The sequence below is a fragment of the Sphingobacterium sp. NGMCC 1.201703 genome (assembly GCF_047784615.1).
GTDB lineage: Bacteria > Bacteroidota > Bacteroidia > Sphingobacteriales > Sphingobacteriaceae > Sphingobacterium.
Genome location: NZ_JBLOHD010000012.1, coordinates 230,403 through 288,073 on the forward strand (window position 1 = coordinate 230,403; position 57,671 = coordinate 288,073).

At 40.3% G+C, this 57,671-nt stretch carries 48 protein-coding genes and 1 tRNA gene (2 of these 49 cut by a window edge); 23 read left to right on the top strand and 26 right to left on the bottom strand.

All coding sequences use genetic code 11. The features are described 5' to 3' along the window. A protein-coding gene (locus ACK8HY_RS22510) for a hypothetical protein (protein WP_416134895.1) crosses the window boundary here: on the top strand, positions 1 to 165 show its 3' end. It extends 375 nt beyond the left edge of the window; only the last 165 of its 540 coding nucleotides appear in the window; the start codon falls outside the window, past its left edge; the stop codon is at positions 163 to 165. A 31-nt stretch (positions 166 to 196) separates the two neighbouring features. Here the strand turns inward: ACK8HY_RS22510 and ruvB are convergent, their stop codons facing one another. From ruvB to pdxH, 5 genes are all read right to left on the bottom strand, one after another. After that, complete coding sequence (gene ruvB, locus ACK8HY_RS22515) at positions 197 to 1,219, bottom strand: Holliday junction branch migration DNA helicase RuvB (protein WP_416134896.1); 1,023 nt, start codon at positions 1,217 to 1,219, stop codon at positions 197 to 199. A 12-nt stretch (positions 1,220 to 1,231) separates the two neighbouring features. After that, complete coding sequence (locus tag ACK8HY_RS22520) at positions 1,232 to 1,969, bottom strand: polyprenol monophosphomannose synthase (protein WP_416134958.1); 738 nt, start codon at positions 1,967 to 1,969, stop codon at positions 1,232 to 1,234. Positions 1,970 to 2,319: 350 nt separating this feature from the next. Then, positions 2,320 to 3,516, bottom strand: coding sequence for an NADH-quinone oxidoreductase subunit D (locus tag ACK8HY_RS22525; RefSeq protein ID WP_416134897.1), 1,197 nt, complete (start codon positions 3,514 to 3,516; stop codon positions 2,320 to 2,322). A 5-nt stretch (positions 3,517 to 3,521) separates the two neighbouring features. Then, positions 3,522 to 4,010, bottom strand: coding sequence for an NADH-quinone oxidoreductase subunit C (locus ACK8HY_RS22530; RefSeq protein ID WP_416134898.1), 489 nt, complete (start codon positions 4,008 to 4,010; stop codon positions 3,522 to 3,524). A gap of 1 nt (position 4,011) precedes the next feature. Next, the gene (gene pdxH, locus ACK8HY_RS22535) at positions 4,012 to 4,665 is read right to left on the bottom strand and encodes a pyridoxamine 5'-phosphate oxidase (protein WP_416134899.1); all 654 of its coding nucleotides are present in this window, start codon (positions 4,663 to 4,665) and stop codon (positions 4,012 to 4,014) included. A gap of 156 nt (positions 4,666 to 4,821) precedes the next feature. On the opposite strand from pdxH, the gene ACK8HY_RS22540 reads away from it, so the two are divergent. The 4 genes from ACK8HY_RS22540 to ACK8HY_RS22555 all read left to right on the top strand — a co-directional run bounded on the left by ACK8HY_RS22540 (position 4,822) and on the right by ACK8HY_RS22555 (position 9,275). Then, positions 4,822 to 5,385: a YqgE/AlgH family protein gene (locus tag ACK8HY_RS22540; protein ID WP_416134900.1), complete on the top strand. Its 564-nt coding sequence runs from the start codon at positions 4,822 to 4,824 to the stop codon at positions 5,383 to 5,385. Between the two features lie 251 nt (positions 5,386 to 5,636). Further along, positions 5,637 to 7,526: a molecular chaperone HtpG gene (gene htpG, locus ACK8HY_RS22545; protein ID WP_416134901.1), complete on the top strand. Its 1,890-nt coding sequence runs from the start codon at positions 5,637 to 5,639 to the stop codon at positions 7,524 to 7,526. A 261-nt stretch (positions 7,527 to 7,787) separates the two neighbouring features. Further along, positions 7,788 to 7,861 (top strand) — tRNA-His (locus ACK8HY_RS22550). Positions 7,862 to 8,243: 382 nt separating this feature from the next. Further along, positions 8,244 to 9,275 (top strand): Gfo/Idh/MocA family oxidoreductase, encoded by a 1,032-nt coding sequence (locus ACK8HY_RS22555; protein WP_416134902.1) that lies wholly within the window; start codon positions 8,244 to 8,246, stop codon positions 9,273 to 9,275. A 133-nt stretch (positions 9,276 to 9,408) separates the two neighbouring features. On the opposite strand, the gene ACK8HY_RS22560 is transcribed toward ACK8HY_RS22555, so the two are convergent. Next, entirely contained in the window at positions 9,409 to 10,293 is an 885-nt protein-coding gene (locus tag ACK8HY_RS22560) for a cation diffusion facilitator family transporter (RefSeq protein ID WP_416134903.1), read from the bottom strand. A gap of 145 nt (positions 10,294 to 10,438) precedes the next feature. On the opposite strand from ACK8HY_RS22560, the gene ACK8HY_RS22565 reads away from it, so the two are divergent. Both ACK8HY_RS22565 and ACK8HY_RS22570 read left to right on the top strand, forming a co-directional pair. Next, on the top strand, positions 10,439 to 11,023 hold the full coding sequence (locus tag ACK8HY_RS22565; protein ID WP_416134904.1) for a Crp/Fnr family transcriptional regulator: 585 nt from the start codon (positions 10,439 to 10,441) through the stop codon (positions 11,021 to 11,023). A 61-nt stretch (positions 11,024 to 11,084) separates the two neighbouring features. Continuing rightward, on the top strand, positions 11,085 to 11,780 hold the full coding sequence (locus tag ACK8HY_RS22570) for an alpha/beta fold hydrolase (RefSeq protein ID WP_416134905.1): 696 nt from the start codon (positions 11,085 to 11,087) through the stop codon (positions 11,778 to 11,780). Positions 11,781 to 11,865: 85 nt separating this feature from the next. Here ACK8HY_RS22570 and ACK8HY_RS22575 read toward each other — a convergent pair whose 3' ends face one another. Beyond that, positions 11,866 to 12,426 (bottom strand): TlpA family protein disulfide reductase, encoded by a 561-nt coding sequence (locus ACK8HY_RS22575; RefSeq protein ID WP_416134906.1) that lies wholly within the window; start codon positions 12,424 to 12,426, stop codon positions 11,866 to 11,868. Between the two features lie 356 nt (positions 12,427 to 12,782). Here ACK8HY_RS22575 and ACK8HY_RS22580 point away from each other — a divergent pair, with 356 nt between their 5' ends. Then, positions 12,783 to 14,066 carry a retropepsin-like aspartic protease gene (locus tag ACK8HY_RS22580; RefSeq protein ID WP_416134907.1) on the top strand — a complete coding sequence of 428 codons (1,284 nt, stop codon included), beginning with the start codon at positions 12,783 to 12,785 and terminating at the stop codon, positions 14,064 to 14,066. 90 nt (positions 14,067 to 14,156) lie between these two features. Here ACK8HY_RS22580 and ACK8HY_RS22585 read toward each other — a convergent pair whose 3' ends face one another. From ACK8HY_RS22585 to ACK8HY_RS22595, 3 genes are all read right to left on the bottom strand, one after another. Further along, the gene (locus tag ACK8HY_RS22585) at positions 14,157 to 14,378 is read right to left on the bottom strand and encodes a hypothetical protein (RefSeq protein WP_416134908.1); all 222 of its coding nucleotides are present in this window, start codon (positions 14,376 to 14,378) and stop codon (positions 14,157 to 14,159) included. Positions 14,379 to 14,416: 38 nt separating this feature from the next. Next, the gene (locus tag ACK8HY_RS22590) at positions 14,417 to 16,834 is read right to left on the bottom strand and encodes a heavy metal translocating P-type ATPase (RefSeq protein ID WP_416134909.1); all 2,418 of its coding nucleotides are present in this window, start codon (positions 16,832 to 16,834) and stop codon (positions 14,417 to 14,419) included. Positions 16,835 to 17,003: 169 nt separating this feature from the next. Next, positions 17,004 to 19,259: an ATP-binding cassette domain-containing protein gene (locus ACK8HY_RS22595; protein ID WP_416134910.1), complete on the bottom strand. Its 2,256-nt coding sequence runs from the start codon at positions 19,257 to 19,259 to the stop codon at positions 17,004 to 17,006. 71 nt (positions 19,260 to 19,330) lie between these two features. On the opposite strand from ACK8HY_RS22595, the gene ACK8HY_RS22600 reads away from it, so the two are divergent. The 6 genes from ACK8HY_RS22600 to ACK8HY_RS22625 all read left to right on the top strand — a co-directional run bounded on the left by ACK8HY_RS22600 (position 19,331) and on the right by ACK8HY_RS22625 (position 25,359). Then, positions 19,331 to 19,750, top strand: a complete 420-nt coding sequence (locus ACK8HY_RS22600; RefSeq protein WP_416134911.1) for a MarR family winged helix-turn-helix transcriptional regulator — start codon at positions 19,331 to 19,333, stop codon at positions 19,748 to 19,750. 175 nt (positions 19,751 to 19,925) lie between these two features. Next, a complete protein-coding gene (locus ACK8HY_RS22605; RefSeq protein ID WP_416134912.1) occupies positions 19,926 to 21,023 on the top strand; it encodes a DNA alkylation repair protein in 1,098 nt (365 codons plus the stop codon). Positions 21,024 to 21,160: 137 nt separating this feature from the next. Continuing rightward, on the top strand, positions 21,161 to 22,711 hold the full coding sequence (locus tag ACK8HY_RS22610) for a M20/M25/M40 family metallo-hydrolase (RefSeq protein WP_077435739.1): 1,551 nt from the start codon (positions 21,161 to 21,163) through the stop codon (positions 22,709 to 22,711). A gap of 253 nt (positions 22,712 to 22,964) precedes the next feature. After that, positions 22,965 to 23,858: a metallophosphoesterase gene (locus ACK8HY_RS22615; RefSeq protein WP_416134913.1), complete on the top strand. Its 894-nt coding sequence runs from the start codon at positions 22,965 to 22,967 to the stop codon at positions 23,856 to 23,858. Between the two features lie 232 nt (positions 23,859 to 24,090). Beyond that, positions 24,091 to 24,675 carry a hypothetical protein gene (locus ACK8HY_RS22620; protein ID WP_077433217.1) on the top strand — a complete coding sequence of 195 codons (585 nt, stop codon included), beginning with the start codon at positions 24,091 to 24,093 and terminating at the stop codon, positions 24,673 to 24,675. Between the two features lie 132 nt (positions 24,676 to 24,807). Then, positions 24,808 to 25,359: a dihydrofolate reductase family protein gene (locus ACK8HY_RS22625; RefSeq protein WP_077433215.1), complete on the top strand. Its 552-nt coding sequence runs from the start codon at positions 24,808 to 24,810 to the stop codon at positions 25,357 to 25,359. 198 nt (positions 25,360 to 25,557) lie between these two features. On the opposite strand, the gene ACK8HY_RS22630 is transcribed toward ACK8HY_RS22625, so the two are convergent. From ACK8HY_RS22630 to ACK8HY_RS22665, 8 genes are all read right to left on the bottom strand, one after another. After that, on the bottom strand, positions 25,558 to 26,142 hold the full coding sequence (locus ACK8HY_RS22630; RefSeq protein WP_416134914.1) for a hypothetical protein: 585 nt from the start codon (positions 26,140 to 26,142) through the stop codon (positions 25,558 to 25,560). A 647-nt stretch (positions 26,143 to 26,789) separates the two neighbouring features. Continuing rightward, positions 26,790 to 28,061 carry a glucose-1-phosphate adenylyltransferase gene (locus ACK8HY_RS22635; RefSeq protein WP_416134915.1) on the bottom strand — a complete coding sequence of 424 codons (1,272 nt, stop codon included), beginning with the start codon at positions 28,059 to 28,061 and terminating at the stop codon, positions 26,790 to 26,792. A 280-nt stretch (positions 28,062 to 28,341) separates the two neighbouring features. Next, positions 28,342 to 29,526 carry a metallophosphoesterase gene (locus ACK8HY_RS22640; protein WP_416134916.1) on the bottom strand — a complete coding sequence of 395 codons (1,185 nt, stop codon included), beginning with the start codon at positions 29,524 to 29,526 and terminating at the stop codon, positions 28,342 to 28,344. Between the two features lie 171 nt (positions 29,527 to 29,697). Continuing rightward, on the bottom strand, positions 29,698 to 30,342 hold the full coding sequence (locus ACK8HY_RS22645) for a TetR/AcrR family transcriptional regulator (protein WP_416134917.1): 645 nt from the start codon (positions 30,340 to 30,342) through the stop codon (positions 29,698 to 29,700). An 84-nt stretch (positions 30,343 to 30,426) separates the two neighbouring features. Next, a complete protein-coding gene (locus tag ACK8HY_RS22650; RefSeq protein WP_416134918.1) occupies positions 30,427 to 31,701 on the bottom strand; it encodes an aminotransferase class I/II-fold pyridoxal phosphate-dependent enzyme in 1,275 nt (424 codons plus the stop codon). 1,017 nt (positions 31,702 to 32,718) lie between these two features. Further along, positions 32,719 to 33,369 (bottom strand): DedA family protein, encoded by a 651-nt coding sequence (locus ACK8HY_RS22655; RefSeq protein WP_343559363.1) that lies wholly within the window; start codon positions 33,367 to 33,369, stop codon positions 32,719 to 32,721. A gap of 303 nt (positions 33,370 to 33,672) precedes the next feature. Then, positions 33,673 to 34,827: a redoxin domain-containing protein gene (locus ACK8HY_RS22660; RefSeq protein WP_416134919.1), complete on the bottom strand. Its 1,155-nt coding sequence runs from the start codon at positions 34,825 to 34,827 to the stop codon at positions 33,673 to 33,675. 70 nt (positions 34,828 to 34,897) lie between these two features. Then, entirely contained in the window at positions 34,898 to 35,560 is a 663-nt protein-coding gene (locus ACK8HY_RS22665; protein WP_416134920.1) for a hypothetical protein, read from the bottom strand. Between the two features lie 184 nt (positions 35,561 to 35,744). Between ACK8HY_RS22665 and ACK8HY_RS22670 the strand changes: the two genes are divergently transcribed. From ACK8HY_RS22670 to ACK8HY_RS22685, 4 genes are all read left to right on the top strand, one after another. Continuing rightward, positions 35,745 to 36,197, top strand: a complete 453-nt coding sequence (locus ACK8HY_RS22670; RefSeq protein WP_416134921.1) for a DinB family protein — start codon at positions 35,745 to 35,747, stop codon at positions 36,195 to 36,197. A 48-nt stretch (positions 36,198 to 36,245) separates the two neighbouring features. After that, positions 36,246 to 36,713, top strand: coding sequence for an OsmC family protein (locus ACK8HY_RS22675; protein WP_416134922.1), 468 nt, complete (start codon positions 36,246 to 36,248; stop codon positions 36,711 to 36,713). A gap of 166 nt (positions 36,714 to 36,879) precedes the next feature. After that, positions 36,880 to 38,115 (top strand): TCR/Tet family MFS transporter, encoded by a 1,236-nt coding sequence (locus tag ACK8HY_RS22680; protein WP_416134923.1) that lies wholly within the window; start codon positions 36,880 to 36,882, stop codon positions 38,113 to 38,115. 141 nt (positions 38,116 to 38,256) lie between these two features. Next, positions 38,257 to 39,552: a DUF389 domain-containing protein gene (locus ACK8HY_RS22685; protein WP_416134924.1), complete on the top strand. Its 1,296-nt coding sequence runs from the start codon at positions 38,257 to 38,259 to the stop codon at positions 39,550 to 39,552. A 311-nt stretch (positions 39,553 to 39,863) separates the two neighbouring features. On the opposite strand, the gene ACK8HY_RS22690 is transcribed toward ACK8HY_RS22685, so the two are convergent. After that, complete coding sequence (locus ACK8HY_RS22690; RefSeq protein ID WP_416134925.1) at positions 39,864 to 40,787, bottom strand: SRPBCC family protein; 924 nt, start codon at positions 40,785 to 40,787, stop codon at positions 39,864 to 39,866. Positions 40,788 to 40,984: 197 nt separating this feature from the next. Between ACK8HY_RS22690 and ACK8HY_RS22695 the strand changes: the two genes are divergently transcribed. Together ACK8HY_RS22695 and ACK8HY_RS22700 are read left to right on the top strand one after the other, a co-directional pair. Beyond that, the gene (locus ACK8HY_RS22695; RefSeq protein WP_416134926.1) at positions 40,985 to 41,974 is read left to right on the top strand and encodes a GlxA family transcriptional regulator; all 990 of its coding nucleotides are present in this window, start codon (positions 40,985 to 40,987) and stop codon (positions 41,972 to 41,974) included. 109 nt (positions 41,975 to 42,083) lie between these two features. After that, on the top strand, positions 42,084 to 42,371 hold the full coding sequence (locus tag ACK8HY_RS22700) for a hypothetical protein (protein ID WP_416134927.1): 288 nt from the start codon (positions 42,084 to 42,086) through the stop codon (positions 42,369 to 42,371). Positions 42,372 to 42,861: 490 nt separating this feature from the next. On the opposite strand, the gene ACK8HY_RS22705 is transcribed toward ACK8HY_RS22700, so the two are convergent. The 4 genes from ACK8HY_RS22705 to ACK8HY_RS22720 all read right to left on the bottom strand — a co-directional run bounded on the left by ACK8HY_RS22705 (position 42,862) and on the right by ACK8HY_RS22720 (position 51,061). Next, positions 42,862 to 44,892, bottom strand: a complete 2,031-nt coding sequence (locus ACK8HY_RS22705) for a heavy metal translocating P-type ATPase (protein ID WP_416134928.1) — start codon at positions 44,890 to 44,892, stop codon at positions 42,862 to 42,864. Positions 44,893 to 44,929: 37 nt separating this feature from the next. Beyond that, complete coding sequence (locus tag ACK8HY_RS22710; protein ID WP_077433179.1) at positions 44,930 to 46,240, bottom strand: efflux RND transporter periplasmic adaptor subunit; 1,311 nt, start codon at positions 46,238 to 46,240, stop codon at positions 44,930 to 44,932. A gap of 7 nt (positions 46,241 to 46,247) precedes the next feature. After that, on the bottom strand, positions 46,248 to 50,579 hold the full coding sequence (locus ACK8HY_RS22715) for a CusA/CzcA family heavy metal efflux RND transporter (protein WP_416134929.1): 4,332 nt from the start codon (positions 50,577 to 50,579) through the stop codon (positions 46,248 to 46,250). Between the two features lie 152 nt (positions 50,580 to 50,731). Then, entirely contained in the window at positions 50,732 to 51,061 is a 330-nt protein-coding gene (locus ACK8HY_RS22720; protein WP_077433175.1) for a DUF6660 family protein, read from the bottom strand. Between the two features lie 498 nt (positions 51,062 to 51,559). On the opposite strand from ACK8HY_RS22720, the gene ACK8HY_RS22725 reads away from it, so the two are divergent. Continuing rightward, complete coding sequence (locus tag ACK8HY_RS22725) at positions 51,560 to 53,173, top strand: hypothetical protein (RefSeq protein WP_416134930.1); 1,614 nt, start codon at positions 51,560 to 51,562, stop codon at positions 53,171 to 53,173. A 52-nt stretch (positions 53,174 to 53,225) separates the two neighbouring features. After that, entirely contained in the window at positions 53,226 to 53,393 is a 168-nt protein-coding gene (locus ACK8HY_RS22730; RefSeq protein WP_416134931.1) for a hypothetical protein, read from the top strand. A gap of 88 nt (positions 53,394 to 53,481) precedes the next feature. Here ACK8HY_RS22730 and ACK8HY_RS22735 read toward each other — a convergent pair whose 3' ends face one another. After that, positions 53,482 to 54,651: an alpha-hydroxy-acid oxidizing protein gene (locus ACK8HY_RS22735; RefSeq protein ID WP_416134932.1), complete on the bottom strand. Its 1,170-nt coding sequence runs from the start codon at positions 54,649 to 54,651 to the stop codon at positions 53,482 to 53,484. 264 nt (positions 54,652 to 54,915) lie between these two features. Then, complete coding sequence (locus ACK8HY_RS22740) at positions 54,916 to 55,962, bottom strand: alpha-L-fucosidase (protein ID WP_416134933.1); 1,047 nt, start codon at positions 55,960 to 55,962, stop codon at positions 54,916 to 54,918. A 286-nt stretch (positions 55,963 to 56,248) separates the two neighbouring features. Here ACK8HY_RS22740 and ACK8HY_RS22745 point away from each other — a divergent pair, with 286 nt between their 5' ends. After that, complete coding sequence (locus ACK8HY_RS22745; RefSeq protein WP_416134934.1) at positions 56,249 to 57,115, top strand: AraC family transcriptional regulator; 867 nt, start codon at positions 56,249 to 56,251, stop codon at positions 57,113 to 57,115. A 29-nt stretch (positions 57,116 to 57,144) separates the two neighbouring features. Here ACK8HY_RS22745 and ACK8HY_RS22750 read toward each other — a convergent pair whose 3' ends face one another. Beyond that, positions 57,145 to 57,671 carry the end of an FAD-dependent oxidoreductase gene (locus tag ACK8HY_RS22750; protein WP_416134935.1) on the bottom strand. Its footprint extends 985 nt past the window's final position, so the window shows 527 of its 1,512 coding nt (coding positions 986-1,512); its start codon lies beyond the right edge, outside the window; the stop codon is at positions 57,145 to 57,147.

Consider the following 57,671-nt stretch of genomic DNA (forward strand, 5'->3'; position numbering starts at 1 on the left):
TGCCCTGTTCCGGTTTTGGTCAATTGCTTGGATATCTTAAATAATCTGAGCAAGAAACATCCTTGGGTAAAAGAAGAACTCCTTGCCCAGATAAGTCATTTTCAAAAGATAAAACCTAGTCCTGCATTACTGAGCCGCACAAACCGGATCCTCCGAAGAGGCTAAGCAAAGCACTTTTTCTAAAAATTCATGGAAATTAAAACAAGGTATTCCCTTTTGGATTAGGTGTACGACCGAGGTGTCTATAGGCAGCTTCAGTACATTCACGCCCTCTCGAAGTACGCATGATATAACCTTCCTGAATCAAAAAGGGCTCGTATACCTCTTCGATTGTCCCTTCATCTTCTCCTACAGCTGTAGCAACGGTTTTAAGTCCTACCGGCCCTCCTTTGAATTTATCAATGATTGTCGTCAAGATCTTATTATCCATTTCATCGAGGCCATTTTCATCCACATTAAGCGCATGTAGCGCATACTTCGCAATTTCTTGGTCTATACTTCCATTTCCCTTTATCTGCGCGAAATCTCGTGTGCGACGTAATAACGCATTGGCTATCCTTGGCGTACCTCTACTCCTACGCGCAATTTCATAGGCACCTTCATCAGAAATAGGTGTATTTAGGATATGTGCAGAACGAAGCACAATTGTTGTCAATAGCTTTGCATCATAATATTGAAGCCGAGAATTAATCCCAAAACGCGCACGCAATGGAGCTGTTAGTAGACCCGACCGCGTGGTTGCTCCAATTAGTGTAAAAGGATTCAATGAAATCTGCACGGAACGGGCGTTAGGACCTGTTTCTAGCATGATATCTATCTTAAAATCCTCCATCGCAGAATAAAGATACTCTTCCACCAAAGGACTTAAACGATGGATCTCGTCGATAAACAGCACGTCGCCCTCCTCCAGATTTGTCAATAGCCCCGCCAGATCTCCCGGTTTGTCCAATACAGGGCCTGAAGTAATTTTTATACCCACCCCCATTTCATTCGCAATAATGTGCGAAAGGGTTGTTTTACCCAGTCCCGGAGGACCATGTAACAAGACATGATCCAAAGCTTCTCCCCGTAATCGCGCAGCTTTCACAAAAATATTTAGATTCTCCAATATTTTTGCTTGCCCCGTGAAATCTTCAAAAGCCTGAGGACGCAATGCCCGCTCGATATCGCGATCGGTATTGCTCAAACGTTCAGGATTTGGATCTAAATTCTCGTTCATCAACCAATACTATTAATTTCTATTATACCTTTTCCCAAGACTTCCCAATTTCAGCTGGATTACACCAAAAAAAGCTTCCTTAAAGATACTTGTACTCATTTTGGACGTACCTTCAGTTCTATCCGTAAATATAATAGGTACTTCCACAACGTCAAAACCATATTGAATGGCCGTAAACTTCATCTCAATCTGGAAAGCATAACCAACAAATTTAATTTTGTCTAAAGGAATAGTCTTCAATACCTCCCGTGTAAAACAGACAAAACCTGCTGTAGCATCCTGAATTTTAATTCCAGTAATAAAACGGACATATACAGAAGCGAAATAGGACATCAATACCCGGCTCATTGGCCAGTTGACAACATTTACTCCTTTAATATACCGGGATCCTATACTCATATCAGCCCCATCCACACAGGCTTGTCTCAAACGGATCAAATCTTCAGGATTGTGACTGAAGTCCGCATCCATTTCAAAGATATATTGATAATGCGCTCTCGCTAGCCCCCATTTAAATCCGTGGATATAGGCGGTCCCTAAGCCCAATTTCCCTTTCCGTTGTTCCATAAATAAACGGTCAGAGAACTCATTCAACTGTAAATTTTTAACGATATCTGCCGTACCATCAGGTGACCCGTCGTCCACAATCAGAATATCAAATGCGTGTGATAAGGAAAAAACTTTGCGAATAATCTTTTCAATATTTTCCTTTTCGTTATATGTTGGAATAATTACTAAACTCTCCGCCACTTTCATTTATTTAAGACCAGTAAAGGTAACAATTTAAGCCAAATTCTCTCAAAGAATTTGGCTTAAATTGTTACAAAAAAGCATCCTTCGAAGGAATATCACTTGGTAGTGTCGCGCACTGAACAACAAAAGTATCTGGCGATCAAAACAAGATGGTTGATAAAAAGAAAAGCCCGCTACTATGGGAGTAACGAGCTTTCATTAACCAATTATAAACTTAAATTATGAGACTGCAAATATGGTGAATATTGCTTATATATGCAAATTTTAATGCGTTTTCATGCAACATTTTCAATACAAAGTCTCAATTTATACCAAAACCATTTGATAGTATGCATAATACTGCAATTTTATCGATCAACCTCTCCGAGAACAATATCAATTGATCCCAGTATTGCGATGAGATCAGCAATTAACACCCCTTTTCCTAACTCGGAAATCACAGAAAGGTTATTGAAACTTGGTCCACGTGATTTTACGCGTAAAGGAATATCAGATTTTTCTTTCGTTACAAAATAAAAACCGATTTCGCCCTTTGGATTTTCTGCACGCACGTAGTAATCCTGTGCTTTTAAATTTACTTTTTTTGGAACAAGCGCGCGCGGATCAAAATCCGGAGTACGTTTAAAATCTTTCTCTAAGCGCTCAAGACATTGTTCAACGATACGAACGGATTCATATACTTCATCCACCCTCACTTTGTAGCGATCCCAGCAATCGCCTACACTCCCCATTCCCCCTTTTCCCACTGGAATCTCAAAGTCTATTTCCGGATAAACGGAATACCCATCAATCCGTCTTAAATCCCATTTAATGCCAGATGCGCGCAACATAGGACCGGAAACACCATAATTAATAGCAACATCAGCAGGCAAGATACCGATATTAGCTGTCCTAGAGATAAATATCTGATTCTGTGTCAGTATCTGATCCAATTCAACCAATTTCGGTTTAAAATAAGTGATAAACTCTGCACAACGCGCTTCAAAACCGACAGGTAGATCATAAAAAAGACCACCGACCCAGATGTAATTATATAACATACGTGATCCGGATGCCCATTCCAGCATATTCATAATATGTTCGCGATCTCTAAAACACCATAGAAAGGGAGTTGTGGCACCAATGTCGATGCCGTAGGTACCGATTGCAATCAGGTGTGATGCGATGCGATTGAGTTCACAGACCAATACCCGAATATATTCTATTCTTTTGGGAATTTTACGATCTAGCCCCAACATGCGCTCCACCCCCATAACAAAAGCATGGCTATTGTTCATCGATGCCAGATAATCCAGACGATCGGTAAATGGAATTGTCTTCCCATAGTTTAGAGACTCCGCGTGCTTATCAAAGCATCGGTGCAAATAGCCCAGATGTGGAACGACTTCTTTGACAATTTCACCGTCCGTGATCAACTGCAAACGCAATACACCATGTGTTGAAGGGTGCTGCGGCCCCATATTCAAGACCATCTCCTGCGCTGAAATTTCCGTAAGATGCCTTTCATAACGATCTAATGCCTCTTTATACTTTGGATTTGCCATACAGATCAATTTATGTTAATGCCATGATATTTCTCAGCCTCCTGATAGTCCTTTCGAAGTGGATACCCCTCCCAATCATCGGGCAGGAGAATCCGTCGCAGGTCGGGATGTCCAGCGAAATAAATCCCCATCAGATCAAAAGCTTCCCTTTCGTGCCAGTCTGCCGTACGCCAAATGGAAGTTACGGATGGAATTTCAGGCAGCTCATCCAATGAACGGTTGCCCTCCAGCTCCACTTTTAATACCAGTGCATGTTGATAAGGCAGGGAACTCAGGTGATAGACAACTGTAAAGTGATCTTCATAATCTACTGCTGTAATATTACTCAAAAAATCAAAATAAAGACCTTCAGTATCTCTAAGAAAAGAGCAAACAGAAATTAAGTCCACCGCATGGATAAACAAAGCAGGCTGTAGACCCCCAATCTCCTCTTTCACTATTATTGAGTCTCCCAATGAGGAAACCAGTTGTAATTTAATTTCTTCAAATGTCATATTACGGAGCTAGACGCGTGATTTTCCAAGAATCTGATACTTTTTTATAGACGATGCGATCGTGAAGACGGCTAGCACGCCCCTGCCAAAATTCAAAATAGATCGGTTTTAAATTATACCCCCCCCAATGTGCTGGCCGAGGAATAAGCTCATCATGACCATAATGATCCAAAAGTTCTTCGACTCTACTCTCCAGAAAATTCCGGTTTGGGATCTCACGGCTCTGCGGTGATGCCAAAGCACCTATGCGACTACCTTTGGGACGCGATTGAAAATATTCATCCGAATCCGATTCATTCACAAACTCAATAACTCCTTCAATGCGGATTTGTCGTTGCAACTCGGGCCAGAAAAATAAAAGCGCCGCATGCGGATTGTCTTTCATATCCTCTCCTTTCCGACTTTCATAATTGGTAAAGAACACTAAGCCACCATCTGAAATATCTTTTAATAACACAATCCTTGATGAAGGTAAATGTTGTGACGACACCGTGGACAATACCATCGCATTGGGTTCAATCACCTCACTATGTATTGCCTCATCAAACCACTTTTTGAACTGGCGGATGGGATCATGATCCACATCCGATTCAGAGAGGTTACCCAATACGTAATCTTGTCTGATCGCTGCAATATCTTTATGTTGAATGGACATAGAAATCTATTTTTATATTCGTACAAACTTACTAAAATCATTGCTTTTTCTCTATAAACTTAGTAGAAATTACCAAAAACGTTTTTTTTGGCATAGATCTCGCATACGTTAAATAAAAAAGGATTTATTTACAATGTACACTTAATTCTGTATCCTATGTTTAACGAATTAGATCCACAAAAAGGAAGTTTATTAATCTCGGAGCCATTTATGCTGGATCCCCGGTTTTTAAGGTCTGTTATCCTGTTATGCGACCATAACACGGAGGGAAGTCTGGGTTTTGTACTGAATAATAAGACCAATGTTCAAATTGGCCAATTATTGGAGCCAATACCAGCCTGTACTTTCCCCATCTATCTTGGCGGACCAGTAGCGCAAGAAAGTCTTTTCTTTGTACACAGCCGATTTGATCTTTTGCTGAGCGGCGAAGAAGTAGCACCGAATCTTTATTTTGGCGGGGATGAAGAAAAGCTTATCGAAGCCATTCGGCAGGATCAGATTAAATCTGATGAAATTAAGTTTTTCATTGGCTATTCCGGTTGGTCGAGTGGTCAATTGGACAATGAAATTAAGGGAAATAGTTGGGCCGTTCAAAATAAATACCATCATGATATTATTTTTGAAGGAAATGGTGAACTGCTTTGGAAAGATGCCATTATCGGCCTTGGGCCAAAATACGCCCATGTCGCCAATTTTCCACGCAGCCCAGAATTAAATTAAGCTATTTGTAAATCAAAACCGTTCTGTTTTTGATCAAATACTCCATATTTGCTTACTTCTCACGTGAGCTTCAATATCTTTTCCTATTTAAATCAGCTGCTTGACAGTGATTCGAATTCGCTGACTTCCGTATTATTGAACGTTTATGACAAAATGAATGAATTTCTGCCATCCTGTCCTACTATCGCCATTTGGAACACGGATTGTACACACATCACCAAAATCATAAAATTAAATATCGACATAAAATTATGAATCCAGAAAAAGGTAGTATTTCAATCCACACGGAGAACATATTTCCCGTAATCAAAAAATTCTTATACTCAGATAATGAGATTTTCTTGCGCGAACTGGTATCTAATGCAGTTGATGCTTCCCAAAAGATCAAACGTTTGGCATCTTTGGGGCAATACAATGGCGAAACAGGTGAATTAATCGTAGACGTCAAGTTTGATGAGGCGGCAAAAACCATTACGATTTCGGACAACGGTATTGGTATGACTGCCGAGGAAATCAAAAAATATATTAATCAAATCGCCTTTTCGGGAGCAACAGAGTTCATGGAGAAATTCAAGGAAGCCAATGATGCAAACGAAATTATCGGTCGCTTTGGTTTAGGTTTCTATTCCGCATTTATGGTGGCTGACACGGTAGAAATTCAATCCCTATCTTATCAGGATGGAGCCGAGCCAGCACATTGGACATGTGACGGCAGTACCTCATATGAAATTTCTACAGGAACTAGAACAACACGTGGTACAGATGTTATTCTGCATGTCAATGACGAGTCCACTGAGTTTTTGAGCCAAGCACGTCTACAGGATATCTTGGATAAATATGCAAAGTTCCTTCCGATCCCTATTCGTTTTGGCACAAAGACAAGCTCTGAGCCAGATGGAGAAGATGAGGAGGGTAAACCAAAATATAAATCTGTAGAAGTTGACAATATCATCAACAATACAAATCCAGCATGGACGAAGGCTCCTTCCGAATTAAAAGATGAGGATTATATCGCATTTTACCGCGAACTATATCCATATTCCATGGATGAACCATTATTTTGGATCCACCTTAATGTTGACTATCCATTTAATCTGACGGGTATACTTTACTTCCCTAAAGTGAAAAATGAGCTTGAGATCCAACGTAATAAGATCAAGCTTTACTCACGTCAGGTGTTTATCACGGATGAAGTAAAAGATATCGTACCTGAATTCCTGATGTTGCTTCACGGGGTAATTGATTCACCGGATATCCCATTAAATGTATCGCGCTCTTTCTTGCAAGCCGACAGCAATGTCAAGAAGATCAATAGCTACATCACCAAAAAAGTGGCTGATAAATTAAATGAAATATTCAAAACTGACCGTAAAGGCTTTGAGGAGAAATGGACAGATATCGGCTTGTTTATCAAATATGGTATGCTAAGCGATGAAAAGTTCGCAGAGAAAGCTAGTGACTTCTGTTTGGTAAAAAATACCGGTAATGAGAGCTTTACCATCAAGGAATATTATGAAAAGGTAAAAGATATCCAAGTTGATAAAGACGGTAACATCATTTACCTATATACACATGATCCTGCACAGCAAGATGGCTTTATTCAAACGGCGTTAAACAAAGGATATGATGTACTGGTACTCGATGGACCGCTCGACACACATTTTACATCTTACTTGGAGCAAAAGGGTGGCGAAAAAGTTCAACTTAAACGTGTAGATGCAGACGTAATTGATAAACTTATTCAAAAAGATGAAAAGATCGAACTTTCATTATCTGAAGAAGAGTCCAAAAAAACTTTGGAAGTTTTTGAAAAAGCGATCGCTCGTCAGGATATGAAAGTTGAGGTAGATGCGCTCGGTGAAAATGACCTACCTGTATCCGTTACCATAGATGAGTTTATGCGCCGTATGAAAGATATGGCAAAAACTGGCGGTGGTATGAATTTTTATGGTTCATTGCCGGATAATTATAAAGTAACGGTAAATGGTAATCACCCTTTAATCAAAAGAATTTTATCTTCTTCTGATGAAGAAAGTGCGAAATTGGCGAAACAAGCTTTCGATTTAGCGCTCTTATCGAGAGGGTTGTTATCAGGTGCGGATCTAACATCGTTTGTAAAAAGAAGCGTTGAAATGATTTAATACAGCGAAAAACCGTATAAAAAAAGCAATCGCCCAAATTGGACGATTGCTTTTTTTATGCATTTTAATTTCATAATCCAACAAACCATGCGCCTAATTTCAATAAAATTCTCAAATCGGGATTATTAAACCATTAGCATCGTTTTTTATTAAAATTTAATAAACTAATCTTCACCCAGTTGGCCTTAACCGCGGTTTTTTTTTATTCAAATATTTGGAGGGAATAGGGTTTAATCGTACTTTTGTATCATCAAAATCACGGTAGGTATAGCTCAGTTGGTTAGAGCACTAGATTGTGGTTCTAGGGGTCGTCGGTTCGAGCCCGATTACTTACCCAAAAGGGCAAATCAAAATATATTGGTTTGCCCTTTTTTATTCTTCTACCTTCCATAATCTTATTCGACCGCTTTTCATTTAAACGCTCTTTCCGCATAACTTTTATCCAGAAGCATTTATCAAATGTCATGTGGATTTCCCCTTCAGAGACTACACTCTTGAACGGGCTGTGGACAACCATATACATGCATAAGGTTCAGAAAAAACGACATCAATGTGATTTTCTGAAAGAAATCAGTATATATTTAGTAGAATCCATAAAATAAAAGCGCGATATGCTTATATTTATACCTGACCTTTCCTGGGTCTGACAGTTAGTAGAATTGATTGTAGAAGAATGTTCAACAGCAAATAATCTTGCATCAACCAGATCAGATACAAATGAAAAATACGAAGATCAATACCGGAATTTTAAGCTTTGGTATGTCGGGGCGTGTCTTCCACGCGCCTTTCATCCACTGCAATCCGCATTTTAACTTAATTGCCGTTGTCGAGCGCACACAGAAAATAGCGCAGGAACTTTATCCCGAAATCAAAAGTTATGATACCGTGGCTCAATTATTGGCAGACGACACAATAACACTTGTCATTGTAAACACACCGAATCATACACATTTCGAGCTTGCGACAGCGGCTTTAAAAGCAGGAAAACATGTCCTGATCGAGAAACCCGTAGTTGAAAATATAGCACAGTTCAACCAACTTTCCGAAACCAGTAAAAAAACCGGAAAGCGCATTTTCTTCTATCAGAATAGACGTTATGATAGCCATTTTCTCGATGTAAAGAAAGTAATAGAAAGTGGCGATCTTGGCAAGTTAACCGAAGTGTCTTTTCGCTTCGACCGCTATAAAATAGAATTGGGTCAAAAATATTTCAAGGAAAATAACGAGTACATTTCAAGCGGACTCACTTACGATCTAGGCCCCCATATTATTGATCAGGCAATTTCACTCTTTGGAAAACCATTAAAATTCAGTAAAACAACGGCAGTTAATCGACCTGGCTCCCAAGTTGCGGATTACTTCCATTATCATTTACGTTATCCCGATGAGCTGAACGTATTTCTAACAGGCAGTCTTGCTGTAGCCGAGCCTCTCCCCGCTTTTATTGTACATGGTACGAAAGGTAGTTTTATAAAAACGATGGCTGATGTACAGGAACAGCAACTAATAGATGGCATGCTTCCCGATAATCCGGCCTACGGAGTTGAGCCGAACGGCAGTGCGGGTAAGCTGGTTACTGTCGATAGCACAAATCAAAAACATATTTCTTACCCCGCCCCACATAAAGGAGATTACAATCTGTTATTCAACGCCATCTATGAGAATCTTGCACATGATGTTGAATATCCGATTACAATGGACCACATCAAATGGCAAATTGAAATGTTATCTGCTGATGATAACCTGTAATATCCACTTATTGAGGAAACCTTACCGGCTATAAGACAAAAAATAACCGTATTTTATACAAACACCATCCCAAGCGTATTGGGATGGTTCGCGACATACTACTAATGTGTAAGCTCCCGTCCGGCCTAGCATTTCAATTTGTATATGCGCTCGGTTCGATATGAATCATCACATGACCGAGATCCGGTATATGTTCAGTCAGATGGTCTCTAAGCTGATGAGCCAATGTATGTCCCTCTCTCACGGTAATTTCACTATCCACAATAGCATGTAGGTCGACGTGGTATTTTGTACCCGATTTCCGAACATAGCATTTCTCCGTAGCTTTTATACCCGCGACCTCCAACGCATATTTCCGGATATCGTCAATCACTTCTTCGTAAACATTTTCATCCATGATCTCACCAAGAGCAGGTCTAAAAATATGATAACAATTATATAGAATAAAACCAGCAGCAAATAGCGCTGCATAATCATCCGCATTTTCATACCCCTTGCCCAATACCAAAGCGATCGATATACCAATAAAAGCGGCAACTGAGGTGATCGCATCACTTCGATGATGCCATGCATCCGCTTTCAGGGAAGAACTATTGGTCTCGCGGCTCTTTTTCATAACGATTCTATAGGAACATTCTTTCCATATAATAACCCCTCCCAGGACGATTAATGTCCATGGTTTGGGCAATTCATGAGGTGTCCCAATATTTTCTATACTTTCATAGGCAATGATCGTCGCTGAAACAATGAGAAACCCTACAACGATAAAAGTGATCAGAGGTTCTACCCTTCCATGTCCATAGGGATGATTTTCATCCGCAGGCCGCCGCGCATATTTTAATCCAAGGAGCACTAAAAAAGAGGAAAAAATATCAGCAGTGGATTCAATAGCATCTGCTATAAGCGCATATGAATTTCCAAAAAAACCGGCCAACCATTTCAGTAAAGCTAACATTGCATTTCCGATTATACTGAAATAAGTAGTCTTTATTGCTGTATGCTCTTTAATTTCGGACATATTACCATTAACGTAGTGTATTACGAAGGTAATATTTTTTATAGTCAACTAAAAGAAGGCATAAGATTCAATACTACGATATACTATTAAAAGTTTTCAATAATTTTAATACAAAATTATTTTTGGCTTAAAATTATTATCAGCTATGATTGAGATTGTAAACGAATACACTAAGTTTGGACCTTTATTTTTGGTCGATGAAGAACACTATGCTGAATTTTGTAGTTATCTCAAACTGGCAACCTATAAAAAATCTGATTTTTTTTTGAAAGAAGGCGAAAAATGCCAATACCTAGGTTTTTTAAAAACCGGTTTTATGCGGACCTTTTATATCAATGATAGCGGAGAAGATGTAACCTTCAATTTCCATTTCGACAATAACTTTTTTACGGATTACGAAAGTATTCTTTGTGATACCAAGTCTCGTATGAATATTAAAGCGGTATCAGATGCGGAGGTAATACTTCTTCATAAAAATGATCTTCAAAAACTCTATCAAAAGGATGTTTATTGGCAAGAATTTGGACGAAAGATGACCGAAGTTATTTATCTCGGGGCAAAAAAGAGAATTGAAGAGTTGTTATATTACTCACCGGAAATACGTTATAATAATCTACTGGCCGAAAATGCACAGATATTTCAGCTCGTGGCCCAAAAGCATATTGCCAGTTATCTCGGTGTTAAGCCCCCCTCATTGAGTAGAATCCGACGGCGAATTTTAAAACGTTAACTTAAGTTAATGTCTTTAATAACAACTTAAACATATCTTTATCCTATAAACTTCAACACATATGGAAAATCAGAATGTAACAATTATTTTAGTCCATGGAGCCTGGGGAGACGGGTCCCATTGGAGACATGTTATTACGAATCTTCATGCGGAAGGATATGCGGTACGAAGCGTACAAAATCCATTGACATCTGTCGAAGACGATATCCAAAAGACCAAAGATTTGATCGATCTACAAGCTGGTAAGGTTATTTTGGTCGGTCACTCTTATGGTGGTGCAGTAATATCCGCCGCTGGACATCACGAAAAAGTTGTCGGATTGGTGTATATCGCAGCCTTTGCACCAGACAAAGGCGAAAGCTTGGGTGGCATCTTCGGCCGTAGAGAACAGCCATCCGGTGCAGCAAACCTTGTTCCAGATAAAAAAGGATTTATATGGATCAACTATGATAAATTCCACGAAAGCTTCGCTCAAGATTTAGACGACAAAGAGGCGGTCACGATGGCTTTGGCACAGAAACCGACACATGGAAGCATTTTCGCCGCAGAGGCAGGTGAACCAGCGTGGAAAACTAAACCCAGCTGGTATCAGGTATCGGACGAAGACAATATGATACCACCAGCGACTCAACAAGAAATGGCCGAACGAATTAATGCGCGAAAAATTATTCATTTACCGACCAGTCACGCTTCACTAGCAACCCATCCAAACGAAATTACAGCATTGATCAAAGAGGCTGTTGCAGCAGTATCCTAAGTCAAGAATTACAAAAAGAGCTAAATAGGCTTTAAACCTATCTAGCTCTTTTTTTGCTTGCGAGTTGCACAATGCTTTAATAACCTTAATTTGCCTTTGTCAGTTCTTCTAAAGCTTTAGCAATCTCAGGTGCAGCATAATCTCTGCTACCTTCTAGGCGTTCTACAATTTGTCCATTTTTATCCAGGATAACTGTTGTCGGAATAGATCCACCTAAAAATTCTGCCGGTATCTCTCCTGTTGCTGTATATAATGGTAAATCATATTTATTCTCCGTCATAAATGCGCTAGATTGATCAATATCATTGTCCACATCCACCATGATGAATTCAATATTTTTATTGCCCTTGAACCCTTGTCTTAACGTGTTGATGGATGGCATTTCATGTATACATGGCGGACACCAAGTCGCCCAAAAATTGATAAAGACAACTTTCCCTTTCAATGCACTCAGTGTAACCACATTACCGGCTTTATCCTTAAAGGAAAGGTCTGCAACCTTAGGAGCCTCAACTTCTTTTACAGCTTGCTCTTCTTCCACTTTGGGTTTGTTAGCATCTGTAAGGTTTCCGCAGGCAGTCAAAAAACCTACTGTGATAATAAAAAGCCCAAAACCTGTTATAAACCTATTAAATTTTATATTCATTATAATACATGTAAATTTCTATATTTTAATTATTTATATACCTAAGCCAAATCCATCTACGATTTATTTTCACTTATTTTAATAGCTTCTCAACAGATATTAGGACGTTCTCTTAGCACAGGTGGGGCTTATTGAAAAAATTCTAAAAGTGTTATGTTCGTCCAACGTTCAAATCCGTTTCATTGGTACGGCCCGATGTGTTGCCTATAGCTGCTGAGAATACTAGATTTAACTTCTGCCCATTAATGGCTAAAATAAGCTTATTTGTGCAAGGACACAAGCAACTTGTATTATTTTATTTGTTTTTAAAGACCAATCCTTATCTTTAACGATATCAAACCCAATAGGATCTCTTTATGAACAGATTGGCTATACCACGCAAAAAAAATATTCTGCTCTGCTGCCTAATGATACTTTTCACCCTGACAGGCTTTAGTCAAAATAGGCCCACGATGTTTGATCAGGTTTATGAGCAGATTAAACTTAAAAACTTTTTTCGAGCGCGGGATCTTTTCGAATCATACAGCAAACATATAGACACTGAAAAACAAAATATTATCCTCATATTTCTCAACAATGCGTTCAACAAACCGATGGTATCCAATCAGAAGATCAACACATTTTTTCAGTCCGGATCTTCACAACCTGATTCCCTAATACTAAAAATATACCGCGTCCAAGAAGACAATTTTGTTAAACTACACGACTATAAACAAGCACAACAGGTTGTATTGAAAATAATCAATAAATTCAAGCAACAGCTTTCTACGGATGAAAAGGCTGACCTGGAAAATAACCTAAAAATCTGGACAGCCCTAGCCGCTGTAAATCCGCAAAAAACCGTTATTCATTCCGACACACGTATCAAAATAGAAAGAGATAAAGCAGGATTAAAAAACCTACCCGTAGACATCAATGCTGTCAGTACAAACTTTATTTTTGATACAGGGGCCAATTTATCCACTGTCTCCCTTTCTACCGCCAAGCGTTTAAATATGCAAATTATCCCAGCCAATATAGCTGTTGACGCGATCACCGGGATTTCCATCAAGGCTGACCTCGCGGTCTGTAAAAAACTGAATTTAGGTAATATCACTATTGAGAACGTTATCTTCCTGGTTTTTGCTGACAGCGCGCTTCATTTCCCGCAGCTTAATTACCAGATTAACGGTATACTGGGATATCCTGTTATTGAAGCACTCAGGGAAGTACAACTTACACAAGACGATTATTTTATCGTTCCTAAAGTAGAGACAAAAAACGACACATTATCCAATTTAGCCATTGACGGTCTATCACCGCTTATCAATATCGAGGATCGACATTTTACGTTTGATACCGGAGCAGAGCAGACAATACTTTATGCTGCCTACTATGAGGAATATAAAAAGAAATTTGACCATCAATACACTACCACAAAGATTAGAATGGGAGGCGCTGGTGGAGCAACCGAATATAAGGGATTTAAAATTGATCCAGTCTTTCGAATCATGGGCAGGTCCATTTCACTGAAAAATGTCAGTTTACTCACATCCAAAATTGATAAAGAGACAGTTTATGGCAATATTGGTCAAGATTTAATTCGTCAATTTAGCAAGATGACGATCAATTTTGATCACATGTTTATACGTCTTGAATAGTATCTTCCTGACCCACAACAATAAAAATGCATACAAGCGAAAAAGTCGCCCCTTATCCGCGACGACTTTTTCTTGATTACTGCGTTCAATCTATTCAACATGAGGCGCAGCAATGAAACCTTTTCTTTTAATGATTTCAATGACTTCTTCTTCAGAGATACCGTTCGATTTCACTGTCAGAATTTTATCGCTGTTTGACGTGTCCACGCTCCATTCACAGATGCCAGCGGCATTGTCTAGATCCGCACTTACTTTGGATACGCAGCCTCCACAGTTTAGGTTTGTTTTGAATTGAATATTTTTGCTTTCCATGTTATTTAATTTTAATGTTATTATTTATGATTACTTATCTATTTTTTCCATTTTAAACGCAAGCTATTGCTGACGACACTAACGCTACTCAAGGCCATCGCTGCTCCAGCAAGCATGGGATTCAAAAGAAAACCATTAATTGGGAAGAGTATGCCTGCCGCAACCGGAATGCCGATCACGTTGTATATAAAAGCCCAGAACAGATTTTGTCTGATAGTGGCCACCGTTTGTTTGGACAGCCGGATCGCTTGCGGTATTTTGGTCAAATCGGAGGAGATAATGGTCATTTTTGCAACATCCATAGCGATATCACTTCCTTTCCCCATAGCTATACTGACATCCGCTGTTGCCAGTGCAGTGCTATCATTAATACCATCGCCAACCATAGCCACCACCTTTCCGCGTTGCTGGAGTTCTTTTACAAAATCTGCTTTCTGTTGGGGCATTACTTCGGCTTTGTAATGCTTAATACCGGTTTGTTCTGCAATAGCTTTGGCCGTAGATTCATTATCACCAGTCAGCATATAGAGTTCAATATCCATTTCCTGCATTTCTTGGATCGCCAACACTGAGCTGTCTTTAATTTTATCGGCGATCGCGATGACCGCTAATGCCTGGGTACTGTTTGCAAACCAAATGACCGTTTTTGAAGCTACACTCCATGCTGTTGCCTGCTGTTGCAATTGCTCCGACACTACGATTCCATTTTCCATCAAAAGTTTTCGGTTACCTACATAGTAAGTCTCTGACTCATGATTGGCTTTTGCGCCCTTACCCGTGATACTATCAAATGCCGATATTGATGTCGCTGATACAGCACTAAGGTGGTTAACTACTGCTTCTGCGAGCGGATGTTCGGATTGTTTCTCGATACTTAATAATATCGCGCTCGGGCCCTCATCTTCGTTCAACCAGTGGATACCTGTCACCTGTGGCCTACCTTCGGTAATGGTACCGGTCTTATCCAATACAATGGCATTTACACGCTTGGCAAGTTCTAAGCTCTCAGCATCTTTGATCAGGATACCGTGCTCTGCCCCTTTACCTACACCAACCATGATCGCAGTCGGTGTTGCCAGGCCTAGCGCACAAGGACAGGCAATGACCAATACCGTCACTGCAGCTAACAGCCCCTGCACCACCGCATTATCGCCGCCCAGGATAACCCACAATGCAAAAGTCAATAGGGCAATACCAATCACTACCGGGACAAATATTCCTGCAATCTTATCAACCATTTTTTGCACCGGAGCCTTGCTGCCCTGCGCATCTTGTACCATCTTAATGATCTGTGCCAGCATCGTCTCCTTACCGACTTTAACTGCCCTGAACCGGAAGCTACCTTTTTGATTAATCGTACCGGCAAAGACCTTCTCATTTTCTTTTTTTAGCACCGGAACAGGTTCACCGCTCAACATGCTTTCATCCACATATGAATCACCCAAAATGACCATTCCATCCACGGCAATTTTTTCTCCGGGTTTGACCAGAATAATGTCACCGGCTTTTACGGCTTCTATTGCGACCTCGCGTTCAGATCCGTCGGCTTGTATGACCACTACTGTTTTGGGCTGTAGCCCCATTAATTTTTTTATAGCCGATGAAGTGTTACCTTTTGCTTTTTCTTCCAATAACTTCCCTAGCAAAATAAAAGCTATAACCACTGCAGCAGCTTCGAAATAGACATGCGCATGCAAACCTCGCTGATGCCAAAAATCGGCAAATAACATATTGAAAACACTGAATACATAGGCGATTCCCGTGCTCAATGCCACCAGTGTATCCATATTTGCTGACCGATGTTTGGCTTGTTTCCAGGCATTGATAAAAAAGTCCTTACCTAACCAAAGGACAACAGGTGTTGCAAAAAACCACATGATTGGATTCGCATAAGGCATATCCATAAAAAACATACCGATCACCACCACAGGGAGAGAAAGGATAATCGCCCATATTGTTTTGGTTTTAAGCGCTCTGAATTTTTCAGCGTGGATAGATTCCAAAGTTTCCTGTTGTGTCGCTTCGTCTTCCACCAACAGATCGTATCCCCCGGCCTGTACTGCTTTTTGGATTTTTGTAACGTCAGTGATATTAGGAAGGTATTCTACGGTCAAGTTTCCGGTCGCAAAATTTACGGATGCATTCACTACACCTGATTCGTATTTTACCATACTTTCCGCACTACCTGCACAGGAAGCACAAGTCATACCAAGGACAGGAAATGTTTTAACCACAGTAGACACACCATAGCCAAGATCTTTTACCGCTTTCACCGCATTGGCTACAACCTCATTATTTTTGACCGTAATAGCCGCCCTATGATTATTCAGCTCAACTTTGTGGTTCTCTATCCCTTTTATTTGGGCCAGTTCTTTTTCAACAATTAATGCACAGTGTTCACTGTCCACATCCTCCAAAGGAATATAAATTGTTTCGTTGTAATTATTTGTAGCCATATCTGTATGTTTTAATCTTACATTACAAATTTGGCTACAAACGTGGAGGAAATCGTTACATAATTATGGAATTGATTTGTAACATTATGGCCTATTTGCTGTCCTCCAACTTTTAAGTGAAAGATGAAAATTCTAACCGAGCACAACAATACCCGCTACCTTTTATATGCTAGGTCATTTTTAAGTGTTTTCTTAAATATATCGCCGTCGGTGATGTCTTATTCCTCAATAGATGAGCTACAGTTCCTTCGAAAAGTAGCTTACCACCATATTTGCCAGCTCCGGGGCCAATATCTATAATCCAATCCGCCTGAGCAATAATATCAAGATTATGTTCGATCACAATAACAGTATTCTTATTTTCCACCAGTCTGCCTATAAAGTCAAGTAGCTTTTGGGTATCCGATGGATGCAATCCAGTACTTGGCTCATCGAGAACGATAATACCGTTTCTGTGGTTGAGTTCCCGTGTCAGTTTCAAGCGCTGACGTTCGCCACCTGAAAAACTATCCAAGCGCTGTCCTAAGCTGAGATAACCTAACCCCAGATTAGATAACATGTTAAATACCCCATGAAAAGGCTCCTCCGGGAAGAATATAGCTGCCTCTGCAACTGTCATACGCATTATATCGACTATATTTTTGCCTTTATAGCCATAGGCGAGTATCTTGGGTGTAAATCCTGACCCATCACATCGCTCACAGACCTGCTCAATATCATCCATAAAAGCCAGATCAATTCTTTCAACTCCTAATCCCTTGCAATTTTCGCAGGCACCTAAACTATTTCTACTGAACAGTTTATCAGATACATTATTGGCCTTTGAAAAAAGTTTCCTGATAATATCTGATAAATTGAGATAGGTTAGCAGGTTTGAGCGTGCGCTGGAAGCAAATAATGCCTGGTCAACGACAATAATCTCTGGATAAAATATTGGCAAAATTTTATTGATCAGCGTACTCTTACCTGAACCGGCAACACCTGTAACCACAGATAGTACCTGTTTTGGTATATTCACATGGATATTCTTCAAATTATGTAAACTCGCGTTTTTAATCTCCAGATAACCTTGGGCTTGCCGTGGATGCTGATTAAAATCAAAACTTCGGCTAAAATAAGATCCTGTTTTTCCTTTTGAATATTGAAGCCCTTCAAACTCGCCTTCATAGACAATTTCACCACCCCATTTTCCGGATTCTGGTCCGATATCGACAATCCAATCTGCAATTCGAATGAGATCCGGATCATGTTCCACTAGAATTACAGTATTGCCCTTTTCTTTGATCTGTTGAATAATGGTCGCGATATTTTGCAGATCTTTAGGATGGAGACCAATACTAGGTTCATCAAAAATATAGAGTAAATCAGTTAAACTATTACCGAGATTACGTACCATCTTGATGCGTTGCGATTCCCCTCCGGATAAGGTATCTGTCCGTCGATCTAAAGTCAGGTACTGGAGGCCGATATCGATTATATGTTGCAATTTTTTCCTCAGTTCGTCTAATAAAACACCATAGGTTTTGGAATTTATCATACCCACAAAATCGAGCAGCTCGTCCACTGATAGCGATGCACAATCTGCGATACTTTTACCTAATATTTTACACGATAGCACCTTACTATTTAGTCTTTTACCACTACATGCAGGACAGCTTTTTTTAATTATGATACTTTTGAGAGCTTCTTTACGAGTCCTGTTCTCCCTCGAATCTTTTTTTAAAAATGCTTTTTCTATACGCGGAATCAGGCCTTCATATTTCACTGTCTTTCCCCACTGTTTGTCTGGAGATTTGGGCTTATGTTCCACTGCATTTAGGAGCATCTCCAGCTCGGATTTGTCATAATCTTTTAATTTCTTATCATTGTCAAAGTATCCAGATAAGGTATATCGCGTTAAACGCCAGCCGCCAGGCTGAAATGTCGGAAATGTTATTGCACCTTCATTCAAAGATTTTTCCATATTCAAGAGCTGGGTAATGTCAATTGTCTGTACAAAACCGAGGCCTTCACATTCCCGGCACATGCCAAGCGGGTTGTTAAATGAAAATACATTGGAATATCCTACAAATGGAGTACCCATTCTTGAAAAAAGCAACCGTAGTGAACTATAGATATCTGTGGCTGTACCTACGGTAGAGCGGGCGTTTCCTCCTAGTCTCTTCTGATTGATAATAATAGGTACATTCAAATGTTCAATCTTATCCACCTCGGGGACGCCGATGTGCTGCAAGCGGTTTCTGATAAAACTGACCTGAGTTTCGTTAAACTGCCGCTGTGCTTCTGCGCCAATTGTTTCAAATACCAAAGATGACTTTCCCGAACCGGATACACCTGTGAAAACAATGATTTTTCTTTTAGGAATATGGAGCGAAATATTCTTTAGATTGTTTTGCTTTGCATTTATAATAACAATATTATCCATTTTAATTATCTTTGATATTAATTAACCAAGTTAAATATAATACTTAACAAAGTTAACTAAAGTATTGTTTTATGAATAAGAGCGAAACCAGTTTCTATCAAGTCTTTACAGACCTACAGTGTTTTATATTGGCTAATATGAATCGAGGAAATGTCCATGGGGTGACTGCTACACATTACAATTTAATTGAATATGTTTATAGGCACCGGGGAGTTACAGCGAAGCAAATTGCTGAAGCCTTTCAAATCAGCCAGGCTGCCGTTTCTAAGCAACTTAAATTTTTGACGGAAAATAAGCTGATTGAGCAACAGCAATCCGCGACCGATCGCAGATATTTTGAGCTGACTGTGACCGATGCAGGTCGGTATATCATAGATAATTCAGAAAACTTTCGACAAGGAATGGCAAAAAAAGCCTCGCGAACCTTCACAAAGGAGGAGATGAAAACACTTACTTCACTTCTTTATAAGCTCATGCAACAAGTAAAATAGGAATGCCATTGTTTCGTATTGGCTATTGACAAACTGTTGTCATCTATGACTGCTAATTTTGCCAATGGTTTACAACTTATCAGAATGATACTTTATTCAATTAAATGTTGTTACACGATGCCATACTGCATGTCGGTATGTAAATTAAATATATGCTGAACTATATATACTATTTATGAGTCTTATAAAGGATATTTATTCCAGGAGTTTTTATCAACTACTTGCTGATCAATTTGGTCGTGTAAGGTCCGATTTCGATGGAGAGCAATTTATCACAAGAATCTTCAGCAGTGATTTCGACCATATGGAATGGAAGCAAAGGACCAAACATACGACACAAACCTTGCATGAATTTATGCCATCCCATTTTCCGGAAGCAATAGCGTTGATCACCCAAGTTGTTGAGAATCTGATTGCGGCTGGATATTCCGGTGGACTTGAATTTATAATATTCCCCGATTACATCGAAACTTATGGTATTGATCATTTTGAAACCTCTGTCCAATCCCTTGAAATAATAACACAGTTCATATCCTGTGAATTTGCTGTCCGCCCCTTTATTATCAAGTATAAACAACAGATGATTACCATAATGGAACAATGGGCTTGCAGCCCGCATGCACAGGTACGTCGCCTGGCAAGTGAAGGTATTCGCCCACGACTTCCATGGGCTATGGCGATACCCTTTTTGAAGAAAGACCCGGCTCCCATCTTACCCATTTTGGATTTACTGAAAAATGACCTATCAGAAATGGTTAGAAGAAGTGTCGCCAATAATTTAAACGATATCTCTAAAGATCACCCCGATATTTTGTTGACCATTGCAAAGAATTGGAAAGGGATCGGTAGAGATACAGACGGAATTATTAAACATGGTTGCCGTACCCTGCTCAAGCAAGGGCACCCAGAGATTTTGTATTACTATGGCTTGGACGGTAAAGATTTCGAGGTTTCTGATCTTCAAATCGGGACACCTTATGTGAAAATTGGAGAATACCTTACTTTTTCATTTCAGATCGAAAATACCCATGTACACTCAAAACCACTTCGGCTGGAGTATGGATTGTATTATCAAAAATCAAATGGCCTAATGTCCCGCAAAGTTTTTAAAATTAGCGAAAAGACCTATCTATCGGCTGAAAAAAATAGGATTGAACGCAGACAATCATTTAAAATAATTACAACCAGAAAATTCTATATTGGCAAACATAAGATTTCAATTATTGTCAATGGCAGGGAAACATTGGAGAAGGAATTTGAATTGGTTGAATAATTTTCAGTGAATAGATGTGCTGATTGATTAGGGTTAGAGCTTCCAGCTAAAACAAAGTGGTGGGTAGGATGTTTTTATCCATAGGTTCCTGTCTAAGATGACATTGATTTAAAGGTTTCACCACAAACAACATGGTTATGAAGAAGCTACTTTTGGTGCTATTGCTATTACTGATTGTGATTTTTATTGGTCTATTGATCAACACATTAGTCTTCCCTTTCGCCAAAACAAAAAAATCCGATACACCAGCATTTAAGCCCTCTTCCGACGATAGTACCTTATCCAGATTAGCTGGGGGAATTAAAATACCATCGGTTTCCAATAGTGACCCTAATCTATTTTTATATGCCCCATTTGATACTTTTAAGCAGTATATCGCAGCGACTTATCCCCTTCTTCATCAGCAATTGGAGGTCTATACGGTTCATTCTTATGGTTTAGTTTTCAGACTTAAAGGCAGCAATAACAACTTATTACCCCTCCTATTTTTATCCCATTACGATGTTGTTCCCCCCGGCTCAGCTGAAATTAAAAACAAGTCCGAACAGATCTTCCGTCCATCAGATCCCCCTAGCCCTCCAGTCACCGCAATAGCTGAAGATTGGGATTATGCTCCTTTTTCAGGCGTTGTAGCGGATGGTCGGATTTATGGGCGAGGGACCTTAGACATGAAAGGGATGCTCTTTGCGTTGCTTGAAGCTATGCAAAAAATAGTGCTGGATGAGCAAAGACCACAACGTGATATCTATCTCGCTTTTGGTTTTGATGAGGAAGTAGGTGGCAAACTCGGCGCAAGCGAAATAGCCGCCGATTTTAAGGGTAAGGGACTTCGGTTTGAGGCTGTCTACGATGAAGGTGGACTCATTTTGGAACAGGGATCTGTTAATGGAATAAATTCTGATGTAGCATTAATTGGCTGTGCCGAAAAGGGATTCCTGTCTTTAAAAATTAAGGTTAAAGGCTTAGGTGGGCATTCTTCAATGCCACCTTCGGAAACGGCTATTGGCAAAGCAGCGGTGATCATGCAGCGGCTTGAAGAACAACAGATGAAACCAATGATCAGCCCCCTTATTCAGCGTTTTTTTCAGCAGATTGGCGGTTCAATGCCATTTGTTTCCCGTTTTGCCATCGCAAATAAATGGTTGATGGAACCGCTGCTACTTGCCCAGTTGACTAAAAATCACGCTACAAATGCTTTGGTCCGCACCACAACGGCTCTTACCATGATGAAAGGTAGTGATGCGCCCAATGTACTCTCACCAGAAGTCGAATTTGTTGTCAATTTTAGGTTATTGCCTGAAAATACAATTCAGCAGGTGCTAGCTCATGTTAAGAAAGCGACCAGGGGTTTTGATGTCGAGGTAGAACAAGTGGATAATGCCCGAGAGGCATCCAATGTATCTCCTAGTGATACTAAAGCTTACCAGATGATGGAATCTTCGATCCGAAGGTTATACCCAGATCTGATTGTCACGCCATACCTTACCGTCGGTGGCACAGATGCCGTCAAATACCAGGAACTCAGCAAAAATATTTACCGATTTATGCCCATCAAAATCAATCATTCCGAACAACAGAGCATACACAGTACCAATGAATATATCAGTGTCGAAAACTATATGAAAATGATTTCGTATTTCTATTATATTATGCGTAATTATGATGAGCCAACGCCTTTATCTAAATAAGACCGATCAGTCCCATCCTATGGTTTTCTGAATTTCAAGCAATCGTGTGCGATCAGTTTCCACTTTTAAAAGTCAAAAAAAACGTATGTTTGTAATAACCACTGATTAAACAAAAAAATCAGAAATTAATAGCACAGTCATGTGTCTGCTGTTATTTTTGATTCAGAGGCCCAATAGCATGTCGCTAAGATATAAGTAGAGAAATATAACCAATTGGATGCCTGATGGTATCACAAATCTTAAAAAACTCAGAATGAAAATTAAAATCATATTTTTATCACTCTTATCTGTTCTTTTCTATAATAAAGGTATTGGCCAACAAAAGAACAGCCCCTTGAAAGTTGGCTTAATAGCAGACCCTCAATATGCGGATCAGGACACAAAAGGGAGTCGATTCTACCGTAATTCACTTTCGAAATTAGATTCAGCAACAAAAGCTATCAATACAGCCGGAGTGGATTTTACGGTTATGGTGGGAGATTTAGTCGATATGGGAACAAAAGATCTGGCTCCAGCCTTACAGCGCCTGAACAAACTCAATGCGCCAGTCTACAATTTGCTGGGCAACCATGATTACGTCAATGTAGAAAAGGGAGCCACACTCTACAAGGCCTATTGCATGCCAGCTCCCTATTATACTGTAGAGAAAGAACATTGGTTATTTGTTCTCCTCAACACCAATGAACTCAGCGAATATGCAACTACAGCGACCTCAGCAGAACGCACGGCATGGCAATCTTTAAATAATCGGCTAAAACTTGAGCAACGGAAAAATACTCAGCCATGGAATGGCGGGATCAGCATACAACAGCTTAAATGGTTGGAAAAGCAGCTAGAAAAAGCAGAAAAGGAATCCGAAAACGTTATCATTTTCACCCATCATCCTTTATTTCCAGAGAATGGACTTGAAGCACTAAACAACAGAGATATATTAGCGCTTATCGAAAAATATCCTGCTGTGAAGGCAGTTATCTCGGGACATCATCACCCCGGCAACTTCGATTACTATAAAGGGATTCCTATGATTACCCTTGAAGGAATGATTGAAACCAACAATGAAAATGCTTTCGGGGTTTTGGAACTATCCCCAGGTCAAATAGAACTGAAAGGTCAAGGTCGCATGACCTCCAGAAAATTTAAATTTTAATACGATGACTTCAACCTTGATGCTATTCAATCTCAGATTTCGCATTCCCTTAAGCAAGCCTTTTTTCCTTTGATAACGCATTCATGGATTGATATGTTGGATAACTCATTGCCAAAGTGTTAGCTTACTGTTAAATTAGATTCGATTCAAATTACAATTAGATGCCTATAAAGAGGCAGAAAGCTAAGTTTTAAAATTATCTTTAACCTGCTAAATATAATGAGCAACGGATATGGAAAAAATCAGAACTTTTCAGCAATATGAATTAAACAAAATCAGGAAAACCGGTAAAGAGAGCGGGCTGCAATTCGAAAAGTTTGGAAGATCTTCAAATATAATGGATTATTCTGATAGAGAAATCAACGAGATGATCCTAGGCATCTATAAAGATAGTAAGCATTTAATGGTTGATGGAGGTTATTTTATCGATGTTTCGACTGTTCAGAAGGCTACTTGCGTTTTAACCGACATCTCCTATTCTCGCAGGATAAAACTGGATAGAACCGTCCCGATCAAATTAAAAAATATCAGAAACTTTTATATTCAGGACTATTTCCTAGAGACAAGTGAAAAGTTTTCAAATTCAGCTAAGCACAAAATAACCGGATACCTAAAAAAAATAGGCGGAATCAGTCTCGGCAAGGGAAAATACAGTCATGCTTATTCTATTCCAAACGATTTCAAAACCTTCTATCAGGGTATCCCAATCGACCTTTTTTACCCCATTCAGCATTATATCAATGGCCTATTTTTCGGAGATGATTACCACATATCAACTTTCGATGTAGTCACTGATTTAACGATCATAGACGAGTAGGCTTTCCATTCTCCCCCAACAAAGCCGATCCATTCCAACATCTGTAATTGAGCAAGTTGCACAGCTTATTTTCCATCAGTCAATATTCCCCGGTTTTTTGTAAATTTAATTCACACAATACAACCATGGGATATGAGAAAAGTAATCGCGGCAATAAATATGAGTCTGGACGGTTTTTGCGATCATACGCTAATGCTTCCTGATGATGAAATTCATCAACATTATACGGACTTATTACGTGAATCTGATACCATATTATATGGTAGAATAACCTATCAACTCATGGAATATTGGCGGGCCTTCCTGTCGACCTCGAGTGGCAATAAGTCCTCAGATGAATTTGCGCAGGTCATGAACAGCATTCCCAAAATCGTTTTTTCCAGAACCCTAAAAAATCTGGATTGGGATAGTGCCAGATTGGCCAGCCGAAATATCGTCGAAGAACTTACAGTCCTTAAAGAACTACCGGGCGGAGATATCTTGGTAGGAAGCCCGAGTCTAATTGTTGCTTTAACAAAAAGTGGCCTAATAGATGAATATCAAATTTGTATCCATCCTATTATAGCCGGAAGTGGACTGCCCTTATTTAACAACTTAAGTAAAAAAATACTGCTGAAATATCTAAAAACAAAAAACTTTGGTGGTGGTGCTACAATTCTATATTATGAGCCAATACGTCAATAAGACACTCCTGTTCTTATAAGCACCAACAGCCATGAAAATCAACTGAAGGTTCTTTCTGTTCAATAGAAATCAGTCACTTTCAGATTTCACAAAAAAGCGCCGCCCCCCCGCCTATGACTGATTCCCGACAATGCGTCTTAAAAGCTTTAGCCTAGTCTTTAGAACACAGAATAAGCTAAAGCGTGACTTATTTTAAATTTATAAGCTAAAACTGTTCAAAAAGTTTTCCAATTCTTCTATCGGAACCTGGTTTGCCGAAGCAACAACAGCATAACGATTGCCCTCTAAGTATTGTATACTCGTCAAGCCATCGCTTTCAAACATACTCCAGTCAAATGAGACCAACCAGCCCTTATAATTTTTAACTGCTGACTTGTCTTCAGCTGTATAAATTTCTTTCAGTTCTAAATAATTCAATAAATTAGCTTTCACCTGCTCCGATCCAGGTCCCGCACCATCTGTTATCATGAGATAAACGTTCCCCCCATCCTTTGCATAGTTGGCCGAGGCAAAGGAGCCAGTTTCCGGGTCTTCAAATGCCTTAACTTCCGTCAGTTTAAATCCATTGATCTCTTTTTTAAACTTTGCTTCAAAATCAGTTGTACGGATAGGTTTAAGTTTCTTTAATTCTTTCACCAGATTCTCCACCTTTGTCGAATCCGAATTAATCTGTACGTTTTCAAAAGAATGAACATTTTGTTGATGGCCAGAAACAGTATTGTAACGCATCATAAGTGCTAATCCGACACCGAAGGTTGCCACCCCTAAATAAAAAGATTTCATATTGATATAAATATTTTAAATGTCGGCTACACAAAAAACGCACCAATTCCCATCTAAAACAAAATCTTTGGCAATTATTTCATTCGCATTTTATACAATCCAATTAGTATAAACAACTTATGATTGTTAACTATCGTCTGAGAAAATACATCTTTTTCGTTCACGCTAATCGGATGGTTAAACTTCAATAATTATTGACAGAGAACACTCCGATGAAAGCATTTGCAAAGGTTTTGAGGAGTAGATTTTACAAAACATTGATTATTAAGAAATAAAAATGTGTAAATAGCTTTTTTCAGCACCTAGACAAAGCCGGGTAGTTTTTAAGATTTTTTTTCCACAAAATAAATTAAACCAATGAGTTGTAGATGTCAAACTACAGTTTCAACAATCAATATCAGGGCAATTTACAATGGGCATGACTTTTGCAAATTAAATTTATAAGTAATAAATAAAAAAAGATCATGAGAAGAACACCCTATACAACAACTGTCATCGTTTTATTGGTCATATGTGTTGTCGTATTGATGACAACGTGTACTAGAGTCGTTTAAATTGCCCCTGCGAATTCCGATCCGACTCAACAGAACGATAAAAGACCAGGCGCTTACGACACCTAGTCCCTTACTATTTATGTCTAAACATAGCTAACAGCCTATGCTTACACTATTCGAAATAACAGCATTTTTCTTGACAACAACAATGCCATCGCAGATGGTATGCGTCTGAAAATCGCCATCTTTCAGATGTGAGCCCCCTTTTATTCTGACATCATTGCCAATCCTGCAATTTTTATCCAAAATAGCATTTTCGATATAACAGCGTTCACCCACACCAACCGGTGGCGGCTTTTGTGTATTCCCTAATTCAATGACCTCTTCAAGTTGTTCGTAATAGTCCGAGCCCATCATATAAGTAGATTTCATTACTGTACCTTCACCAATACGCGAACGTATTCCGATCACAGAACGTTCGAGTTTATCCGCATTAAGAATGCAGCCATCTGCAATGACCGTATTATTAAGGGTTGTTCCCGAAACCTTAGAAGGTGGTAGCATACGCGCCCGTGTAAATACGGTCTCATCAAACAAATTGAAATCAGGAACATCTGCAGTCAGACCGATATTGGCATCAAAAAATGATCGAATCGTTCCGATATCCGTCCAATAGCCATCGAATTGGTAACTGAGTACTTTATACTTGTTAATCGCATCCGGTAGTATTTCCTTTCCAAAATCCATACCCGGATTGGAAAGCAATAAATTGAGCAAGACACCTTTCGAAAAAACATAAATACCCATTGACGCCAGATAATTCCGACCACATTTTGCCATCTCACCCGAGACCTCTGAAGACCAATTTAACACCTCCTCTTTGTTGGGTTTCTCGGTAAAGGCTGTAATTACATTTGCCTCGTTCGCTTTGAGTATACCAAACCCTGTCGCATCATGGACATTAACAGGAATGGTTGCAATTGTGATGTGCCCACCATTCTGTACATGGAAGTCCACCAAAGCCGAATAATCCATTTGATAGAGCTGGTCACCTGATAGGACCAGTACATAATCGTAGTCAACATTCAAGAGGTGCTTGTGTGTACGTCTCACAGCGTCTGCTGTCCCCTGAAACCAACGGTCCCCCTCGTTTGTTTGTTCTGCAGCCAGAATATCAACAAAACCCTTACTGAAAATACTGAAATTATAAGCGTTTTTGATATGTGTGTTCAATGAAGCCGAATTGAACTGTGTTAAAACGAATATCTTGTTATATCCAGAATTTAAACAATTCGAAATAGGAATATCGACCAGTCGATATTTTCCAGCAATAGGAACAGCAGGCTTAGAACGCTGTTGTGTCAATGGATAAAGTCGAGACCCTCTACCCCCTCCCAAAATAAGGGAAACTACTTTGTGTGCCATACCTCAAATTAAATAATTGGTTTATAAATCTAATTAACTATCGAACGCATCCCTCAAAGGATTTATATGACAATCCGCCTGATTATATTTAGCTATTTATGCTAGCCACAGGATATTCTTCTTTTGTTTAATTTGACGCAATTGGTTATTTTTAGCCTTAGCTTACCGTCCCGTTTGGACTACACTAGGCTATCTAAATATAATAAAAATAAATCTTTGAAACAAAAAAATGTTGTCCAATCTGATCCTCGAACAACATCATCGCCGCACTAGCCGAAAACTATAAATTAGATTTTTTCAGGGTGATAACAGTAATTTCTGGCCATACACCGATCCTGCCTTTGAGTCCATGATAGCCGAAACCGCGGTTAACATACAAATATTTCCCTTGTTTTTGATATAAGCCCGCCCACTGTTCGTAGAAATATTGTATCGGGCTCCATTTAAACCCAAATAACTCAATACCAAATTGCATCCCATGAGTATGGCCTGCCAATGTCAGGTGCACGTGTTTGTCATGATCTAAGGTAACATGATCCCAATGTGACGGATCATGCGACATCAATATATTAAATGAGTCGGTCGACAACCCAGACGTTGCTTTGCTCAGATCCCCATATTGATGGAAACCACCCTTGCCCCAGTTTTCCACACCGATCAATGCAATGCTTGCCCCCTTTTTCTGAATAGTAATAGATTCGTTCAATAATAGCTTAAACCCCATCTCCTGATGAATTTGTTTCAGCCTGACAAGATTAGACGCCTTTAACTCAGCGCTATCCCAAGGGGTATAATCTCCATAATCGTGATTTCCGAGTACAGAAAATTTGCCAAACGGAGCCTTTAATGCGGTAAAATCCGAGATCCAGGATTCCATCTCTGCCGCTTTGTTATTAACGAGATCGCCAGTAAACAGAAGCAGATCACTCTGTTGTGCATTTGCCAATGCAATCCCTTTTCGGACAGCCTTTATGTTGGATAAACTCCCGGAATGAATATCCGAGATCTGTGTGATCTTAAATCCGTCAAAGGCATCGGGCAGATCCGAAAAACTTAAAACTTCCTCCCTTACCCGATATAAATATCGCCCTCTAGTAAGGCCAAAAGCAATAATTAAAACCAGGACTAGTGCCAATACTAGCACAAATTCACTCAAATATGTATTTCGTGGCGGAAAATTTTGTAATACCCGAAACAAATCTTCTGTCAATAAGATTGGAAATGCCGGTAATTTGGGAATAAATACAATTAAAAAAGATGTGACCAGATTTCCCGCCAGTTGTTGAATATCTTTCCCTTGTTGCCGAAGAAAAACCAAGGTAAATACTCCGATGAGCAACAATAAATCTAAATACCAGTAAACCTTGTGTAAAAATGCCGTATGAATAACAGTTGTAAATGCCTGAAAGAAATAAACATCAGCAACTACAAACATTATGAATATAAGCAATAACCTCTTTGCCATGTTTTAAATCATTTAAATCTAAACCGGCGAATGATATGCCAAAAAAGCGCGTGATCAAGAAGATCGCTTCCCAAAGAAAATAGTGATAACACCGTGACATTAGCGGTACTTATCAATCGGTTCCCTTTTCTATTATTGACAGATTGGCAGTGTTATGTTATTTTTTTGTTTTCAGTCCGATTTTTTTTCATTTTCTCCATAGGCCCAAGAGAGAATTGTTTTAACCGCATTGCGAATTCTATCTAAGCCATCAGCGTTTAGTTCAATCTCACAGAAGGTGCTGTCTGTATTTATGGAATGGAGCACCAAATAATAGATCCCCGCAGTCAGAATACTACTGATCGCCCGTAAATCGACATCTTTCCCCTCCATTTCCCGATCGGCAAAGGCGAAAAACAAAGCGCTCATCTTTTCCCGTTCCCTTGTGATCTGCGACATGATTTCAGATTTTTCACTGATCTGCCAAAGGACGGCTTTCTGCATTTCTGTATTTTCCAGAAAGCTATCCATCTGATTCAGCAGCAATGATTCGAGAAAACCCTTCGAACCCTCGGTTGGTGCAGTACCGAAATATTCAACGGCACCTAGCGTAGCAGCTACCCAGTAGTCTTTACTCCTGATGTACGTTTCCACTAAATTTTCAACGGAACCGAAATAAAGCGAAATGAGCTTCCTGTCAACACCTGCTGTTTTAGAAATATTAGCAATTGTTAATCCGGTATACCCCTTATCCCGAAGAACCTTACCAACGGACAAAATAAGTTTGTTCATGGTACGTTCTTTATCATTCTTTTCTCCTTTATAAGTTTTACGCATGCGTTATTGATATGGTATTGATCTGGACCCTAAAATTAAGGATTCAGATCAATATAATAAATATTTAAATAGTATAAGATTTATTTATCTCGATTTTTTTAAGCTTACGAGCCTACTGATATCCTCCAATGTATTTAATACTTTATCCAAATGTTCTTTGGTATGAGTGGCCATCAGACTTGTACGGATACGGGCATCCTTTTTTGCCACACCGGGATAGACAATACAATTGGCATAAACACCACGTTGCAATAGCATACGCGATATCTGTGCGGTACGGATTGGGTCACCAATCTTTATTGGAATAATTGGCGAAGATGATGCACCGATATCGACACCCAAAGCAAGCAAGCCATCCTTAAAATAGCTTACATTATCCCTAAGCCTTGTCCGCCAGTAAGGCTCTTCATCAATTAAATCAATGGCCTTCAATAGGCCAAAACTTGCTGGTGTTGATGTAGAGGAAAATACCTGTTGCCTGGACTGATATCGAAGGTAGTTAACGATTTCTGGTGTGGAAACGATAAACCCACCGATATGACCGAGTGCCTTACTCAACGTACCAGCGATAATATCGACTTTGTCCAGAAGATTATAGACTTCCATGACCCCTCTACCGGTATCGCCCATCACCCCTATGCCATGCGCATCATCCACCATTAAATAGGCACCATACTTCCTTGTTAACGCATAAATTTCATCCATTGTCGCTACATCACCATTTTGGGAATATACCCCATCAATAATCACCAGTTTGGTTCTGAACATATTCTCCGCGTCAGCCAATGCGCGTTCAAGATGAATCATACTATTATGGGGAAAGCGTTTGACATTCGTATTCAATAAACCCTCATAAACACTAGCATGTACTTCCATATCAACAATAGCACAGTCTTCCTGTTTCAATAAGCTCAATAAAGTAGAACTATTTGCAGTATATCCGGTTGTAAAGACGATGCTCGATCCTTCCGGGCGATTGAAAAATTTACAAATCTTATCTTCCAGTGCGACATGATATTCATGGTGTCCTCCTATCAAGGGTGATGCGCCTGCTCCAGTACCATATTTCTCTATCCCGGCTATGGCTGCGGCTTTTACTTTGGGATGTTGGGAAAAATTAAGATAGTCGTTTGACACAAGACTAATGCATTCCGTTGGTTTCTCTAAAAATGCTGAGCTAACTATCGCAGTCGGCCCGCAGCCCTGTGTTACAAATCTAAAGTTAAGATGTTGATTTTCTTTCATATAATTGATATAGGAACTGAAATACTTTGCAGTATCCACCATATCAAGGCCAGCAATATTCTCAAATTCTTTGAAACTTGCTGTCGCAAAATCAATGTGATCATTAATTTTCATAGATAGTTTTTTAGGTATTCATAATAATACCATAAATATAAAGTAAAAATCAGATTGTTATCTCGTCAGCAAACCATTTTAGAGGAAATTATAGAGAATGCCATTAGGATAGCACAAAACAAGCTTATCTGTAAAAACCCGATTTTAACAAAAAACATCTAGAGCAACTGACACATCTGCTGAAGAAAAGAATATAGAAGGGGCCAAATGAACTGCGATTATAAACAACAGTGGCAGCCCCTACAGCTACCACTGTTAAATTATACACCTACCTACAGTATACATATCAAATTTACATTTTATAGGGAAATACCCCCTATCTAAAAGCTTATTCAGATTGCGCATTAAAACCGAATAAGTAAAAACGTCGTATTGATGTACAAATATAAAAAAATAAAATTTCCCTTGTATGTTAAAATTAAAAAAAGATAATAAAAATACTTTTGAGCTGCTCTCGCCTCGGTTTTATACAAAACCAAATTACATGTTTGAACTTTGTATCTATAGTTACGATATTTTTTCATTCCTATAAGAAAATATCAGTCTACCCTCCATATGAATAATAAATTTTCTCAAAACAAGGAATATTATAAATTATTGTTATAAATTTGAATAGTAAAAAGGGATAAAATAACCTATTGTTACTTTATGCTATATGTCAAGCGAATAAACAGATGAATGAATCATAAACTCTGAAGGATGTAATAAAAGAAAAATGGCCACTAATCTGTTGATTTGTAGCCATTTATGATAGGTATACTGTAGGGTGCTGCGCAATAATGCTGTAAATCTACGGAAAAATACTGTAAACATTTCCTTTTCGTAAAAAAAATGTTTAAAACACAGATGAAATTAGTAATAATATAGATAATAATTTCCTTGAAACCTGTTGAAAAATCCGAAGGTTTACCGATTTCACCCTATCTTATTTATTGAATTACCATGACAATACTCCGCCGCTTTCACATTTAGTTGTCCGGCAGTCTTCCTTTGGATTAAGATGATGTGGGCCAGTTCTTATTGGGCAATCTTTGCTTTATCTTTCGAAGTAAATGCTTTTACAATGACCGGCGCTGTTGCAATCAGTACAATAACGATAATAACTAGCTCTAGATTCTCCTTCACCCATACATTCTCGCCCAACAAATAACCCAGGGTAACCAGGCTTCCCGACCAGACAATTGCACCAATCACATTGTACAACACAAATTTTCTGAATTCCATTCCAACAATACCGGCGACAATGGGCGCAAAAGTACGAACAATAGGAAGAAACCTCGCAAGAACAATGGCACCGCCCCCCCTTTTTTCGTAAAACTCCTGAGCTTTAAAGATGTAGCTCTTTTTGAAAAACCAGCTATCCTCCATACTCATAATTCTTTTTCCAAAAACCTTCCCACACCAATATCCTACAAAGTTACCCAAAATTGCAGCTAAGGACACAAGCACAATCCAATACAATAAAGTCGGTATCTGCTCCGAAGGTGGAATGCTCATATTGGAAACTATCATGCCAGCAATGAACAGAATAGGGTCGCCGGGAAGAAAAAATCCAATAAGTATGCCCGTTTCAGCAAAAATAATAAATAACAGAAGGTATAAGCCGCCATGAGAAACAATCCAATCCGGATTTGTGAGGTTATTTAGAAATTCAAAAAAAACATCCATCAAATAAGTCGAATAATATCAAAAACAAAAAATAATCAGTCTCTCTTCCAACGACCTGACGCCCTTATCCTACCAATTGTATTAAAATAAGATACAAATGAAAAATAATTTTTTTAAGTATCAAGCGTTCAGTTAAACCCACCTAGAGCCCGAATATCGTATAGCCATGTGATCTTTAATTAAAGACGCAAGATAGAAAATAGCTTCCAATTGTAGGCAATTTTTCGCACTTATTTTTGGAACAAAAATCCATTTTAGAAAAGGTCTGTTGAAGGGGATATTTGGATTAGAAATATGGCGTTCTTACGGATTCGATCGGTCTATAAAGATCTTTTTTAGTAGATCATGCAAATCGTCCCCCCTTAGGTCACGGGCAATTATTCTTCCTTCTGGATCGAGCAGAAAACTGGCCGGAATAGCATTGATTCCATAAATTTTTGCAGCGAGACTATCCCAGCCTTTTAGATCAGAAACCTGAGGCCATAATAGGTTGTCTTTCTTTATGGCTTCGACCCAAGCATCTTTCCGTGCAGCATCGTCCAGGGAGATTCCCAATATCTCAAATCCTTTATTATGATATTTTTGATAAGCTTTTACCAGGTTGGGATTTTCTGCACGACAAGGGCCACACCAACTCGCCCAAAAATCTAACAATAAGTGCTTTCCCAAATAGTCCGAAATTTTGACGGCCTTCCCCTCCGGGTTGTTGAGCGTTAGGTCTGGCGCCTGCTGCCCGACTTTGGTCTTGAACTGGGCTTCTAACTGCAACGGAATTACCTTTCCCAACGGACTTTCTTTTAGCCTATTCGAAAGACCATCATACGCTGACTTAGCCGATGCATAAAATTTCTCCTGACCGGCAACAAAACTTAAACCAATTACACTGATGTATGAATCAGGATGGCTTCTAGCAAAATCCAGATAGACACTGTAATTTTCATCCATAAGATTCTTTTCACGCATGACAAACTGGGCAAATATGACAGAATCTTTCTGTTGTTCTGGTGGAAGTTTGGCAAATTCTTTATTTAATGCGTCAAATTTATTGTCAACAGTTTTTTTCATCTCTTGGAGCTCCACATTTTCCGTATTGAGCTTGGAACCATTCCACACAATATTTTTTAGTGAATCCTTCGCGTTCATTCCAATCTGAGCAGCTTCTAAATAAAAGCGGATGTAGTCCAGCTTTTCATTGGGCTGCAACTTGGTTGTATAGGGATTTTTATGGAGATAAAGTGTAGAATAAACCGGATACCCGAGCTGCCCCTTAAAGGTAAAGCGCCCATCTTTGGCTGCTGTTGAATCGACAAACGAAACACCATCATTGTTATAAACCAGAAAAAGCTTACTGCCATCTTTCAATTGATCTACTTTACCTCTAATTATGTAATGACCCTGAGCAAAGGTCAAAATAGGAAGTAGCAAAAATAAGGATAAACACCGTAAAGAAGTTCTCATCAAGCTCAGCTTTAAGTCTATTAATCAGATAATTATTAAAAATAGTAAATTTATTTCAATCAATTGAAATTTAAATATCCTGAGATATCCGTGTATTGGGAAATAATTTTTTCACCACGGCAATCAATTGCTCAACTTCTTTCATATCACCACCTATTGGAACGGCGATATGTGAATCTTCTAAGTTATATAAAGCGGAATCCTTTATCTTCAGAAGCATTTCACTTTTGCTCTTTCCAGGGTAGCGTTTAAAATTGATCTCCTGGATATCATTGACAAAGACAAATTGATAATCACTCAAGTATATCCCGTTGGGAGCCAACTTGATGATTGTTTTCCTGCCAAATGGAGTCAGCAAAAAATGCCCGCCAAGAAATAAGATGAAAACTCCAAAGATTGATTTCTCGTACAACATACCAATTCCCGAAAAGCAAATAATTGATCCAAAAATCATCATCGCTAATATACTTGGACTTACAGTATATGTCTCTTTGTAATTTATCGTCGCTTTATTCAATGAGCGCTGATGCACTGCTTTATATTTTTGTATAAACTCTCTTTTTTTTGCATCTTTTTTCCATTCCAGGAAATAATATAAATTGATCAGGGTCAAACCAATAACACAAAAGCTGAGCCCTGTCGATTTCATTTCGAATCGATAATACAACAATAGACTGGATACAACATACATGACATTGTATCCTATGACCCTATAAACTCTTTTATTATTCATCCAGCATCCATTAATTATCTGCAAAGATAATCATTCCACCTATCATTCATTCCTTAATCAACTGACATCACATGTTCATTTATGAACAGACCGCACTTACCCGATCAGCAATAAAATTGACGTTTCAATCCACATTTACATAGGTAATTTACGTATATTTATTACCGCAATTAAGTAATCAGAGATGTCAAGCCCGTTAGTACAATTATGGTTATATAACGATTGGGCGAATAACCTGCTAATCGAAAAAATGAAACAGGAAGTTGAAAAAACTCCCCCGGTTTGTCTACGGCTATTCAGTCATATAGTGAATGCGCAACTGATATGGTTATACCGGTTGAATGGAGAAAAACCACCCGTAGGAGTTTGGGATGAGCACAGTTTGTCAACATGTGAACACTACCATAGACTCGCTTCTTCGGGATTTAAAGCAAAAGTCCTCGCTCAGGAGGCTGAGATAGCAAAAACTATATCCTATACCAATACAAAGCATGAGCAGTTCCAAAATTCGTTTGGAGATATCCTTTTACATGTGTTTAATCATGGCACCTATCATAGAGCACAAATAGCTTCCGAAATGAGAAGAAATGGACTTGAACCTATCAACACGGATTATATTTCTTTTGTTCGAACATAAAGTTGGTATTAAAAAGTAGAAATTAATAAAAAATGCTAAATTCATTGCATGAGTTTCAAACATTACTTTAAGGCTGGTTTAATCTGGTTTCGCCAGGAACAGTCGGCATCGTTATCCAAAATATACCACAAGAGTCATCGGATTTCCATCCAGGGCAAGGCGGATTTGCAGGTTTCGGCAGCAAAAGCCTTCAAAGGTGATCCAACATTACACAACCCCGAAGATCTTTTCCTAAGTAGCCTTGTTTCCTGCCATATGATGTCTTATCTCTATGTATGTTCCAAAAATAACATCGACGTGATTTCTTATACGGACAATGCAGAGGCAGTTTTAGAAACTCGTTCTGATGCCAGTGGTCGATTTGTGCAGGTTGACCTATTTCCAGAAGTCATTATTTCGGATCCCGATAAAATAGCGTTGGCGACATCACTACATCAAGAAGCAAATCAACTTTGCTTTATCGCCAATTCCTGTAATTTCCCAGTACGACATCATGCTGTTTGTCGCGCTATTTAGGCGCTGAAAACAGGGTCAATACAAATTTATTTATCTGGCAGATTCAAGACTCACAACATGAATAGTGGCATGATCGGGCAATTTTCTCAATTAGCCCGATAGTTTACCACAAATTAACCTTTTAAAATATAGGTGAATTTTTTCGGGAATTTTCTATTTTTAGACCATGATTGACAACTCCAAGAAAAAGGCCGCCATAGGCTTTATATTTATCACATTACTTATCGATATCACAGGATGGGGTATTATCATTCCAGTGGTCCCCAAGTTGATTGAAGAACTGATCCATAGCGACATCAGCGAAGCGGCGAAATATGGTGGCTGGCTGGGTTTCGCTTATGCTTTCACGCAATTTATATTCTCACCTGTAGTAGGTAACCTGAGTGACAAATATGGACGAAGACCGATTATTTTGATTTCTTTGTTTGGTTTTGCAGTAGACTACATTTTTCTCGCCCTTGCTCCCTCGATAGGTTGGCTATTTTTGGGACGGGTTATCGCAGGATTGACCGGAGCAAGTTTCACAACTGCCAGCGCTTATATCGCGGACATTTCTACGGATGAGGATCGGGCCAAAAACTTCGGATTAATTGGCGCAGCCTTCGGCTTGGGCTTTATTATTGGCCCTGTAATCGGCGGACTACTTGGACATTACGGCGCGAGAGTTCCTTTTTACGCTGCTGCAGGCTTATGTTTATTGAATTTCCTGTATGGGTATTTTATTCTACCTGAAAGCTTGGATAAGGATAAGCGACGTGCTTTTGACTGGAAGCGCGCTAACCCCATCGGATCCTTTCGCTTTTTGGGCAAACACCCTGAGATTTCTGGCTTGATCGTAGCATTGATCCTAATCTATATTGCAGGCCATGCCGTACAGAGTAACTGGAATTTCTTTACCATGTACAAATTTGATTGGACCGAAAGAATGGTTGGCATCTCACTTGGAGTCATCGGTCTCTTGATTGGTCTTGTACAGGGTGTCTTGATCCGTTGGACCACACCAAAACTCGGCGAGCAAAAAAGTATCTATTATGGATTGATATTTTATGCAGTAGGATTATTATTGTTTGCATTTGCCAATCAGGGCTGGATGATGTTTGTCTTTCTTATCCCTTATTGCCTGGGTGGAATATGTGGGCCTGCATTGCAATCTGTCATTACCAAAAATGTGCCATCAAATGAACAAGGCGAACTTCAGGGAGCACTAACCAGTTTAATGAGTGCAACATCGATTATAGGGCCGCCAATGATGACTAATCTGTTCTACTTTTTTACACATGATAATGCCCCATTCAAATTCTCTGGAGCGCCATTTTTTCTCGCCTTTATTCTAATGACAATCAGTGTCATTATCGTATATTCAGCCTTTAGTAGGAAAAATAAGAAACACATTGAAAATTAAATTCAGGAGCTACATAACAAGATGCTTTGCCCTAAACATTAACTTAAGTCAAAAAACGATATATAATTATTCGGACAACGGTTTTTGGATTTAAGGCAGTCAATTCTCTTATGTATATTCGCATAGAGAAAACAATCTATTATGAATAAGATGCTCCGATTTTTTGATCTGCACCCAGGCGAGGAACGAAAAGAAGCCGTTCTTGATAATGTGATCAACAACATTTCATTCCGTGGTGCCAACGCATGGATTTTGGCCTGTGCCATTGTTATTGCTTCTGTTGGTCTCAATGTGAATTCAACAGCGGTAATTATTGGCGCTATGCTTATTTCCCCACTCATGGGTCCGATTGTGGGCGCCGGGTTTGCGCTGGGTACATTTGATTTTCAGCTCTTAAAGAAATCTATTAAGAATCTATTGATCGCAACCCTGATCAGTCTGGTTGTATCCTATTTCTATTTTCTTCTAAGCCCATTTAAAGAAGCGCAATCCGAATTGCTCGCCCGCACTTCACCCAATATCTATGATGTACTTATTGCACTTTTTGGGGGATTAGTCGGTGTTATCGCCATAACGCGGGTAGATAAAGGTAATCCAATACCAGGGGTGGCTATTGCGACAGCGCTGATGCCGCCGCTCTGTACCGCAGGCTATGGACTGGCGATCGGCAACCTAAGTTATTTTGCTGGGGCTTTATTCCTCTACATTATCAATTGTGTATTTATATGTATAGCGACATTTACGATCGTAAAGTACCTCAGATATCCCAAGAAACATTATGTTGATCCAAAAAGGGAAAAAAGAATAAGTCAGAGCATCACCCTGATTATTCTGGCCTTGGTAATACCAAGCTTATACTTCGCCTATAATCTGCTACAAGAGAAGAAATACACGAATAAGGTTAAACAATTCGTTCAACAACAATTTAGTGATAAAGGTTACACGGTCGTCTACGAAAAATTGCTCAATAAACCAAAACGTTTAGAATTAGCATTTTTAGCAAAGAAATTTAGTGACCAAGAAATCGCGGCTTTGAAAAAATCTATGGAATCGTTTGGTATCGCGCAAACTGATCTGATCATCCGTCAGGATAGCCTCGATCTAAAAACAACAATCCTCAGTGAGATCGACAAAAGAAGCGCTGCTGTAAATGATAAAGATCTAACCATCCGGGCGCTTAACAATGAGCTAGCGAAATATCAGGTAGCAAGCCCCCAATTAGATAAAGATCTAGCAGTACTTTTTCCAGAACTACAATCCTATAGCATAGGACAACAACAGTATTATGCAAAAAAAGATAGTTTAGCGAATGTAGTTGCCTTTATTTATTCGTCAAAAAATCCTTTAGCTGAAGGACAACAATTAAAATTACGTCTATGGTTAAAAAACCGTTTTCCAAAAGACAGCCTGGAGGTCATAGATAGGAAATTCAAATAGGCTGTGTACTATTCGATTTCAAGTATGAACAGTTGATCGAAACAGGGACTACCTCGGAAACGGCCCAGTACTTACCAGTTCTATTGTCCACTTCTGGCTCTATTTGCACAGGTCTTTCAGACCAAAAGATCGTCGTGGACGATCCGTCTCCCCCCTAGATACGACAGTCCCAATTATTGCGATATAATTGGGACTGCACTTGTATCACCCCCTAAATTAAATATTACCAACTCCTTCTCAAATAAATCAATGCTCGTACGGTGAGCGAAAATTGACCAAACTAGTTTGAATCCAGGTAAAGCTGTTCTGCTTTATTTATTGAATTCAGGATAAGGAAAACCTTTTCCTGTTTCACACAGAAATTTCAGGCTTCTGAAGAATAATGCCCAATCATAGCTACAAGAGGCAAATTCTCCACTGTAACTGTCCCAACCGTCATGATGGAACAAGAGTATACAACCTTTCTGATGGGGTATCAATTCAAACGTCAGTGTTGTACCTACCCATTCCTCAAAGCCCGCCTTACATTGCCATGCGACAAGTGCATAAGGATATAACGCAAGGACTTCCATTTTTTTGAAATAATCAGGGCCAAAGCCAAACCGCAAGATGCTTCCTATTTCCGGTGCTGCAATGGTATCGGGCGTCCACCAGCCTGCCAGCCCTTCCTGAGTAGTGATTGCCCAGTATACTTTTTCAACTGGGGTTTTAATCAATAATCTATGATAAATACTTTTACCCTTTTGTTTTGCCAACAATTGTTCCTTAACTTCCGCTAAGGACAATATGTTCTCTTTGGGTGTAGCAAGCCCCTGTCCTGTTAGAATCAATTGCTGCAGACTTTCTTGGATATAATATGTCCATGCAGCCTGACAGACATCATAACATTCCATATCAGGCACCAGCCCCTGATGAGTAAATTTTAATTGCGTCTTACCGCCGAGATCAATGATATCAAAGATCACATAACTCTCCACCCATTCCTGTTTATCGGTCGTAAATTTGAAATCGTTCTCCAATACCCGCCATACAACTTTGACATTGCTCTGCACTTCAACGAGCTTTACTTTACACTCGTGTATATCCTGGTAGTGATAAGAAAATACATCATGTAGTGCTGCTGTGCCGCCTTCAATGTTTTCTGACCACCAGCCACGAACATTGATAATCGCGTCATATACCTGTTGCGGCTTCGCTTCAACGATTATATCGGTTGTAAAATCTTTTTTTTCCATCCTCTATTTTTTTGTTAATATTTATTTTTCAACCACTTAAATATCCAGCCTCCACTAGAATAAGTCAAAGTTATATACATTTAAGATTTAAAATAGGGTGCCAAATAGACATTCTGAGCGGTTGATTTGGACAACACATTTCCTTATATTTGAATAATGGACCATACATCGGATCATTCAATTTTAAACCAAGAAAGATGAAACACTTAACAATTTTGGTACCTGAAGTTCAGACTGGCCCAAATACACTTTCATGCATTATTGGCACTTATCATATCTTTACCGAAGCCAATAGGTACTACCAACAACATCATGATAAAACGGTATTTGAAATTGAACTCGTCGGACTTTCCAGACAATCCGTTTTCCTGAATGGTTTACTCGCTGTAATGCCGCAGAAAGAAATTACTGCTGTCCAGCGGACAGATCTGATTGTAATTCCTGCCGTTGCCCCAGACTTCACTGTATTAAACACCGAAAACAGACCATTTATAGACTGGATATGTGAACAATATCGCAATGGAGCTCAGGTTGCCAGCATGTGTACCGGAGCCTATATCCTTGCCTCAACAGGTCTTTTAGAAAAGAAAAACTGTTCAATCCATTGGAGCGCCGAAACAAATTTCAAACAGTTATTTCCCAATGTCATCATGAAGACCGACCGTATTATAACAGATGAAGAAGGCATTTGTACCAATGGTGGTGGATATTCATTTCTGCACCTGCTCATTTATCTGGTTGAAAAGTATTATGATCGAAAGACGGCAATCTATTGTTCCAAGATATTCCAGATTGACCTTGACCGGCAACAACAATCTGATTTCGTTATCTTTAATGGTCAAAAAAGGCATGGCGATGAAATGATCATCAAAGCTCAGGAGTATATTGAGCATAATTTCGCCCAGAAGATTTCCATTCAACAACTTTCAGAACGATTTACCGTTGGCCGACGGAACTTCGACCGGCGATTTATAAAAGCGACAGGTAATACACCAATTGAATATCTCCAAAGGGTCAAAATTGAATCTGCAAAAAAAGAACTGGAAATCTCCGGAAAAACAGTAAACGAAGTCATGTACGAAGTAGGCTATTCCGATTCAAAAGCCTTTAGGGAAATATTTCGCAAAGTTACCGGACTCTCTCCTTTGGCCTATCGCAACAAATACAACAAATCCGCAATGAAATAATGATTCTTTGTCCTGCATTCGTAATGGGTCGGTAAAAATTATTTCCAATCTCATCAGGATAGAAAATAGAAAAATACAACAAATTTGATCCTGTCGCTGTTCTACGATTATGGAAAGACACTATCACAAAGGAAACAGCATTTACAGTGGTCATAGTTCCCACAAGGTGGATAGTACAAGAAAGTACGTCGTCAGTGAAATTATCCGCGATGGTGAACTTGCTGGCGTGGGCATTTATTATGATGGAACTGAAGAACTGCGAGCCGCTGTCGTAAAGAATGAGCAAGGGCAAGCTGTTGAAATCCGCAATTTACATGATGAGCATTATCCCGAAGCCCAATCAGATGACGACTTGACAGTGCTCTGGCCGCTCTATGAGAAACTTTTAGCAGAATAAGCATCAGTTCCCCTCCACTCGACAACTCTTTTGTTAAAAAAAGTATATAAAACATATACTTTTATATCGATAATACTAAAATTATTCATTTTATTATACTTAATAGCTATACAGAATTTAAAAAAAAAATAATACATTTTAAAGGATTAAACAAACGCTATTATAGCTTTTAGGAACAGAGTCCGAGTCTTTGCGCTTATTCGACTTATAGTCGGCCCTTCTTTGGGGCTCGGTATGCCTTTATTCGCCCCTCAGTCGATATGCGAGCATAATCAATACACCGTCACACCACCATGAAACCGTGTTAGACTCGGACTCACCACGGACTCACCACGGATGCATGTCGGACACAGAACGAAGCAGGTACGACGCAAGGCAGACGGAGGTTCGACGAAATCGCCTGCGATACCCGAACCCAGCTGGGAGATCAGAAAACCTACCCTTCTGGCATTTCAGCCCGAAGGGTAAGCACATCTTAACGAAAATTAAATTAGAACTTCATCTTCTGAATGCGAATCGCGTTGACTATGGCAATAAGTGAAACACCAACATCTGCAAACACAGCTTCCCACATGGTCGCCAGCCCTCCGGCGCCAAGGATTAGAACAACTCCCTTGACCACAAATGCCAGGCCTATATTTTGGTAAACCACTTTTTTGGTCTGTTTACCAATATGAATCGCCATTGGTATCTTTGATGGTTTATCATCTTGGATAACTACATCTGCCGTTTCGATGGTTGCATCACTGCCTAGTCCCCCCATAGCTATACCCACATCACTCAAGGCCACGACAGGCGCGTCGTTGACTCCATCACCAACGAAAGCCACACTTTCACCAACAGAATTTATCTCCTTGACTTTATTTACCTTATCTTCCGGAAGAAGATCTCCAAAGGCTTTATCAATCCCCAATTCCTTTGCCACATACGCGACAACCGTACTCTTATCGCCACTGAGCATGGTTGCTTTCACTCCAAGTTTATGCAAGAGTTGTATGGTCTGTGCAGCATCTCCTTTGATACTATCTGCAATGGTAATATATCCGACGAAGCGATTGTCCCATGCAATCGCTATTGTCGTATAAACGATCGTATTGGGATCGATGGTATAGGCTATTTTAAACTTGTCCAAAAGTTTAAAATTACCAACCAGCAATACCTTGCCGTCCACATTACCCTTCAGTCCATGCCCCGGTATTTCTTCGACATCGGTCAAATTTACAGATTCATCGAACTCTCCCACATATTCCCTGATTGCTGTGGCTACAGGATGGCTGCTATGACTTTCGATTTTATTGACCAGTCTGAGGATTGTTGCTGCCTCAAAACCTGGTTCCAAACGGACTTCCTGCACTTTGAAAACTCCTTCGGTCATTGTACCGGTTTTGTCCATAACAACATTCTGTATCGCTGCCATCGCATCCAGAAAATTACTTCCTTTGAACAGAATACCGTTTCTACTCGCAGCACCGATGCCACCAAAATAGCCCAATGGGATCGAGATAACCAAGGCACATGGACAGGAAATCACGAGAAACACAAGCGCGCGATAAAGCCAATCGCTAAATACGTATTGCCCGACAAAAAAGTAAGGTAGCAGACAGATCGCTATCGCCAAAAGAACCACGATCGGCGTATAGATTTTTGCAAATTTCCGGATAAAGAGTTCCGTAGGCGCCTTCTGCGAGGTCGCATTTTGTACAAGCTCAAGGATTTTGCTCAATTTACTGTCCTGGTATGCTGTTGTCACCTTTACCAGACTCACGGTATTCATGTTGATCATTCCGGCCAGCACAACTTCACCTTTGGTCTTTGTGTCAGGTTTACTTTCTCCCGTCAACGCCGCCGTATTGAAGGAAGCGGTATCGGAGATAAGTTCCCCGTCCAAGCCCAACTTCTCCCCGGGCTTCAGTTGGATGACATCACCGATTGCTGCAGCATCAGCTTTAATGACCCTGCTACTACTTCCCTCAACGATCGTCACCTCATCTGGACGCTGATCGAGGAGCGCCTTAATATTACTCTTGGCACGGCTGACCGCCAATGTCTGAAACACTTCGCCTACCGCGTAAAAAAGCATTACAGCAACACCTTCTGGGTATTCTTTGATTGCAAAAGCCCCAATGGTGGCGATGCTCATCAGTAAGAATTCAGAGAAAATCTCTCCTTTCCCAATACTCTTCAATGCATCTTTAATCACTGGAAATCCAACCGGAATGTAAGCCAGTACATACCAAATGATCCGGATCCAGCCCTTAAACCATTCCTGTGGTACCCAATTGTCCATTGCAATGGCTACAATCAGCAGGACAAATGAAATTATTGCGGGCAGAAAAAGCTGTAATGTGTTGCCTTCCGCCACTGAATGATCATGACCGTCATCATCACTGTGACTATGTGCCTGATCCTGGGCAGGCGCGCCCTGTATTAAACGTTGGGCGCCCGCCTGATTATATATTTTTTCCGTCTGTGTACAACAAAGTTGTTTACCTTGTGCATCATAAATATGTTTGTGTTCCATACCTAATCATGATTACTTTGTTAACAAATGCGACTACTTAATGTTCATGCCCTCCTGTATTGCTCATCTTGGCATTGATAAAAAATGCCCCTTTCACAACGATTCTGGTCTGCGCAGGAATTTCCTGTACTGGTGTAATTGCTGTATATCCCAATGCTGAAACACCTTTTTGAATTTCAATTTTCTCAAAATTCACATTCTTACCCTGTTCAGTGGCATGTTTAGCCGCTTCTGATTCATTTTTATGTTCGTGCTTAGTCTCACCCTCATCATGCGCATGTCCATGATCATCGTGTCCTTCTTCATGCTCTTCGACCTGCTTACTTGTTTCTACGAAAATGTAGAACTTACCATCCGCTTCCACAATCGCGTCATTTGGAACGGCCGGAGTGGTCACATTATTGATTCCGATCATCCCGGTAATATTCATACCGTCTATCAGACCAACCTTGCTACCGATCACAGTACTATGAACAGCAATTGTTTTACTATCATTTTCAAAAGACGATCCTATCGTAAATACTTTAGCTGAATAAGTTTTATCAGGGTTGTTTGTCAGCTGAAAATTTATAATCTGCCCAATTTTGATCATAGGAAGATCCTTTTCAAAAACCTGAAGATCAAGGTGCAATAGACTATTATCTATAATCTCAATAACCGGCGATGAAACATCCACATAACTACCTATTTTGGCAAAGACATTACTCACAGTACCGTTAATAGGACTTGTCACCACAAGTGAAGACCGCAAATTGGAAAGGCTCACAGTGTTGGGATTGATGCCCATCAGTTGGATCTGCTGCTGCAGCGATGCTTTTCTGGCGCGAAGGCTATTGAAATCAGCCGTCGCGGACTGCAAGTTTTTCCTTGCTCCGGCGTTGCCCTCATTGAGCTCTTGCTGTCTTGCCATCTCCTGTTCTGCAAGCGTAATTTTACTCGCCAGCGCAACATATTCTTCCTGAAGCTGAATAAATTGTGGATTCGTAATGGTTGCTATGACCTGGCCTTTGCGCACGATGTCACCTAGTTGTACATTTAAAGTCTTAATTACGCCACCATACAAGGTTGTCGCATTGGCTTTATTGTTATTGGGAACACTCAGAAGACCATTGGCTTTGATCGTCGCTGTCAGCTCCTTTTCCTCGATCGTTCCGAAAGCAATACCTACAGCCTTTATCTGTTGTTCACTCAAGGCCGCTACGGTCACTGGCCCTTCCTCATGGCTTTCTTCGGCAGCACCTTTCCCTTCCTCCTTCTTGGCATCGCCGGCACCTTTTGAATCTGATCCGCAGCTATATAAAACTGTTGTAATCGCTAGTGCAAAAAATATTTTTATGATAACTCTCATTGTTGACTTATTTATTATTAAAGTAATTGTATTGGATTGCTGATTGATTATATTGATTGAGCACATCTAAATAGTTCTGTCTGATCCCGATCGCCTGACTCAAGAACTGGCTCATCTCCGCAAAACTTATTTCACCGGTTCTGTAACCAAGGCTTGCGGCTTTGATGATGGCGTCAGCTTGCTTGAGGCCCGCGGATTCATAGAACTGCAATAACGCCGCATTTTTTTCAATATCAGCCAATGCATTCACCTTATTCGTCTGAAAAACTTGTGTATCATATTCCAGTTGTCTTTGTTGCGCCTCCATTTCCGCGTTTGCAGCCTTTACCTTGCTTTTATAAGCACCCAGGCCAAATACAGGAAATGACGCCGATACCGAGAATCCTGTAAAAGGATCTTTTGCGCCCCAAAGGCGCTGCGAAAAGAATCTGCCCGAAAATTCAGGCTTATTTGTATTTTTCTGTACCGCAATATTGGAGGATGCAATATTGACATTCTGTTGTTGCAAAGCTAAAACAGGATGTGAAGCATCAACCGATGGATTTTGTACATCCACGTCCATTTTTATCTTTTCCAGCGATTGCTCTACAGGTAATATCCATTCATTGCGATTAAGAAGCATCATCAATTGCTGCTGCTGAACCAACATATTCTGCTTGTTTTGAACCAATTGAGCCTGCAACTCCCGTAATTTCGCCTCCGCGGCAATTTTATCCAATGCTGCGACATCTCCGGTTTTGAAACGTAATTCGGTCGCCTTAAACATCGCCGAGTAGATACTGTCCAGCTCCACATAGAGCTTCTGTCTATCTTGAAGATACCAGAGCTGATAATATGCCGTGCGTACATCTTTCTTGATATTGGCGTTGAGCACTTCGGTATTCAGATTGGCATATTTTAGTTGCTGCTTAAAATATTCCTTACGCGCCGAATAGAGTCCCGGCCAAGCAATGCTTTGCGTGATACCGATTTTCATGATCCCTGTCTTGTCGCTGGGTCGGTAATCTTCATTCTCCACAAAAACACCTGTCTTTGGGATTTCATTGGCGGTCTTGACATTATAAGTCGCTCCGGTTATTTCAGCCGCATTGACCTGAAACTGGCGATTGCTCTTCAATGCCATGCCGATTGCGTTGTCAATCCCGATGCGTTCTTGTGAAAACGCCTTAAATCCAGTGGCAGAAAATAGGAAAACCAATATGGTCGTAATAGTTTTACCCGCATTTCCTTTTTTCATATTCAGTTTTGAGTTAAAAATAATATAAAGTAAAGGCAGTACGAACAAGGTCAGGAAGGTTGCGGTCACCAGTCCACCGATCACAACTGTGGCCAGCGGTTTTTGAACTTCTGCACCAGCACTCGTACTGATTGCCATGGGGAGAAAACCCAGCGACGCTACCGTAGCAGTCATCAGCACAGGGCGCAACCTGGTCAGTGTTCCCTCCTTTACACGCTGAAAAATATCATCCATACCCTCCTTCTTCAATTGATTGAAAGTCCCGATCAATACGATCCCATTTAGTACAGCAACACCAAAGAGGGCAATAAAACCGATTCCCGCGCTGATACTGAAGGGCATGCCACGGAGCATCAGGGCAAATACACCACCAATTGCGCTCATCGGAATTGCCGTAAAGATCAGTGTTGCTTGCTTAAAGGAATGGAATGTAAAATACAATAACATAAAGATGAGCAAGAGGGAAACAGGCACCGCAATCATCAGACGGGCACTCGCTTTCTGTAAGTTCTCAAACTGGCCACCATAAGTAAAATAATAACCCGAAGGCAATTTAACCTTGCTGGATAGCTGCTGCTGAATATCTTTGACCACGCTTTCCACATCTCTCCCTGCGACATTGAAGCCAATGACAATGCGTCGTTTACCCGCTTCTCTACTGATCTGTGCCGGACCGAGTTTATAATCAATGGCCGCTACCTGCGATAGTGGAATCTGAATACCAGTATCAGTCGGAATCATCAGATTGCGTACATCGTCTATACTATTGCGATGTGTCGTATCCAGACGAACAACTAAATCAAAACGGCGTTCATTTTCATAGATCTGTCCTGTGCACTTACCTGCGAATGCTGTACTCACCACATCATTGACATCTTGAATGGTCAGACCATAATTGGCAATGCGCGTACGGTCATAGATGATATTGATCTGTGGCAATCCCGATACCCGTTCCACCTGCGGGGAAGTAGCCCCTTTAACGGACTGGATCTGTGCTGCCACAATATTAGCGTAGGATGCCAGAGAATCGATGTTCTCACCGAAAATCTTCACGGCGACATCCTGACGAATTCCGGTCATTAGCTCATTGAACCGCATCTGTATCGGCTGGTTCTTTTCAAAGAAAACACCAGGGATAACTTCCAATTTCTCCAGGATAGCAGCTCCGAGTTCATTATAACTGCGACCTGACTTCCATTCCTTTTGAGGTTTCAGTACCACCATCAAATCTGTCGCTTCGGGCGGCATAGGATCGGTAGGTACTTCCGCAGCTCCGGTTTTACCAACAACCATTTTTACCTCCTCAAACTCCTTAATGATACGGGAAGCCTGCATGGAAGTTTCTATACTTTGCGAGAGCGAGCTCCCCTGTGGTAATATGCAGTGAAAAGCATAATCCCCTTCCTGTAATTGCGGGATAAACTCTCCACCCATATTTTTAAAGAAGAAAACAGCTATGGCAAAAAAAGCCAGCGTCAAGCTAACGATGATATATTTGAAACGAATGGCATTCTGCAGTAAAGGCGCGTAGATCCGCTGAAGTTTTTCGATAAAACGATCGCTAAAAGTCTTCTTGTCATGATGCTTTTTGGGTAAAAACAGCGCACACATCATCGGAATATAGGTCAGTGAGAGAATTAGTGCACCAAAGATTGCAAAACCCACTGTTTGCGCCATCGGACGGAACATCTTTCCTTCCACGCCCACCAATGTCAGGATGGGAATATAAACAATCAGAATAATAATTTCACCAAATGCTGCACTGGTCCGGATTTTTGACGCAGATTCAAAGACCTCATGATCCATTTCCGACTGCGTCAGCCTTTCAGTAGACTTGCGTAAGCCAAGATGATGCAGCGTCGCTTCCACAATAATGACCGCGCCATCGACAATAAGACCAAAGTCTATTGCACCTAAACTCATTAAATTGGCACTCACACCAAAAACATTCATCAGCCCCAAAGCAAACAGCAGGGATAATGGAATGGCTGAGGCGACAATAAGACCAGCACGAAGGTTTCCCAAAAACAGCACCAATACAAATATAACGATCAGCGCTCCCTCGATTAGGTTCTTTTCAACAGTACCTATTGCGCGGCCAACAAGATCTGTCCGGTCCAGGTAAGGCTCGATCACGACATCATTAGGTAAGGATTTTTGGATCGTAGGCAGCTTCTCTTTTACACGCTTGACCACCTCATTGCTATTTTCCCCCTTCAGCATCATCACGACACCACCCACGGCATCCACTTCCCCGTTATATGTCAGCGCACCATACCGGACCGCATGTCCAAAACGCACGTCGGCTACATCTTTGACATAAATAGGTACAACACCCGTCTTTTTGATCGCAATATTCTTCACATCCTCCAGTGAGGTTGCCAGCCCAATGCCGCGAATGAAGTATGCATTCGGTTTTTTGTCAATATAGGCACCTCCGGTATTCTGGTTATTCTTCTCCAGTGCGGTAAAAATTTCGGGGATAGTGATATCCATCGCTTTCAGACGGTTAGGGTCTACAGCGACCTCATATTGTTTTAATTCACCACCAAAGCTATTCACTTCGGCAATACCGGGTGTTCCGTACAGCTGGCGGGCAACGATCCAGTCTTGCATGGTCCGTAGATCCTTTGCATTATACTTGCTTTCGCTTCCCTTTTTGGGGTGAATGATATATTGATAGACCTCTCCCAAACCTGTACTGACAGGAGCGAGTTCGGGCTTACCGATACCTTGGGGAATTTGGTCCACCGCTTCCTTTAACCGCTCGCTGATAAGCTGGCGGGCAAAGTAAATATCGACCTCTTCTTCAAAAACAACGGTAATAACCGAAAGTCCAAAACGTGAAATACTTCTGATTTCTTCGATCTTTGGCACCGTAGCGATCCGCTGCTCGATCGGGAATGTAACCAGTTGCTCCACTTCCTGACCAGCCAAGGTCGGACAGGAAGTAAAAATCTGTACCTGATTATTGGTAATATCCGGAACGGCGTCTATGGGCAGCTTTGTGGCACTCCAACCACCCCAAATAATAAGTAACAAGGTCATTAAACCAATAATGATCTTATTCTTGATGCTAAATTTGATAATACTATCTAACACAATATGCTTGATTTATGCTTAAATAATAGATATATATAGAATATCTCATTTCCCTGTAAACCCAAAGGTTACAGCCACACACCCGTCGCTAACATAAATTAGAAAAGCAGTATTTTCCAATAATGTTTGCGTACGGTTATAAAAAGTTGAAATTAAGCATCTACCTTAGGCGGCTGCCAGATAGTTCCGAAGTAGTTGGATGAAATAGGTATATCGAGAACGGGCATACGATTATCAAAATAAATTGAAATCGGAATACCTTCGATTTTTGGTAACTGATATTCGAAGACTGTAATATTTCCGCTACAACAGTTACAATAGCAGAAAATAGAACAGCTATCGTTCGTGTCTTCAGTATGGTTATGGGGTTCGTTCAGCTGCGTTTCCATGGCTGTCACCTCGCTGCGAATATTCGCATCACTGCATGGAACAAAGGAAAGTCCCAAGATATAGGTGATCAATATGAAAACAATTACCCTCATTGTTATACAAATGTAGAAAAATAATTCAAAAATTTATTCTTTTATAATAAGGCCGCTACCATATTTACCCAGCCATATAAATAGTTCATAACTTTTCATACGAAAACTGTGCCATAGCATTCAGGCTTGCTCTCCTAGGAATCAATCCTGCTAGGTTCCCATCCGCTTATTTAATATTAACCAAAAGGAAAATATTCCCCCAGTAGATTTATAAATAAAAAAATAAGCAATTAATTGCAAAATGCTAAAAATCAACACTTAAAGAATAATGCTCGCTTGTAGAAGTTTCTCTACAAGAAAAATTACTTAGCGAAAATCATAATGATTAAACAGGATGTGATATCTATAATTGCAGCGGAAAATTTAATACTGATCAAAAAACATGATGAAAATAGGTTTTAATAATTATTAATGTCACGGATAAAAAAAGTAAAAATCAAAACGTACAAATCAATCAAAAACACTACAAAACCAAGTTAAATTAAAATGTCTACTTACATGAAAACGAAAAGTTATCGCAACCTTAGAAATGGACTCATAATGGGCTGCATGGTACTGGTTGCTTCAAGTATTTACTCTTGTAAAAAGAGTGGTGAAAACACAGCCTTGACTGATGAAACAATTGTCAAGATCAATCTCCAGGGAGTTGAGGCTTATGGTGCAGATGGTAGCAACAGCATTGGTCAGAAGCAGGGCTCTACAAAAGCTGCAGCCAACAATGCTTCTGAAATACAGGAGATGACTGTCCCCTTTGGCAATAGTTCTTCCATTGATGTTGTCTTGACAAGTAGCTCTGCTCCCGCGGTCAATAAGGGATTATCGGCCTCATCGGGTACCAAAGCAGCAACTTCAGCTCAGGTAACGGAGAAGAAGCTGGACAAGGATGTCAAATATAAAGTCGTTGTCTATGACAGCCAAGGCAATTATGTTACCGAAAAGACCTATAGCTATGGTGGAGAAGCTGCAGCAGAAGGGATTGCTCTTGATGCCGGAAAAACATATACCTTTGTCGCTTATTCGACCAATAGCACGAGTACAGTACCGAACCTTAGCAACCAAAGCACTTTGTCATCGGCAAGCCTTAACAATATCAGTGGCGACCTCATGTATTTTGCGAACACGCTGCAAGTAAATAAAGGTGTCAACAACCTGAATGTCATCTTAAAGCACCGTTTCAGTCAAATCACAACAACAATGACCATGGATGCCAATATGACCGGGGCAATTACTAAGCTTGAAAATGCTGTATTTAACCCTAGTCATACTTCGGCCAACCTCAAACTGTCGGATGAAGCACTTACCTACAACGGTTTGAACGATGCTGGTGTAGCTGCACAATTTCCGGCTTTGGGTATCGGTTTACGTACAGTTGTCAGCACTCCTTCCCTGTTGATCCACCCTGCAACAAATGCGGGAACACTGAAATTGGGCACATTGACCATTGATGGTGAAACCAAATCAAATGTCAGCATCCCAAATGTAAAAATCAACCCAGGACAGAAGTATGACCTGCAGCTTAATTTCAAAACCTGTACACAAGATGTGACCACAAATGGACTAAACTGGAGCTACCCTGTCGCATACTCCAATGGGAAACCGGGAATCCGGATCGACGGAGTCTTCTATCCGAGCGGAACGACAATATCCAAAAGCTTCACCGCACCTGCTGCAGATTATGGATTTGTGTTTGATATCACCGAACTGGACAATGCCTTCAACATGGAGATAAACGGCGTAAAACTGGCAAAAAACGAAATTCAGTTTGAAGTTGGTGCATCCTCAGCACAAAACATCCAATTCCTTGACGGAAGTAAATATGCGGGCACAAATGTACAAACAGGCAGAAGAATTGACCAAATCTACAATATGCTGGGAACTGCTGCCAATCCGTTGATCAAACTTGTAATCAGCAGAACAGGTAAAGTGACGATGTTCGGAAGCAAAACAAATGGCGGACCACTTTATGAGCTTGTATTGGTCAATGGTAATTCCTTCAATACTTTCCCATGGGGAAGTACACAGAGCAATACCGTAAAAGTCACTCAACTGGTTGATGGTCGTACAATCATTAAAGGTGTAGGAGCTGGAAAGAAGAAAATCCCTTGCAGCTAAGAATGTTTAGATCAAAATAAAGACAAGTTTATCACATATAATAATAAAGACTATGAAAAAGAAAATGGCCTATATCGCACCGGAGGTGAAGGCGTACCTGATCGAACTTGAGCAGGGCATCGCAGCCGGTTCAGCAAGCGCTAGACCCGAAGACTCCAACGGACAAGTCAGTGAACAATGGGATCTTGGCGACAATGACAGCAGAACGATAGACTGGTAACAAGCCCCACAGCATCAGTATGTATAAAGCCGTATTAAGCACAACAATAGCTGTGTTTAATACGGCTTCATTTATTTTTATGGCTATATTATGCCAATATTTTCTGTAAACGTTTTGGGAATTCTTCGATCTTTGAAATGCTCAGCTGTTTCATCACCTGAAATAAGTGTGCCTTGAACATATTGATGGTATGTTCTCCTCCTGCATTTCCTAAGGCACCGACACCGTACATAAATGGCCGACCCATAAAGTTAAATTCAGATCCAACAGCATGCGCACGGGCCAAATCCACTCCAGAGCGGATACCACCATCCAACATAATCTTGATTTTGTTTTTATAATCCGGATTACCCGCTAGATGAATCAAGGAGTTAATGGATGATTCACTTGCATCAAGCTGTCTGCCGCCATGGTTAGAGACGATAACTCCGTCTACCCCCGATGCAATGGCAGCCTGCATATCTTCATCTGTCGCAATTCCTTTTAATACCAAAGGCCCCTTCCATAGATCCCGGATGGCCCTGATCTTTTCAACATCCACTTTGCCCGTGAACGTTCTGTTCATAAATTGCCCCAGCTGTGCCAGATCCAGACCTTTTTCCATATAAGGCTTTAAAGTCGCAAAAGACGGAATACCATGTTTGAGGGTTTCAATACCCCAGGTAGGACAGGCAAATGTCTGTAGGATATTGGCGACGTTCATCTTTGGAGGCATGGACAAACCACTTTTTATTTCTTTGTACCGGAGTCCAAAAGCCGGGACATCGACCAGGACAACAAGCACAGGACATTCTACCTCCTTCAAACGTCGTAGGATATCATCACGCAGCTTGTTCTCGGTTGGATGATAAAGCTGAAACCAGGCTTTACCCTGTGACACTTCGGCAATACGTTCGATACTGCTCGTCGATACGGTGCTCAATATATATGGAATATCATTCTCAGCGGCAGCTTTCGCCAAAATTTCTGGTGCATTGGGCCACATCAGCCCTTGCAGACCAATAGGCGAAACTCCAAATGGCGCGCTGTACCGGCGGCCAAAAAGCTCTACAGACATATCAATCTCCCCGCTCGCCTGAAGGTACTGCGGTTTTAATAGAATGTTGTCAAAATCATTTTCATTTCGGGCAAGGTTCAGCTCTTCATTGCAACCACCTATTAAATAGTCAAACGCAAATTTTGGAATTCTCTTCTTTGCCTGTTTTCTCAAGTCTTCAACAGCAGGAAATCGGGTATTGTAAGTAAACTTCTGGCTCATGATTGATGCATTAAATATTGGCAGCGATTTATCTGCGCGCCAAATATACTATATAATTTGAAATTAGTTCGTTATTTGTCATTAATCTCCTTACTATTCCGTCGGCCGCAAAGCCTGCTTCTCCACTGAAAGGCAGGTTCGCGCAAGTGATAAAACCCTCCATGATCGAAAGCCGAAAGCAAACGTATAACAGTATACGACCATACAGAATCTTTGTAGAGCGCATTATGGGCAGCTCTGGTATGTAAGGAAATCAAATCTTTCTTATAATTTTAATTTTTCCTTCAGCTGGAGCAACAGCGCTACATCCGTATCCCTGATACGTCCCTCCCTGTTTGGGCCAACATTTAGAATCAGGATATTATCCTGTGCAGTTGCCTTCTGGTAGATCTCTTCCAGTTCCGCAAGCGTCTTGTACTTTTTGTCAGTGGTATTATAAAACCAACGTTCACCAAGCACAACGGTAGTCTCGAAAGGCATATAGTAGGTATTTCCTTGTGCGGTAAAGAGTTTTGGGTCTGGACTGCTTGGTAAATAGGGATCACCTAGACGGAAGTCACTGGGGAAATAACGTATGGGAAATAAATTCTGCTGATCTTTGGGCAGGACAGCGTGTTTATCTGCATTTTCAGGACTACCAATACTCCAATTGATACCTACCTGACACTGAGGCGCCTTAGTTTTGACCAAGGTATAGATTTCCTGCGCAGGCCATCTGTAATTCGCCTTTTCCCAGCCGCCATCAAGCCAAAGTTCGACGATATCTGTATATTTCTTCGTCATGTCAAGCAATTCATTCACTTGATTAAGCATGTAGGTATTATAGGCTCCATCCGCTTCTCTGTCATTTACATTTCCATTTTGTTTCCTGTCCCACAGCGAATAATAAAGTCCGAGACGGATACCCTGTTTGCGGCATTCCTTAGCCAATTCGACCACAACATTCGTCTTATTAGCTGAATTTGCCACGTCATAATCGGTATATTTACTATCCCATAAGCAAAAACCATCGTGATGCTTGCTTACCAATATGATATATTTCATTCCCGCAGCTTTCGCTGTAGACACCCACTGTTTTGCGTCAATAGCTGTAGGCGCATAAGAAGCGGCAGGTTTCGATCCGTCGGTCCACTCCTGATCGTGAAAGGTATTCATACCGAAATGTATAAACATGCCATACTTCCGGTCGATCTGCTCTTGCTGATAACGGTTGGGTTGATCGGATGCAGTAGGTACAACAACTTTCGTCTGGGCTAACAGCTCAGCTGCCAATAAATAGAAGGTCAAACTAAAAAACACCAGCTTTTTCATCGTTTTTGTTTTAGTATTATTCAGGTTTTTATTGCTTCAATCTGTTTATATCAAATACCACTTCATATCCGACCGGATAGTCCCTTTTGCACGAGGGTCTGACAGGGGTATTTTCGGTATCAGTACTCCTTTTATAAATATCGCTAAGCTACTATTCCTAGGAGAATAAAACTGTACCTGGATTGCTCAATATTGACACTATATTAACAGTGTTTAGATTACTATTTCATATTTAAGATAAAATAAGCTATTTTTAACGTCCAAGTAATAATACAATAACCCCTAAATGAAACCCATCTTCACAAAAATACTGGAAGGATCCGAGATTGCGACATTTGCGACAAAGGAAGTTTGTCAGCCTTTCTTTTCTACAGAATTCCATTTTCACAGTGCCTGCCAGATGACCTATATTGTCCAAAGTGAAGGTAAACGTATTATAGGCGACAGTATCGATAGCTTTTCGACCGATGAGTTGACGTTTGTAGGGCCCGACCTTCCTCATGTTTGGTATAACAACAGTTCGAACCGGGATTCAACACATTTATCGCGTTCAATGGCACTTTATGTCGAACCTAAATTACTGTTAGAAGTGCTGGGGCAGCTATTTAAAACGCATAAAATCGAAGCTTTTCTGACGGCATCCAAGCGGGGGCTTCTATTTCGGGGAGAAACAAAACAGCAACTAAAACACAAGCTGGAACAGATGATTCAGCTTGACTATGGTTTTAAGAAAACAATACTGCTTCTTGAAGTCATCGAATTATTAATCACAACCGATGAATATGAATACCTTTCCAGTCCAGGTTATACACACAATTACAGTTCGATGGATAACGAGAAAATCGACCGTATCTTTAAATTTGTTTTCAACAATTTCACAAAAGAGATTCCATTGGATCAGGTTGCGGCCCTCGCGAATATGTCCAAACATTCATTTTGCCGTTATTTTAAGTCGCGTACACAAAAGACTTTCGTACAGTTCGTCAATGAAGTACGCATCAGCGAATCATGTCGGCTAATTACTGAAAACAAATTACAGATCACCAATATAGCCTTTGCCTGCGGATTCAATAGCTTATCTAATTTTAATAAGATTTTTAAAGGTATAAAGGGTATAACGCCAAGTACATACAGAGCTCAGTTACGGATATAAAACAATAATTCCATATAGGAGAATCTGCATCAGCGATCCATCTCCTGAAGTCCTGAGGTCGCCGGTCCGTTCAATAACTTGCCTTCAATATCAAAACGGGATCCATGGCAGGGGCAATCCCAGCTCTTCTCGGATGGATTCCAATTTACCGTACAGCCCATGTGCGGGCAGACTGAACTTAGACAGTGCAACACAGCCTGTTCATCACGATAGACAGCAAATGTCTTGCCCTCATATTTCACGATGCGTCCTTCCTCCAATGGTATATTTTCAAATGCATCAATCTTATCGGCGGACAATTTATCCATGATAAAATGCTGCGATGCGCTCCATCCTTCCGACAGTACACTTTTTGCACTTGCGATCGGCTTAATACGTGCGGGCGAGAGCAATTTGGCCAATGCTGTTTCTCTGTTGATTAGCAGGTCTGGAATAATTAATGAAGCCATTGAACCAAAGGTCATTCCATTTCCACCATAACCGGTAGCAATATACAGGTTAGGTTCATTCGGCATACCACCAATATAGGGTAAACCGTCAGCTGATACATAATACT

Bases quoted from the DNA above. Each gene is read 5' to 3' on its own strand.
- ACK8HY_RS22730 (WP_416134931.1), top strand. From the start codon at position 53,226: ATGAAAAAGAAAATGGCCTATATCGCACCGGAGGTGAAGGCGTACCTG.
- ACK8HY_RS22565 (WP_416134904.1), top strand. From the start codon at position 10,439: ATGATTGAGATTGTAAACGAATACACTAAGTTTGGACCTTTATTTTTG.
- ACK8HY_RS22615 (WP_416134913.1), top strand. From the start codon at position 22,965: ATGAAAATTAAAATCATATTTTTATCACTCTTATCTGTTCTTTTCTAT.
- ACK8HY_RS22590 (WP_416134909.1), bottom strand. From the start codon at position 16,834: ATGGCTACAAATAATTACAACGAAACAATTTATATTCCTTTGGAGGAT.
- ACK8HY_RS22575 (WP_416134906.1), bottom strand. From the start codon at position 12,426: ATGAATATAAAATTTAATAGGTTTATAACAGGTTTTGGGCTTTTTATT.
- ACK8HY_RS22605 (WP_416134912.1), top strand. From the start codon at position 19,926: ATGAGTCTTATAAAGGATATTTATTCCAGGAGTTTTTATCAACTACTT.
- ACK8HY_RS22720 (WP_077433175.1), bottom strand. From the start codon at position 51,061: ATGAGGGTAATTGTTTTCATATTGATCACCTATATCTTGGGACTTTCC.
- ACK8HY_RS22640 (WP_416134916.1), bottom strand. From the start codon at position 29,526: ATGGCAAAGAGGTTATTGCTTATATTCATAATGTTTGTAGTTGCTGAT.
- ACK8HY_RS22745 (WP_416134934.1), top strand. From the start codon at position 56,249: ATGAAACCCATCTTCACAAAAATACTGGAAGGATCCGAGATTGCGACA.
- ACK8HY_RS22675 (WP_416134922.1), top strand. From the start codon at position 36,246: ATGAGTTTCAAACATTACTTTAAGGCTGGTTTAATCTGGTTTCGCCAG.
- ACK8HY_RS22650 (WP_416134918.1), bottom strand. From the start codon at position 31,701: ATGAAAATTAATGATCACATTGATTTTGCGACAGCAAGTTTCAAAGAA.
- ACK8HY_RS22595 (WP_416134910.1), bottom strand. From the start codon at position 19,259: ATGGATAATATTGTTATTATAAATGCAAAGCAAAACAATCTAAAGAAT.
- ACK8HY_RS22600 (WP_416134911.1), top strand. From the start codon at position 19,331: ATGAATAAGAGCGAAACCAGTTTCTATCAAGTCTTTACAGACCTACAG.
- ACK8HY_RS22680 (WP_416134923.1), top strand. From the start codon at position 36,880: ATGATTGACAACTCCAAGAAAAAGGCCGCCATAGGCTTTATATTTATC.
- ACK8HY_RS22635 (WP_416134915.1), bottom strand. From the start codon at position 28,061: ATGGCACACAAAGTAGTTTCCCTTATTTTGGGAGGGGGTAGAGGGTCT.
- pdxH (WP_416134899.1), bottom strand. From the start codon at position 4,665: ATGTCCATTCAACATAAAGATATTGCAGCGATCAGACAAGATTACGTA.
- ACK8HY_RS22685 (WP_416134924.1), top strand. From the start codon at position 38,257: ATGAATAAGATGCTCCGATTTTTTGATCTGCACCCAGGCGAGGAACGA.
- ACK8HY_RS22655 (WP_343559363.1), bottom strand. From the start codon at position 33,369: ATGGATGTTTTTTTTGAATTTCTAAATAACCTCACAAATCCGGATTGG.
- ACK8HY_RS22620 (WP_077433217.1), top strand. From the start codon at position 24,091: ATGGAAAAAATCAGAACTTTTCAGCAATATGAATTAAACAAAATCAGG.
- ACK8HY_RS22735 (WP_416134932.1), bottom strand. From the start codon at position 54,651: ATGAGCCAGAAGTTTACTTACAATACCCGATTTCCTGCTGTTGAAGAC.
- ACK8HY_RS22525 (WP_416134897.1), bottom strand. From the start codon at position 3,516: ATGGCAAATCCAAAGTATAAAGAGGCATTAGATCGTTATGAAAGGCAT.
- ACK8HY_RS22540 (WP_416134900.1), top strand. From the start codon at position 4,822: ATGTTTAACGAATTAGATCCACAAAAAGGAAGTTTATTAATCTCGGAG.
- ACK8HY_RS22660 (WP_416134919.1), bottom strand. From the start codon at position 34,827: ATGAGAACTTCTTTACGGTGTTTATCCTTATTTTTGCTACTTCCTATT.
- ACK8HY_RS22705 (WP_416134928.1), bottom strand. From the start codon at position 44,892: ATGGAACACAAACATATTTATGATGCACAAGGTAAACAACTTTGTTGT.
- ACK8HY_RS22610 (WP_077435739.1), top strand. From the start codon at position 21,161: ATGAAGAAGCTACTTTTGGTGCTATTGCTATTACTGATTGTGATTTTT.
- ACK8HY_RS22580 (WP_416134907.1), top strand. From the start codon at position 12,783: ATGAACAGATTGGCTATACCACGCAAAAAAAATATTCTGCTCTGCTGC.
- ACK8HY_RS22560 (WP_416134903.1), bottom strand. From the start codon at position 10,293: ATGTCCGAAATTAAAGAGCATACAGCAATAAAGACTACTTATTTCAGT.
- ACK8HY_RS22725 (WP_416134930.1), top strand. From the start codon at position 51,560: ATGAAAACGAAAAGTTATCGCAACCTTAGAAATGGACTCATAATGGGC.
- ACK8HY_RS22710 (WP_077433179.1), bottom strand. From the start codon at position 46,240: ATGAGAGTTATCATAAAAATATTTTTTGCACTAGCGATTACAACAGTT.
- ACK8HY_RS22665 (WP_416134920.1), bottom strand. From the start codon at position 35,560: ATGAATAATAAAAGAGTTTATAGGGTCATAGGATACAATGTCATGTAT.
- ruvB (WP_416134896.1), bottom strand. From the start codon at position 1,219: ATGAACGAGAATTTAGATCCAAATCCTGAACGTTTGAGCAATACCGAT.
- ACK8HY_RS22740 (WP_416134933.1), bottom strand. From the start codon at position 55,962: ATGAAAAAGCTGGTGTTTTTTAGTTTGACCTTCTATTTATTGGCAGCT.
- ACK8HY_RS22670 (WP_416134921.1), top strand. From the start codon at position 35,745: ATGTCAAGCCCGTTAGTACAATTATGGTTATATAACGATTGGGCGAAT.
- ACK8HY_RS22630 (WP_416134914.1), bottom strand. From the start codon at position 26,142: ATGAAATCTTTTTATTTAGGGGTGGCAACCTTCGGTGTCGGATTAGCA.
- htpG (WP_416134901.1), top strand. From the start codon at position 5,637: ATGAATCCAGAAAAAGGTAGTATTTCAATCCACACGGAGAACATATTT.
- ACK8HY_RS22530 (WP_416134898.1), bottom strand. From the start codon at position 4,010: ATGACATTTGAAGAAATTAAATTACAACTGGTTTCCTCATTGGGAGAC.
- ACK8HY_RS22690 (WP_416134925.1), bottom strand. From the start codon at position 40,787: ATGGAAAAAAAAGATTTTACAACCGATATAATCGTTGAAGCGAAGCCG.
- ACK8HY_RS22570 (WP_416134905.1), top strand. From the start codon at position 11,085: ATGGAAAATCAGAATGTAACAATTATTTTAGTCCATGGAGCCTGGGGA.
- ACK8HY_RS22585 (WP_416134908.1), bottom strand. From the start codon at position 14,378: ATGGAAAGCAAAAATATTCAATTCAAAACAAACCTAAACTGTGGAGGC.
- ACK8HY_RS22695 (WP_416134926.1), top strand. From the start codon at position 40,985: ATGAAACACTTAACAATTTTGGTACCTGAAGTTCAGACTGGCCCAAAT.
- ACK8HY_RS22645 (WP_416134917.1), bottom strand. From the start codon at position 30,342: ATGCGTAAAACTTATAAAGGAGAAAAGAATGATAAAGAACGTACCATG.
- ACK8HY_RS22555 (WP_416134902.1), top strand. From the start codon at position 8,244: ATGAAAAATACGAAGATCAATACCGGAATTTTAAGCTTTGGTATGTCG.
- ACK8HY_RS22700 (WP_416134927.1), top strand. From the start codon at position 42,084: ATGGAAAGACACTATCACAAAGGAAACAGCATTTACAGTGGTCATAGT.
- ACK8HY_RS22625 (WP_077433215.1), top strand. From the start codon at position 24,808: ATGAGAAAAGTAATCGCGGCAATAAATATGAGTCTGGACGGTTTTTGC.